This window comes from Flagellimonas algarum, assembly GCF_040513375.1.
Classification (GTDB): domain Bacteria; phylum Bacteroidota; class Bacteroidia; order Flavobacteriales; family Flavobacteriaceae; genus Flagellimonas_B; species Flagellimonas_B algarum.
Window position 1 is genome coordinate 228,778 of record NZ_JBEVTG010000003.1, and the last position, 57,671, is coordinate 286,448.

At 48.7% G+C, this 57,671-nt stretch carries 48 protein-coding genes (2 of these 48 only partly in view); 28 read left to right on the top strand and 20 right to left on the bottom strand.

Annotated elements, in window-relative coordinates; genetic code table 11:
• From ABV409_RS14735 to ABV409_RS14805, 15 genes are all read left to right on the top strand, one after another.
• A protein-coding gene (locus ABV409_RS14735) for a polysaccharide lyase family 7 protein (RefSeq protein WP_353878384.1) crosses the window boundary here: on the top strand, window positions 1–1,125 show its 3' portion. 879 nt of this gene lie to the left of the window's left edge; only the last 1,125 of its 2,004 coding nucleotides appear in the window; its start codon lies beyond the left edge, outside the window; its stop codon occupies window positions 1,123–1,125.
• Window positions 1,126–1,169: 44 nt separating this feature from the next.
• Window positions 1,170–1,520, top strand: coding sequence for a cupin domain-containing protein (locus tag ABV409_RS14740; RefSeq protein ID WP_353878385.1), 351 nt, complete (start codon window positions 1,170–1,172; stop codon window positions 1,518–1,520).
• A 393-nt stretch (window positions 1,521–1,913) separates the two neighbouring features.
• Window positions 1,914–5,015 carry a SusC/RagA family TonB-linked outer membrane protein gene (locus ABV409_RS14745; RefSeq protein ID WP_353878386.1) on the top strand — a complete coding sequence of 1,034 codons (3,102 nt, stop codon included), beginning with the start codon at window positions 1,914–1,916 and terminating at the stop codon, window positions 5,013–5,015.
• A gap of 18 nt (window positions 5,016–5,033) precedes the next feature.
• The gene (locus tag ABV409_RS14750; RefSeq protein ID WP_353878387.1) at window positions 5,034–6,482 is read left to right on the top strand and encodes a RagB/SusD family nutrient uptake outer membrane protein; all 1,449 of its coding nucleotides are present in this window, start codon (window positions 5,034–5,036) and stop codon (window positions 6,480–6,482) included.
• A gap of 17 nt (window positions 6,483–6,499) precedes the next feature.
• Window positions 6,500–8,482 carry a PKD domain-containing protein gene (locus ABV409_RS14755; protein WP_353878388.1) on the top strand — a complete coding sequence of 661 codons (1,983 nt, stop codon included), beginning with the start codon at window positions 6,500–6,502 and terminating at the stop codon, window positions 8,480–8,482.
• Between the two features lie 131 nt (window positions 8,483–8,613).
• A complete protein-coding gene (locus tag ABV409_RS14760) occupies window positions 8,614–9,519 on the top strand; it encodes a polysaccharide lyase family 7 protein (RefSeq protein WP_353878389.1) in 906 nt (301 codons plus the stop codon).
• 10 nt (window positions 9,520–9,529) lie between these two features.
• The gene (locus tag ABV409_RS14765) at window positions 9,530–10,462 is read left to right on the top strand and encodes a polysaccharide lyase family 7 protein (RefSeq protein ID WP_353878390.1); all 933 of its coding nucleotides are present in this window, start codon (window positions 9,530–9,532) and stop codon (window positions 10,460–10,462) included.
• A 165-nt stretch (window positions 10,463–10,627) separates the two neighbouring features.
• The gene (locus tag ABV409_RS14770; protein WP_353878391.1) at window positions 10,628–11,332 is read left to right on the top strand and encodes a FadR/GntR family transcriptional regulator; all 705 of its coding nucleotides are present in this window, start codon (window positions 10,628–10,630) and stop codon (window positions 11,330–11,332) included.
• 194 nt (window positions 11,333–11,526) lie between these two features.
• Window positions 11,527–12,819, top strand: a complete 1,293-nt coding sequence (locus ABV409_RS14775) for an MFS transporter (protein WP_353878392.1) — start codon at window positions 11,527–11,529, stop codon at window positions 12,817–12,819.
• 23 nt (window positions 12,820–12,842) lie between these two features.
• Complete coding sequence (locus ABV409_RS14780; protein WP_353878393.1) at window positions 12,843–13,604, top strand: SDR family NAD(P)-dependent oxidoreductase; 762 nt, start codon at window positions 12,843–12,845, stop codon at window positions 13,602–13,604.
• Window positions 13,605–13,613: 9 nt separating this feature from the next.
• Window positions 13,614–14,369 (top strand): SDR family NAD(P)-dependent oxidoreductase, encoded by a 756-nt coding sequence (locus tag ABV409_RS14785; RefSeq protein ID WP_353878394.1) that lies wholly within the window; start codon window positions 13,614–13,616, stop codon window positions 14,367–14,369.
• Between the two features lie 33 nt (window positions 14,370–14,402).
• Window positions 14,403–15,449 (top strand): PfkB family carbohydrate kinase, encoded by a 1,047-nt coding sequence (locus tag ABV409_RS14790; protein ID WP_353878395.1) that lies wholly within the window; start codon window positions 14,403–14,405, stop codon window positions 15,447–15,449.
• A 9-nt stretch (window positions 15,450–15,458) separates the two neighbouring features.
• Entirely contained in the window at window positions 15,459–16,124 is a 666-nt protein-coding gene (locus tag ABV409_RS14795) for a bifunctional 4-hydroxy-2-oxoglutarate aldolase/2-dehydro-3-deoxy-phosphogluconate aldolase (protein ID WP_353878396.1), read from the top strand.
• A 3-nt stretch (window positions 16,125–16,127) separates the two neighbouring features.
• Complete coding sequence (locus tag ABV409_RS14800) at window positions 16,128–17,399, top strand: Nramp family divalent metal transporter (RefSeq protein ID WP_353878397.1); 1,272 nt, start codon at window positions 16,128–16,130, stop codon at window positions 17,397–17,399.
• A gap of 71 nt (window positions 17,400–17,470) precedes the next feature.
• Window positions 17,471–19,261, top strand: coding sequence for a glycoside hydrolase family 2 protein (locus ABV409_RS14805; protein WP_353878398.1), 1,791 nt, complete (start codon window positions 17,471–17,473; stop codon window positions 19,259–19,261).
• A gap of 11 nt (window positions 19,262–19,272) precedes the next feature.
• Here ABV409_RS14805 and ABV409_RS14810 read toward each other — a convergent pair whose 3' ends face one another.
• Window positions 19,273–20,760, bottom strand: coding sequence for a helix-turn-helix domain-containing protein (locus ABV409_RS14810; protein ID WP_353878399.1), 1,488 nt, complete (start codon window positions 20,758–20,760; stop codon window positions 19,273–19,275).
• 124 nt (window positions 20,761–20,884) lie between these two features.
• Between ABV409_RS14810 and aceB the strand changes: the two genes are divergently transcribed.
• The gene (gene aceB / locus ABV409_RS14815; protein ID WP_353878400.1) at window positions 20,885–22,483 is read left to right on the top strand and encodes a malate synthase A; all 1,599 of its coding nucleotides are present in this window, start codon (window positions 20,885–20,887) and stop codon (window positions 22,481–22,483) included.
• Between the two features lie 38 nt (window positions 22,484–22,521).
• The gene (locus ABV409_RS14820) at window positions 22,522–24,114 is read left to right on the top strand and encodes an isocitrate lyase (protein ID WP_353878401.1); all 1,593 of its coding nucleotides are present in this window, start codon (window positions 22,522–22,524) and stop codon (window positions 24,112–24,114) included.
• Between the two features lie 71 nt (window positions 24,115–24,185).
• On the opposite strand, the gene ABV409_RS14825 is transcribed toward ABV409_RS14820, so the two are convergent.
• From ABV409_RS14825 to ABV409_RS14885, 13 genes are all read right to left on the bottom strand, one after another.
• The gene (locus ABV409_RS14825) at window positions 24,186–24,320 is read right to left on the bottom strand and encodes a hypothetical protein (RefSeq protein WP_353878402.1); all 135 of its coding nucleotides are present in this window, start codon (window positions 24,318–24,320) and stop codon (window positions 24,186–24,188) included.
• Between the two features lie 3 nt (window positions 24,321–24,323).
• Window positions 24,324–26,723 carry a penicillin acylase family protein gene (locus ABV409_RS14830; protein WP_353878403.1) on the bottom strand — a complete coding sequence of 800 codons (2,400 nt, stop codon included), beginning with the start codon at window positions 26,721–26,723 and terminating at the stop codon, window positions 24,324–24,326.
• A gap of 21 nt (window positions 26,724–26,744) precedes the next feature.
• Complete coding sequence (locus tag ABV409_RS14835) at window positions 26,745–27,095, bottom strand: hypothetical protein (RefSeq protein WP_353878404.1); 351 nt, start codon at window positions 27,093–27,095, stop codon at window positions 26,745–26,747.
• A gap of 674 nt (window positions 27,096–27,769) precedes the next feature.
• Window positions 27,770–28,396, bottom strand: a complete 627-nt coding sequence (locus tag ABV409_RS14840) for a HEAT repeat domain-containing protein (protein ID WP_353878405.1) — start codon at window positions 28,394–28,396, stop codon at window positions 27,770–27,772.
• A 13-nt stretch (window positions 28,397–28,409) separates the two neighbouring features.
• The gene (locus tag ABV409_RS14845) at window positions 28,410–29,057 is read right to left on the bottom strand and encodes a DUF2459 domain-containing protein (RefSeq protein WP_353878406.1); all 648 of its coding nucleotides are present in this window, start codon (window positions 29,055–29,057) and stop codon (window positions 28,410–28,412) included.
• Between the two features lie 110 nt (window positions 29,058–29,167).
• Entirely contained in the window at window positions 29,168–29,608 is a 441-nt protein-coding gene (locus tag ABV409_RS14850; protein ID WP_353878407.1) for a hypothetical protein, read from the bottom strand.
• 34 nt (window positions 29,609–29,642) lie between these two features.
• On the bottom strand, window positions 29,643–30,941 hold the full coding sequence (locus ABV409_RS14855) for a TolC family protein (protein WP_353878408.1): 1,299 nt from the start codon (window positions 30,939–30,941) through the stop codon (window positions 29,643–29,645).
• Window positions 30,928–34,074: an efflux RND transporter permease subunit gene (locus tag ABV409_RS14860; protein WP_353878409.1), complete on the bottom strand. Its 3,147-nt coding sequence runs from the start codon at window positions 34,072–34,074 to the stop codon at window positions 30,928–30,930. Before ABV409_RS14860 ends, ABV409_RS14855 begins: the two co-directional genes overlap by 14 nt.
• Window positions 34,075–34,080: 6 nt before the next feature.
• Window positions 34,081–35,181: an efflux RND transporter periplasmic adaptor subunit gene (locus ABV409_RS14865; RefSeq protein WP_353878410.1), complete on the bottom strand. Its 1,101-nt coding sequence runs from the start codon at window positions 35,179–35,181 to the stop codon at window positions 34,081–34,083.
• Window positions 35,182–35,185: 4 nt separating this feature from the next.
• The gene (locus ABV409_RS14870; protein ID WP_353878411.1) at window positions 35,186–35,542 is read right to left on the bottom strand and encodes a DUF4890 domain-containing protein; all 357 of its coding nucleotides are present in this window, start codon (window positions 35,540–35,542) and stop codon (window positions 35,186–35,188) included.
• A complete protein-coding gene (locus ABV409_RS14875; protein ID WP_353878412.1) occupies window positions 35,532–36,557 on the bottom strand; it encodes a DUF6268 family outer membrane beta-barrel protein in 1,026 nt (341 codons plus the stop codon). Before ABV409_RS14875 ends, ABV409_RS14870 begins: the two co-directional genes overlap by 11 nt.
• Before the next feature lie 30 nt (window positions 36,558–36,587).
• Window positions 36,588–37,847 (bottom strand): BamG family beta-barrel-assembly machinery protein, encoded by a 1,260-nt coding sequence (gene bamG, locus ABV409_RS14880; RefSeq protein ID WP_353878413.1) that lies wholly within the window; start codon window positions 37,845–37,847, stop codon window positions 36,588–36,590.
• Window positions 37,837–39,171, bottom strand: a complete 1,335-nt coding sequence (locus ABV409_RS14885) for a DUF4270 family protein (RefSeq protein ID WP_353878414.1) — start codon at window positions 39,169–39,171, stop codon at window positions 37,837–37,839. Before ABV409_RS14885 ends, bamG begins: the two co-directional genes overlap by 11 nt.
• A 217-nt stretch (window positions 39,172–39,388) precedes the next feature.
• Here ABV409_RS14885 and ABV409_RS14890 point away from each other — a divergent pair, with 217 nt between their 5' ends.
• The 5 genes from ABV409_RS14890 to ABV409_RS14910 all read left to right on the top strand — a co-directional run bounded on the left by ABV409_RS14890 (window position 39,389) and on the right by ABV409_RS14910 (window position 43,556).
• The gene (locus ABV409_RS14890) at window positions 39,389–40,258 is read left to right on the top strand and encodes a DUF6268 family outer membrane beta-barrel protein (RefSeq protein WP_353878415.1); all 870 of its coding nucleotides are present in this window, start codon (window positions 39,389–39,391) and stop codon (window positions 40,256–40,258) included.
• 11 nt (window positions 40,259–40,269) lie between these two features.
• On the top strand, window positions 40,270–41,280 hold the full coding sequence (locus ABV409_RS14895; RefSeq protein ID WP_353878416.1) for a Kelch repeat-containing protein: 1,011 nt from the start codon (window positions 40,270–40,272) through the stop codon (window positions 41,278–41,280).
• Between the two features lie 111 nt (window positions 41,281–41,391).
• Entirely contained in the window at window positions 41,392–41,742 is a 351-nt protein-coding gene (locus ABV409_RS14900; RefSeq protein WP_353878417.1) for a DUF4907 domain-containing protein, read from the top strand.
• 27 nt (window positions 41,743–41,769) lie between these two features.
• Window positions 41,770–42,822: a sensor histidine kinase gene (locus ABV409_RS14905; RefSeq protein WP_353878418.1), complete on the top strand. Its 1,053-nt coding sequence runs from the start codon at window positions 41,770–41,772 to the stop codon at window positions 42,820–42,822.
• Window positions 42,819–43,556 (top strand): LytR/AlgR family response regulator transcription factor, encoded by a 738-nt coding sequence (locus tag ABV409_RS14910; protein WP_353878419.1) that lies wholly within the window; start codon window positions 42,819–42,821, stop codon window positions 43,554–43,556. Before ABV409_RS14905 ends, ABV409_RS14910 begins: the two co-directional genes overlap by 4 nt.
• A gap of 14 nt (window positions 43,557–43,570) precedes the next feature.
• Here the strand turns inward: ABV409_RS14910 and ABV409_RS14915 are convergent, their stop codons facing one another.
• Genes ABV409_RS14915 through ABV409_RS14940 form a run of 6 tightly spaced genes read right to left on the bottom strand, consistent with a single transcriptional unit; the run spans window position 43,571 to window position 49,775 of the window.
• Window positions 43,571–44,083, bottom strand: a complete 513-nt coding sequence (locus ABV409_RS14915; protein WP_353878420.1) for a hypothetical protein — start codon at window positions 44,081–44,083, stop codon at window positions 43,571–43,573.
• Window positions 44,070–45,269, bottom strand: coding sequence for a hypothetical protein (locus tag ABV409_RS14920; RefSeq protein WP_353878421.1), 1,200 nt, complete (start codon window positions 45,267–45,269; stop codon window positions 44,070–44,072). The genes ABV409_RS14915 and ABV409_RS14920 overlap by 14 nt, the downstream gene beginning before the upstream one ends.
• On the bottom strand, window positions 45,270–47,435 hold the full coding sequence (locus ABV409_RS14925; protein ID WP_353878422.1) for a type II secretion system protein GspD: 2,166 nt from the start codon (window positions 47,433–47,435) through the stop codon (window positions 45,270–45,272).
• A gap of 3 nt (window positions 47,436–47,438) precedes the next feature.
• On the bottom strand, window positions 47,439–48,851 hold the full coding sequence (locus tag ABV409_RS14930; RefSeq protein ID WP_353878423.1) for a GspE/PulE family protein: 1,413 nt from the start codon (window positions 48,849–48,851) through the stop codon (window positions 47,439–47,441).
• Window positions 48,851–49,372 carry a hypothetical protein gene (locus ABV409_RS14935; protein WP_353878424.1) on the bottom strand — a complete coding sequence of 174 codons (522 nt, stop codon included), beginning with the start codon at window positions 49,370–49,372 and terminating at the stop codon, window positions 48,851–48,853. The genes ABV409_RS14930 and ABV409_RS14935 overlap by 1 nt, the downstream gene beginning before the upstream one ends.
• Window positions 49,335–49,775 carry a hypothetical protein gene (locus ABV409_RS14940; protein ID WP_353878425.1) on the bottom strand — a complete coding sequence of 147 codons (441 nt, stop codon included), beginning with the start codon at window positions 49,773–49,775 and terminating at the stop codon, window positions 49,335–49,337. Before ABV409_RS14940 ends, ABV409_RS14935 begins: the two co-directional genes overlap by 38 nt.
• Before the next feature lie 295 nt (window positions 49,776–50,070).
• Between ABV409_RS14940 and ABV409_RS14945 the strand changes: the two genes are divergently transcribed.
• The 6 genes from ABV409_RS14945 to ABV409_RS14970 all read left to right on the top strand — a co-directional run.
• Window positions 50,071–50,748 carry a hypothetical protein gene (locus tag ABV409_RS14945; RefSeq protein ID WP_353878426.1) on the top strand — a complete coding sequence of 226 codons (678 nt, stop codon included), beginning with the start codon at window positions 50,071–50,073 and terminating at the stop codon, window positions 50,746–50,748.
• Between the two features lie 344 nt (window positions 50,749–51,092).
• On the top strand, window positions 51,093–52,256 hold the full coding sequence (locus ABV409_RS14950) for a LamG domain-containing protein (RefSeq protein ID WP_353878427.1): 1,164 nt from the start codon (window positions 51,093–51,095) through the stop codon (window positions 52,254–52,256).
• 1 nt (window position 52,257) lies between these two features.
• Window positions 52,258–53,523 carry a fibronectin type III domain-containing protein gene (locus ABV409_RS14955; protein WP_353878428.1) on the top strand — a complete coding sequence of 422 codons (1,266 nt, stop codon included), beginning with the start codon at window positions 52,258–52,260 and terminating at the stop codon, window positions 53,521–53,523.
• A gap of 1 nt (window position 53,524) precedes the next feature.
• A complete protein-coding gene (locus ABV409_RS14960; RefSeq protein ID WP_353878429.1) occupies window positions 53,525–57,025 on the top strand; it encodes an RHS repeat domain-containing protein in 3,501 nt (1,166 codons plus the stop codon).
• Between the two features lie 35 nt (window positions 57,026–57,060).
• A complete protein-coding gene (locus ABV409_RS14965) occupies window positions 57,061–57,519 on the top strand; it encodes a hypothetical protein (RefSeq protein WP_353878430.1) in 459 nt (152 codons plus the stop codon).
• 11 nt (window positions 57,520–57,530) lie between these two features.
• On the top strand, window positions 57,531–57,671 hold the 5' end (the start) of the coding sequence (locus ABV409_RS14970; RefSeq protein WP_353878431.1) for a DUF6443 domain-containing protein. The gene runs 6,741 nt beyond the window's last position; the window shows 141 of its 6,882 coding nt (coding positions 1–141); its start codon is at window positions 57,531–57,533; its stop codon lies beyond the right edge, outside the window.

Sequence of the window (57,671 nt, forward strand, 5' to 3'; positions counted from 1 at the left end):
AAAGACCCTGCGGTAAACAAGGTATGGTGCTCGGGTGCTGAAACCCACCAAGGGGATTTGAAAAAACAATATGCCGATGGCAACTATGCCGAGGTGTGGTTCAAATCCGCTTCCATTACCATAAGCGAGGATGCCATGTCGAATGCCGGTTATTTCGAGGCCAATGATGGCTTGAGCAAGAAGACCGTTTATCCTAGTGAGGTGATCCCCTTTATGGACAAGTTCAAGATCTTGATGGGGGATGGGACTTCCGTTGACGATCTGGTCGATTTTCAAAACGAGGACTTTTTCCATACTGTTATTGATGGTACGCGCAGATGGGTGGTCTACAAAACCCCAAATTCAGGGGTGACCTCAAAGAACTCCAGCAATACCCGAACCGAATTGCATGAAAAGCGCGAATGGGTGCCTGAAGAAGGGGGTAGGCTCACCGGTACCTGCAAGGTCATGCATGTTTCCGTTTCCGGAGACGCCAGGGTCGCGGCCTCTTACGCTACCGTAGTGGGGCAGATCCACAGTGGGGAAGGCCATGAAAACGAACCCTTGAAGATTTTCTACAAAAAGTTTCCAGGGCATGACAAAGGCTCGGTCTTTTGGAATTACGAAATCAATACGGCCGGAAATGACAATTCAAAACGATGGGATTTTTCGACCGCCGTCTGGGGCCACGACATGTCGGTGGTAGGAACGGCAAAGAACGATTTCCCGGAAGCACCCACTGACGGGATCGCATTAGGCGAAGAGTTCAGTTACGAAGTAAACGTTTACCAAGGTATTATGTACCTCACCTTCTCAAGCCCGAACCATGAAACCAAAACCTTTACCAAAAACCTACTGGTTTCGGAATATGGGACTAACGATACCCTGCCTGAACAGGTCAAGGCGTTATTCGGACCGATGGGGCAAGACGGTACCGAACGCCCCACCGCTTACCAAGGCGAACTGGGTTATTTCAAACAAGGGGCCTACAACCAAACCAATGGCAAGGATCCCGAAAAGAACCGCGTCTGGTTTGCCGGGGCCGAAACTTACGGGGGTGACATCGCCCGACAATATGAAAACGGCTGCTATACCGAAGTCTGGTTCCGTGAAGCCACGGTCGGACCGGGAATACCACCACAATAAACAAGACAGCATACCGAAAACAACTAACTGATACTGATTTGACAATGAAAACATTTGGAGCAAGCAAGGAATTCATCAAAGGAACCGACCTCGAATGGGAGGTTGTGGGCGAAGGCCTAAAACGGAAGATCATGGGCTATGACGACAAGATCATGCTGGTCAAGGTCCATTTTGAAGTAGGGGCCGTAGGGCAAATGCACGAACATTACCACTCACAGGTCACCTATGTCGAAAGCGGAAGTTTCGATGTTACCATTGATGGGCAAACCAAGACGTTGACGGGCGGTGATTCCTTCTACATCCCGCCGCACGCCTTACATGGTGCCGTATGTACCGAAGCGGGTGTATTGATCGATGTGTTCAGTCCCATCCGTGAGGATTTTATGGAATCGTGAATTTTAAGCCCTGAAATCAGGGATTCGAAAATTTTTCCTACCGAATATTTCCACCCACGCCGTTTTTTTAACATTTAAATGCGAAATCCGTTTTCTATTAACGATTTTATAACATATATTTGGTAATCCAAACTGGTTAACCAATTTGGTTATCCAATAAACAAACAACACATATGAAAACATAACCCACTAAAAAAGGATAGGTGCACGCCTATCCTTTTAGAAACATTACTTCTTTTCGGAGGGAAGTAAATGTGCGGCACATGGTGACACATGCCAATCCAAAAATACGAAAAATTCATTTGGCGATTGGTACGGTGCAGAAACAACGCGAAGGATCGCATCATCGCATCCGCAAAGCAAACGGAACTACTGAAAATTAACTTAAAACAAATGAATTTAAAAACGAAACTAACGCTAGTTGCCCTCTTGTTCATCAAGATGCAACTTATCGCTCAGAGCATAACGGTCACAGGGGCCGTATCTGACGCGAACAACGTTCCCATTCCAGGTGTAAACGTCATCGTTTTAAACACTACGCGGGGTACGCAAACGGATTTCGACGGGAATTATACCATTAACGTAAGCTCAGGAGAGGTACTACAGTTCTCTTATATCGGCTACGGTACACAAACCGTCATCGTAGGTGACCAAACGACCATCAATATCCAACTGGAGGAAGATGCCAGTCAATTGGATGAAGTGGTGGTCATCGGTTACGGTACACAACGAAAATCGACCGTAACCGGTTCGATTTCAAAAGTGGTCAATGAAACTTTAGATCAAATCGCCGTTTCCAGGGTCGACGATGCCCTTATCGGTCAAGTATCCGGGGTCAACATCCAAGCCACAAACGCCGAGGCGGGAGGTGCCCCGACCATTACTATTCGTGGTGTGGGCTCGATCACCGCGGATTCAGGCCCGGCTTTGGTGGTCGATGGAATCGTAGTAAGCTCAGAATTCTTGGCCAACATCGATATGAACGATGTGGAGTCCTTTGAGGTTCTTAAAGATGCCGCCTCCGCTTCCATTTATGGTAGTGAAGGGGCCAATGGGGTGATTTTGATCACCACCAAAAGTGGAAAGGCCGGTAAGACCAAGTTCAGTTACCAAACCTATACCGGTTTCAAGCAAGCCCATGGCAGTGATGATTATCGCAAAGACCTGAACGAATGGGCAGCCCTTGAACAGGCGGCTACTGGAACACTATCAGGAGAGACCCTTTATGCCTTGGATCTAGTAAGTATCACCGGGGTGAATCGCGATTGGCAAGATGTTTTCTTTAATGGGGGTATCGTTACCAGCCACTCCTTATCGGCCCGTGGGGGTACCGAGAATTCAACCTTCAGCGCGTCCTTACGATCCTTGCACGATGAAGGGGTCGTCATTACCGATGATTACAAGCTGTACACGGCGAATTTGAAATTCGACACCAAGGTCGGCAAACGCTTGAAGTTCGGACTTAGGGCTTCCCCTTCGTATACCGAACAGCGCAGACTGCCCACTTCGATCCACAATCCGACACGGCAATCCCCTTGGTTGCCTATTTACCATACCGAGGAGACCCTTCCGTTCATCAATCGTGATGTCTACCCTGATGTGGGTGTGGGGGATTACTTTTTGGAAAACCACCTGATCAATTTGGATTACGACAATGACGGCAATACCGAACGACCCAGAACTTCGGGCGATTCGAACCCTTTCCAACAATACGTCGAACGCGAACATTACGAATTCAATACCAAATTATTCGGATCGACCTATCTCAGTTACAAACTTGCTGATGGGCTGATCGCGAAAACATCATTGGGTGTCACCCTGGAGCAACGCAAGAGGGACCGTTATGACGGGGTAAACTATCATGCGGCTGGGGCCAGCAGATCCAACTACTTCTTGGAGAATAGATTTCGTACCCGATTGATTTCCGATAATACCATATCGTATAACAAATCTTTCGGTGACCACAAGATCAACGTCTTAGGAGGTTTGACCATCCAACAACGAAAAAGCGAGACCAGCCAGGTCAACGCCAATGGGTTTACCGATGATCGCTTGCCCAATGTGCAAGGGGCCAATCCGGACAACACTACGGTATTGCAATCCAATACCGAGTTGAAGAAAATAGGGATGTTCGCCAGGATCAACTACGATTACAAAGGGAAGTACCTGTTCAATGCGTCGTTTCGACGTGATGGTAGTTCGGTATTCGGATTGGATTCGAAATGGGGTAACTTTCCTTCGGTTTCGGTAGGATGGAATATCGCTAAGGAGAACTTCCTTTTGGAAAGCGATGTCGTCAACAATTTGAAATTCAGGGCCAGTTACGGTTTTACCGGGGCCGAGAATTTCAATGTGGGGTCTGAAGTCGTGAACACCTGGCCGTATTTGGCCTTGTTGCAAAACACCAACGCTGTGGTCGAAGGGGTAACGGCTTCCGGAATTTCCCCTTTGAACATCGCCAATGCCCTACTGCAATGGGAAGCTTCGGAGGAACTGACCATTGGGTTGGACTATGGTTTCTGGAACAACAGAGTTTCGGGATCCATCGATTTTTATCGTAGGAACAGTGATGAATTGCTGTTGCAGAATCCGGTTTCCTATATTACCGGATTCAATAGCGGTATCGTGAATTTGGGTGAGGTCCAGAACCGCGGACTTGAATTTGAACTTCGCACCCAGAATATCGTTCGTGAGAACTTCAGGTGGTCATCTACCTTTATCGCTTCGACCAACCAAAACGAATTGTTGAGTTTTGGGGATTCGAACAATGCCTTGATCGAGGATACCTACGGACGGAATTCACAATGGATCAATCGTATCGGTGAACCGATATCATCATTCTGGGGATTCGTCGTCGATACCGAGGCCTATGATGAAACCCAGTTCAGGACGACCTATGTCGACAATCCTTGGAATCGCATCAATGGGCAGGCCGATGATACGATCGTACTCGATTTGAACGGGGATGGGATCATCACCGATGAGGATAAGACGATTCTAGGAGATCCTTATCCAGACTTGATCTATAGCCTTACCAATGCCTTTGAATTCGGGCAATTCGATTTCTCTTTCATGGTACAGGGTAGCCTTGGGGCCCAAGTCAACAATATCGGGGATCAATATTTCTATAACTGGTTCGGAAACCGCACACGAAGCGGCGGGGCCGAGCAAGCAGTTGCCGATGGACTCGTGCCACACCCATCTTTCATCCAAGAGAAAGTACTGACCAGCGAAGTCATCGCCAGTGCCGATTATTTCTCCTTAAGAAATGTCAATCTGGGGTATAATTTCAGTCCGAGGATGCTTGATAAAATCGGTTTGGATGGGCTTAGGGTGTATGCCACGGCGCAGAATCTGATTTACATCACCGCGGATGACTATCACGGATTCAACCCAGAACATGATGATAATGGCAATCCCAGGGCATTTGGTTCACAAAGGGCGGGTACACCGATTTTCAAAACGGTGACCCTGGGTCTAAATATTGATTTCTAAAAAAGTAAAGAGAGAATTATGAAACCTATAAAATATATAGCGCTCGCAATAACCGTCATCTTCATTTCATGTGATGCCGATGAGTTTTTGAACCCGCTACCCGATACAGTCGTTGTGGAAGAGTCCTTCTTCCAAACGGATGCTGATGTAGAGACCGGAATTTTGGGAATCTATGATGCCCTTCAAGGGGTCAATGAAAATACGACGACCAATATCGGTGTCGCCAACAGAGGGGTGCAATTTGAACACCTGTTGACCGAGCATCGAACGGATAACACCAGAAACGCCACTTTGGAAGGTTCCAAATCGGACTTCCACAGGTATTTGGTCGACGCCAACAATGTGGAGTCTGAAGATTTCTATGCCTCCATGTACGAAGTGATCTTTAGGGCTAACAATATCTTCAAGTTCATCGATATCGCCGATGCCGACAACCAGACCCGTTATACCGCAGAGATTAAATTCTTACGGGCGTATGCGTATTTCAAACTGGTTCGCTTATTCGGTGAGGTGCCCTTGGTCACCGAGGTGGTCGGCCCGACCGATAATGAGGCCTTGTTCACTAGGATTGGCATCGATGTGATCTACGCCCAGATCGAGGACGATTTGCTCGAGGCCATCGACGGCTTGGACAATACGTACAAGTCAAGGGCGTCCAGGGCAGCGGCCCAGGGACTTTTGGCCAAAGTGTATATGACACAGCCCAATCGAAACTACCCTGCTGCCAAACAACTCTGCGAATCGATCATTAGCAGCAATGCCTTTAGTTTGCAACAGAATTTTACCGATGTCTTTTACAATGAGTTGAATGATGAGATCATTTTCGCCATTCAATATGCCTTTGGAAATCCGTTGGAAAGCCAGAGTTTTTCTTCCGAGTTTACCTCGACCTTCCGACAGGGGCGTGAAGATGGGCAGAATATCGTGAACGATAACTTGGTCGCCGATTTTGCCGCCTTTGGTGGTGTCAGGGGGGCACAGTCGTTTATTTCATTGGGGAGTAATTTCGAAGTGATCAAGTTTTTGCCTGATGGCTCGGACATCACCACTTCCCCACCGACTTACGGTGATAATGCACGTAATGCAGGAAATGATTACATCGCCTTGCGGTATGCCGATGTGCTTTTGATGCATGTCGAGGCCGCCATCGGTTCAGGAACGAGTACCACGGATGCCGCCGCCCTACAATCCTTTCAAATGGTTCGTGACAGGGCGTTCCCGGATACCGCCCCGAATGCGGTTTCGAGTGTCAGCAAAACCGAACTTTTGGTGGAACGCCGGGTCGAATTGGCCTTTGAGAACCAACGATGGTTCGATTTGATCCGATTCGGTGTGGCCGACGCGGTATTGAGCGATCATGCCGAGGAAATGGGCTATGTGTATTCGGCAAGGGATTTGTTGTTGCCGATCCCAGCGCGCGAGATCAACCTAAGTAACGGGCTGTTGACCCAGAATCCTGGTTATTAATATCAAAAGAAAAAGCAATGAAACGTGTAATACATATTTTGGGTACGAAAAAAATGATGCTGGTCGGCCTGGCCATCGCTGGCCTTGCTATGGGCTGTGTCGGTGATGAGCTCTTTAGGGATGAACTACCTGGGGCGAATTCAAAGGCCGACGAGGTATTTCCTGAGGCGAATTTCTCTTACGCTTCATCCTTAGAGGATTTTAGAACGATCAATTTTACCAACCTGTCTTCAGAGGCCATTAGTTTTGCCTGGGATTTCGGGAGTGGAAGTACATCGGATGAGGAAGACCCCTCGTTTACCTTCGACGGGGAAGGTACTTTTCCGGTGACCTTGACCGCCACCGATGGAAATGGGATAACCGGGATGACCACGATCGATGTGTTGGTGGTCGAAGGGCCGTTCCAACCGATTATTTTGGAAGCAGGTTTTGAAGACGACACCCTACCTGAAGGTGGCGGTGATGGTCGTGATTCATGGCGCAACAGTGATTTGGGTGGGGTCATCCAAATTACCGGAAGTCCCGTGACTTTCGGTGACCAGGGCGCTAAATTGCCAGTACCCGCTGGCGATCGCATCGGTTATCAAGAAATTACGGTAGAACCCGATACCAATTACGACTTGAGTTTTTGGTACACCATGTTGAGCGGATCTTCGGATCCCCGATTGATCGTAGCGGTATTAGGGGTTACCGAAAATGGCGGGACCTTTGCCACTTTAGAGGAAGTTGCCGACGGCACCATTGCTTCGGTAACGGTTACCGATGATACCGAACCCGACACTTATCTGCAGCAAAAACTGTCCTTTAATTCGGGGATGAACAATACCATTGCCATTTTCTTCACCAACGGGGATGTAGAATGTCGATTGGACGACTTCATCATCGAAGTAGGAGCTGAAGGGGCCGTGCCTCCATCAGCCGGTTTCAGTGCCGAACAGAGTGAAATCAACTTTTTGGAGTATACCTTCAACAATTCCTCTACCGGAGCGGTAAGCTACGAATGGGATTTTGGGGACGGTAATACGTCTACGGAAGAGTCACCGACCCACGTTTACGCCGTTGCAGCGGAGTACGAAGTGACCTTGACTGCAACGAATGAAACCAATTTGTCAACGACACTGAGCCAGACCATCAATATTTTGGCACCGGTCACTGCTGATTTTACCTCGCAGGTCGACCCAGACGATTACCGAACCTATAGCTTTATGGACGCCTCTGAAGGGGCGGAGTCCTTGTTGTGGGAATTCGGGGATGGCTTCCAATTTACGGGAATGGACCCGACCCATACCTACGATGCGGATGGTATTTATACCGTGACCTTGACGGCCACCAGTATCACCGGAAACATCAGTGTGGCCAGCGAAGAAATCGTGGTAGCCCAAGGATTCGTGGTACAGGTATTGAACGGAAATTTTGACTTATACGGTACGACGCCTGGTTGTAATGGCGAAAGCACTGGTGATAATGCCGATGCCTGGGACATGACACCGAACTCCACGATCAAGGATTGTGACGGCAATGACATCCCCAGCCCTTATGATCCATTGTGGGACAACGGCGCATTGGATAGCTGGCTCGAGGCTGAATATGGCGACAACAGTGAACAAGCCGGTTCGACCAGTGATGGTAACAACGGTACGCGAGGAGCGAAGCTGGATGAAACGGGGCGACGTCTCTATCAGGTCTTGACCGTACAACAAGGGTCGACCTATACCTTTTCGATCGATGCGCGAACCACGGCCGGGGGAATCACTTCGGAAGTATTCATCTTGAATACCGAAATCGCTGATGAAGTTGGGATCAATGCGAATTTGGGTGCCGATCCGGATGTGGATGCCTATTTCGCCATTCCGAACATCTTTGATACCCAAGGGGATGCGTATGCGACCCATACCTTCCAATTTACGGCTTCGACGAACCAGATCGTGATCTACGTCAGGAATATTGATGTAGTCGATGGGTCGGCGGAAGCCTTCTTTGACAACATCACAATTGAGTGAACATTATAGGCATCCCTCGGCACCGTTGGTTCGAACCTATCGGGCTTGGGGGATGCTTTTAAATACTATTGAAATCTTGCTCGGGAAAACATGGATAAGGTGGCTCCTTGGGCAAGTCGCAAAACTAGAGAATGAAGCTGTATAACTTAGCCATAACACTTTGTACGATACTTTTTCTTACGACGGGGGCCATTGCACAAGAAGCGATCTTGGCTGTCGATTCGAAGAAGAAAACGGCGCGTAAGAAAGGGCGAAAGAAGAAGGTGAAACTGCCTGAAATCGATCTCACCCATTGGAGTGTCACCATACCCGCGGGTAGTGGTAAGGGCAAGGCCGTCACGGTCAAGCCACCGGAGATTCTGGACTACGCGACCAATGAGGTCTTAAAACCGTATATGTATAACGATTCTACTTCGGGGGCCCTTGTTTTTTATGCCTTTCCGAGTAAAGCTACGACGGCCAATACCAAATATTCCCGCTCCGAATTGCGGGAGCAAATGGTTTCCGGTGACAACAACGTCAACTGGACTTTTCAAGAAGGAGGTATCCTTAAAGCCAAAATGGCCATGGAAGAGGTTTCCCGTGATAGCAATGGCAAATACCACAAGGTTATCATCGCGCAGATCCATGGAAGGCTAACCAATGCACAACGTGAGGCCATTGGGCAAAAAGATAACAATGCCCCTCCCATATTGAAGATATATTGGGATAAGGGGAAGATCCGGGTCAAAACCAAAGTGCTCAAGTACGCCGGTGTGGATAATACGGCCGTTTTGCACAAAGAAGCCTGGATCGATGATCAAGGCAAGAAATTCGAACAGGAAGTGGGTTTCAGGAAATTCACCATTGAAGTAAAAGTCAGCCAAGGAAAAATGGTGGTCTCTTTGAACAAAAATGAGTTTTTTGTTTACGAGAGCCCAAGTATACAGCGATGGGGAGTCTTCGAAAATTATTTCAAGGTCGGCAATTATTTGCAGACCAGGGACGAAGGCGCCTATGCTAAAGTGAAGGTCTATGAACTCAGTGCGGAGCACTAAATCGAAAGGAATGGAAAGAAAATCAACTACACTATCGATTGTTCTGATACTGCTGCTGTTTGCCGCATGTCAAAAGAATGAAAAACCGACTATCGATGTTCCGGATGTTGGTACGATCGATGAGGTCTTGCCACCGCTGGATGAAGAAGGTGAAACAACTGATGACGAAGCAAGCTTCGTACTCCCGGAAATCGATTTATCGAATTGGAAGGTGACTTTGCCGGTGGGTGTAAACGGAAAACCCACTGAAGTCGAGCCCCCCGAAATCTTGGATTACGCGACTAGTGAAACCTTGTTGCCTTTTATGTACAACGACTCTACCGACGGCTCCTTGGTTTTTTATACCTATCCCGGAGTAACGACCCCGAATTCATCGCGGTCGCGTACCGAACTGAGGGAACAGTTGGTGCCGGGCAGTAATAATACGAATTGGACCTTTGCACAAGGAGGGAGTTTATTTGGGGAACTCGCCATGGCAGAAATCTCAACGGATGCCGATGGGGAGTACCATAGAACGATCATCATGCAAATACACGGCCGGTTGACCGATGCACAACGGGATCTGATCGGTGAAGATGACAATAACGCCCCACCCATCCTGAAGATCTATTGGCAAAACGGAAGGGTGCGGGTAAAAACGAAAATATTGAAGGACCCGGGGGCTACCGGTAACGAAATACTTTATACCGATGCGTGGACTGACGATGACGGCCATTATTTCGATGAAACGGTAGGATTTGACAAATTCACCTTGGAAGTAAAAGTCTCTGAAGGCAGGATGGAGGTCATTTTGAACAATGGGGAATCCGTGGTCTATGACGATGTGAACATCCAAAAATGGGAGGTGTTCGAGAATTATTTCAAAGCAGGGAATTATTTGCAGACCACCGACGAAGGTTCGTTTGCGAAAGTCAAGCTATATCGCCTCGAAGTGGGGCATTGAAGCGAATTATTTGAGTTAGTTTAGTTAAGTACGGGGCTATGGCTAAGACAATTTGGGTATAGCCCTTTTTTAACCGAAAAAAAGCGGTGAAAAGCACGGAATAGTACGAATCTTTTTCCTAAATTTAACAAACCAATCTGGTTAACCAATTTGGTTGCAGTCATTATGAAGGTAGAAATTTTAACAAAAAACGAGAACAACAACGTCCAACAGGGCATCATTTCCAAACTCAGGGATTACATTGAATACAAGAATCTCGAGCCAGGGGACAAATTGCCCTCTGAGCGGATGTTGTCTGAACGTTTTGGGGTTAGCCGGAGCAACATTAGGGAAGCGATCCAAAAGCTGGAGTTTTATGGCATTTTGAAGTCCAGGCCCCAAAGTGGGACCTTTATCGCCAATATCGGAAGGGTCGCTATGGGCGGCATGCTCGATGACATCCTTCGCTTGGAAGACCCTTCGTTCAAATGCCTGGTCGAGACGCGGATCCTATTGGAGTTGAAAACCGTAAAACTGGCCTCATTACGAAGGACCGAAGAAGATCTTGAAAAAATGCGCGAAGCTTTGGACGCCTATCGCACCAAGGTCGTTAATGGGCAGGATGCGGTCGAAGAAGACCTTTTGTTCCACTTGGCCATTGCCAAAGCGAGCAAGAACAGCACCATGAACACCTTTATGTTGATCATCACCCCTGAGATCATTACGAATTTCGAGAAGTATCATGTCTGTGATTCCAACCTCTCGATGCAGGGGATCCAAGAACATCAGGAAATTTTCGATGCGATCCGGGATAAAGACCCGAAGCGGGCCAAAGAAAAAATGAAGAAACATTTCAAGGTCTTGTACCAATACTGTTACAACGCCGAGTAAAAATATGGTTGTCGGAATTGCACGCTTCCGAAAACCACTAAATTGAATAGTTAGGAGGGAAGTAGTACTTATCATACCCAATGGGATTTTCAAAAGTGGAAATCCGGGCATTTCATAAGTCCTGAAACTTGCAAAGATGGGCCACGCTTACAATCGGGCCTTGGCAATATATTCCCATAACCAAACAACGAATTATGAAAGTAAAAGGATTACGGTGGTGGATCATCGCATTGATTTTCATTGCGACCGTCATCAATTATATCGATCGAACCGCTTTCGCCCTTTTATGGCCACAAATGGGAGAGGACCTGGGCATGGACAAGGCCGATTACGCCATCATGCTCAACGTCTTCATGGCCTGTTATGCCATTGGGAAATTCGCTTCCGGGAAGTTGTATGATATCATCGGAACCCGATTGGGGTTTACGGTCTCCATTATTGTCTGGTCAGTAGCTTCTGCCTTTCATGCCTTTGCCCGTGGCCTGGCGACCTTAGCGATTTTCAGGGGGATGCTCGGTCTTGGTGAAGCTGGAAATTGGCCCGGTGCGGTAAAGAGCAATGGGGAGTGGTTTCCCGTCAAGGAACGGGCCATTGCCCAGGGTATTTTCAATGCCGGTGCATCGATCGGCAATGTCATCGCGCCCTTTATCATCGTATTTCTTTATGCACGCTTCGGCTGGCAGACCACCTATATCGTTTTGGGGGCCATCGGCCTCTTGTGGGTCATCCCTTGGTTGTTCTTGAACAAGGCCAATCCGGAAAAACACCCATGGATCACCGATAAGGAACGAGCACTTATTCTCGACAGTAGGATCGATAAGGGGCAACAAGGGGTCGAAAGTGAGGGCAAAAGCTTAAGTGTTGCCAAAATATTAAGTCATCGTGAATCATGGGGCGTGTTGTTATGCCGATTCTTTATTGAACCCATCTGGTGGTTCTTTGCCGGATGGATGCCGATCTACCTCAATGACAAATACAACCTGAGTATTGAGGAAATCGCCGCGACCATGTGGATTTCGTATCTCATGGCTGCTGCCGGAAGCATTATCGGCGGTATGTTCACCAAAGCCCTGATGAAAAAAGCAAGCGTGGATCATGCGCGAAAGCTGACTATTTCTCTGGGCGGATTGTTGATCTTGATCGCCTTTGTATGCATCATCACCCTAGTGAAGGAAAACAACTTTATGGGATTCATTTATTTCGCCGGTTTGGCCCTATTCGGGTTCCAATTCGCGATCGGTAACATCCAAACCATCTCAAGCGACCTGTTCAGGGGGCCGTCGGTAGGAACGCTGGCCGGTCTGGCCGGAACGGTAGCCGCGATTTCACCCATGATCATGAACTGGTTCGTTGGGCAGATCACTACCGAATCCTATACCCCGGCCTTTATCGCGATCTGTGTTTCGGTCGTACTAGGCGTGGTAGCGGTCTATGTATTGATCAAAAAGATCGGCCCGGTTCGAAAACAAAACCTTATTAAAACATAAACAAATCAAAGAAAAGTATCTACATGGATTCAACAACTAATATCGCATTGATCACCGGGGCGACCGGGGGTATCGGGTTTCAAGTGGCGAAACGCCTTGGAGAAGATGGTTTTACCGTCATTCTAAACGGTATTGAACATGAAGAGGGTGCCAAACGTGTTAAGGAGCTAAACGCCTTGGGTATCACCGCCGCATATTACGGCTTTGATGTGACCGACGAATCGGCCGTGAACGAAAACATTGCGACCATTGGCGCGAAATACGGTAAGATCGATGCCTTGATCAACAATGCTGGAGGTTTGGGTGGACGATCACGTTTCGAGGAAATGTCGACCGAGTTTTACCGCTGGGTCATGGCCCTGAACCTAGATTCGACCTTTTTCTGTTCTCGTGCGGCCATTCCGTTTTTGAAGAAAAGTAACAACCCTTCGATCATCAACTACACTTCGATCGCGGGTTGGAATGCCGGTGGCCCGGGTGCGGGCATCTACGGCACCTCGAAAGCCGCGGTACATGCTATCACCCGGGCTTTTGCAAAAGATTTGGCAGAATATGGCATTCGGGTGAACGCTGTATCACCGGGTACCATTGATACTGCCTTTCACGCGCAGATCAAGTCGACCAAACCCGAGGTATTCGCTTCGTGGAAAAACAATATCTTGTTAGGACGTTTGGGACAACCCGAAGACGTGGCGGCGGTCGTTTCCTTTTTGGTAAGCCAGGATGCGGCGTTTTTGACCGCCGAAACGATTCAAGTTGGTGGGGGACAAGGATTGGGAATCTAAACAGTGATCATGGGTAGATTGGAATCAAAAATAGCAGTGGTGACCGGGGGATCCCGTGATATCGGAAGGGCGATAGCCATTGCTTTGGCCAATGAAGGAGCCAAGGTGGTCGTCAATTATTACAATTCTGAAAAGGGGGCCAAGGAAACCGTGGCCCGCATCAAGGCACTGGGCCAAGAGGCCATCGCCGTGAAGGCCGATGTTTCCAAAACATCGGATATCGCTTGGCTGAAAGAAGCGACAAGCGATGCCTTTGGTGATAGACTCGATATTTTGGTGAACAATGCCGGTGGTTTGTTTGCGCGAAGATCGCTTTCGGAATTCGATGAGACCTTTTACGATTTGGTGCTCGGGGTCAATTTTAAGTCAGCGGTTTTTACTACCCAAGCCTTCGTGCCTATAATGCGCACAGGGGGTACGATCATCAACCTTTCTTCCCAGGCAGCCAGGGATGGTGGAGGTGCCGGATCGGCTTTGTACAGTGCATCGAAAGGTGCGGTAACGACCTTTACCCGGGCCATGGCCAAAGAACTGGGGCCTAAAGGAATACGGGTGAATGCCGTTTGCCCGGGACTCATAGGAACGAAATTCCACGATGATTTCACCAAAGATGAAGTGCGGGCCAAGGTAGCCGCAGGCACACCCTTGCGAAGGGAAGGTATGGCCGATGAGGTGGCCGATTTGGTAGTCTATTTAGCTACCGAGCAAGCTTCCTTCGTGACAGGAAACAATATTGATATCAATGGCGGTTTGGCATTTAGCTAAGCGGCCGCTAACCTTATATATAAAAGAACAGCAATGAAAAAAGTAGTGACCTTCGGCGAGATCATGTTGCGGTTGGCCCCACCGGGATTCTTACGGTTTTCCCAGGCCAATAGTTTTGATGTGATCTATGGGGGAGGTGAATCCAACGTAGCCGTTTCCTTGGCCAATTATGGGGTCGATGTCGATTTCGTAACCCGTTTACCCAATAATGACATCGGGCAATGTGCTTTGATGGAAATGAGAAAACGCGGTGTAGGTACAGATAAAATCGTGTATGGAGGTGACCGATTGGGGATTTATTTCTTGGAGACCGGGGCGGTAAGCCGCGGCAGTAAAGTGGTCTATGACCGTGCCCATTCGGCTATGGCCGAGATTGAAAAAGGAATGATCGATTGGGACGCCGTATTCGAGGGGGTCGAATGGTTCCACTGGACCGGTATTACCCCGGCCATTTCGCAGGGAGCCGCCGATGTATGTTTGGAGGCGGTTAAAAAAGCCAGTGCTTTGGGCATTACAATTTCAACCGATTTGAACTACCGGGCCAAATTATGGACCTATTGCGATGCCCAACATCGCGAAGCGGTTATGGCCGAGTTGACCTCGTATTGCGATATCGTATTGGGCAACGAAGAAGATGCCGAAAAGCACTTTGGCATCAAACCGGAAGGCTTGGACATCACTACCCAGGGCGAACATGTCAAGGCCGAGGCCTTTTTATCGGTCTGTACCCAAATGATGGAGCGTTTTCCAAAAGCTAAAAAAGTCATTACCACCTTAAGGGGTTCCCTGTCGGCCTCGCACAATACCTGGGCGGGGGTTTTATATGATGGCAAAAACCTATTGAAATCACCCGAATACCAGATCACCCACATTGTGGATCGCGTTGGTGGCGGGGATAGCTTTATGGGGGGACTGATTTACGGACTGCTACACTATCCGGAGGATGATCAAAACGCCTTGGATTTTGCGGTAGCGGCTTCTTGTTTGAAGCATACCATAAAAGGGGATGCCAATCTGGTGACCGTGGCCGAGGTAGAAAAATTGATGGGAGGCGATGCCTCAGGACGTGTGGCACGCTAAGCAGGACCTATGGAAAATACAAACCAAGAAACCTTCGTTGCCGAAATGGCCAAGGTGGGGTTGATCCCCGTCTTTAACCATACGGATGTCGAAACGGCAAAAAAAGTACTGGACGCTTGCTACAAAGGCGGGGTCCGGGTCTTTGAATTCACCAATAGGGGAGCGAATGCCCTCGAAGTATTCGAAGCTTTGGTCGCCCATGCTTCCCGATATCCCGATCTATTGTTGGGTATAGGAACCCTTTTTTCCGCCGAACAGGCGGAAGCTTTTCATAGGGCAGGGGCCCAGTTCATCGTTTCACCCGCCATGGTGCCTGAAATGGCGGCTTATTGCAACGCCAATGGGGTACTTTGGATTCCAGGTTGTGGTACGGTGACCGAAATCCACCAGGCGCTGCAGCATGGGGCTCGAATGGTCAAGGCTTTTCCTGGCAATGTATTGGGGGTGGGCTTTGTCAAATCGGTGAAAGCGGTCTTTCCGAACGTTCCCATCATGCCTACGGGTGGCGTGGCGCCCACCGAAGAAAATCTCAAACAATGGTTCGAAGCCGGTGTCGCCTGCGTGGGAATGGGATCAAAGCTCATAGATAAGGCTATTTTGGAGGAGGAAGACTTTGACCGACTTGAAGCCAAAGTAGCATCAGCGATAGCGATCATCAATCACATCAAATCCTGATCCATGGCAGGGGGGCATAGCGGTTTCTTGAAGCGACTGCTCTCGGTCATCCTTGCTTTCGGCCCGGGAATTTTCGCCATCGGTTACACTATTGGTACCGGGAGCGTCACCTCCATGATCGTGGCCGGTAGTACGTTCGGTATGCAATTGACTTGGGTACTATTGTTGAGTTGCGTCTTTTCAGGAGTGCTTATCCATGTCTTCGGCAATTTCAGTTTGATAACCGGCCAGACGGCGCTATTCGCCTTTAAAAAGCACTTGAAATGGGGTCGGCCGATGGCATGGTTGATCATTGCCGGGGTGGCCCTGGGCCAATGGAATTCACTGATGGGCATCATGGGGATCTCCTCCAACCTGATCTACGAGGTCTTGGCCGTGTATTATCCTTCGATAGTCGCATCCCGATTCGTCTTTGTCATTAGTATCGCTGTGCTGCTGACGGCGATATTCTACGCGCTGTTGCTAGTGGGCAAATACACCTTTTTCGAGAAAATTTTGGTCGTATTCGTTTCCTTGATGGCAGCTTCGTTTCTACTTTCCTTGTTTTTGGTCTACCCCTTACCGCAAGAGGTGTTGCAAGGGTTGGTGCCTTCCATTCCGAAAGTCGAAGGAGGGAAAATGCTTGTGGCCGCTTTTGTAGGAACGACCATGGCTTCGGCCACCTTTTTATCCCGACCCTTGTTCGTAAGAGGGAAAGGTTGGACGGTAAAAGATCGTGTGAAACAGAAAAAAGATGCCATTGTAGCTGCCGTTTTGGTCTTTTTGATCAGTAGTGCCATTATGGCCGTAGCCACAGGGGCGCTTTTCTATGCCGGAAAACCGGTGAACCAAGTACTTGATATGGTGAACACCTTGGAGCCCATTGCCGGTAAATTCGCCCTCACCCTTTTCTTTTTCGGGACCCTTAGTGCCGGACTTTCCTCCATTTTCCCCATCCTACTCATCGTTCCCCTTTTATTGGCCGATTACGAATCGGGGCAGTTGGATACCACATCAAAACGCTTCAAGCTATTGACCGCCTTGGCGTGTTGTTTTGCCTTGGTTGTTCCGGTATTCGGTTCGAACCCGATTGAAATTCAATTGATTTCGCAGATCTTCAACGTTTTTGTGTTGCCGTTGGTCATCCTAGGAATCTTCTTTTTGGTGAACGATCGCAAACTCATGAAGGGCCATCGCACCTCTTTTGGGGTCAATCTGGCCTTGGTACTGGCCTTCGTTTTTTCATGCGTGGTGTCCTATAATGGCGTATCGGCCTTGATGACGTATTTTTATTGACCACAACACCTTCCGATATGCATCCTACATCCATAAAGGCATCCAAACAATCCATCGCAATCCTAACGGCTATGGTACTGCATTTGCTTACCTGGAGCCAAAATCCGGCATTTAACAACATCCACCAGAGAAATACTACCAGCCTTGATGGATATTGGAAGATCATCATCGATCCCTATGAAAACGGCTTTTACAATTATCGCTATGAACCGTTTGAAGACCAAGAACGGCCCAGCAACAATGCCTTTTTCACCAATTATAAGCCCAAGGCCGCCCATGAGCTCGTCGAATACGATTTTGATACCTCCGATAGTTTATGGGTGCCCGGGGATTGGAATACCCAGAAAAAGAAACTGCTGTACTATGAGGGTAGCATATGGGTGAAAAAATCTTTTCGATACACCAAGGATAAAGGGGACAATCGGGTGTTTGTCCATTTTGGGGCGGCCAACTACCGTACCGACGTGTATCTGAACGGGAAAAAATTGGGGGCCCACGAAGGCGGTTTCACTCCCTTTTATTTTGAGGTGACCGATGCCCTGAGGATGGGTGAAAACCATTTGATCGTCAAAATCGATAACACCCGATTGAAACAAGGTGTTCCTACCTTGAATACCGATTGGTGGAACTATGGGGGATTGACCCGAAGCGTGCTACTGGTCGAAGTACCGCAAACCTTCTTGCAATCGTATGTATTGCGGTTACAAGACCGGGAAACATCGACCTTGCAGTTGGAAGCACAGCTATCCGGACCAGGGGCTGCAGGAGGGGAACTGACCGTTGAAATCGCTTCGTTGCAAATGAAACGTAGTTTTACCGCCGATGCGAACGGACGAGTTCAAGCAAAATTTAAACTAAAAGGCATCGAATTTTGGGATGTGCAGACCCCAAACCGCTATAATGTCCGATTCTCGACCCGGGGTGATAGTTTAAGTGAACGTATAGGATTTCGGACCATAAATGTCAATGGACCGGAGATCGAATTGAACGGGACCCCTGTTTTTTTAAAAGGGATTTCCATACACGAAGAACGACCTATCAAAGGGGGAAGGGCGAATTCCCGGGAAGATGCCATACAACTGTTATCATGGGCCAAAGATCTGGGATGCAATTATGTTCGTTTGGCCCACTATGCGCACAACGAACACATGGTTCGCGTGGCCGATAGCCTTGGCTTGATGGTCTGGGAAGAAGTGCCGGTCTATTGGACCATTGATTGGGAAGCACCGAAAACCCTGGCCAACGCACAGCAGCAACTGCTTGAAATGATCCATAGGGATGCGAATAGGGCGTCAGTCATCATTTGGTCCATGGCCAATGAGACCCCGACTTCCGAGGCACGTTTGGCCTTTTTGAAATCCATGGCCCAAACGGCGCGTACTGCCGACCCAAGTCGGCTTATCAGTGCGGCTCTGGAACAAAAGTCCGTTGCCAATGACCCCTTCACCCGAACCATTGAAGACCCTTTTGCCGACCATGTCGACATTCTCAGCTTTAACCAATACATCGGTTGGTATGACGGCCTACCGGATAAATGCAGTAAAATCAATTGGCAGATTTCGCAAGACAAACCTGTGGTGATCTCCGAATTCGGTGCCGGGGCCAAAAGCGGCTTACACGGGGACAAAAATGAACGATGGACAGAGGAGTACCAGGCGTATTTGTATGAGGAAACCTTGGACATGCTGGATCGGAACCCGAAAATACGAGGCATGTCACCCTGGTTACTCGTCGATTTTAGATCCCCAAGACGGATGCTTCCGGGTATTCAAGACGGCTGGAACCGAAAAGGCTTGATTTCCAATATGGGCCAACGCAAACTGGCTTTCTACGTTCTCCAAGAGTATTACCGGAACAAATAGGCAAAAACGCATTAAGAACGGTTTTCCGAAAACTTACGCTGCAGTTCGGCCACCACGGCCGCGGTATCGGTATCTTTTTGGGCCTGGGTCAAGATACGTGCCGGGGCCTGTCTGACCTCGCAATCGCGGATCGCACAGCGCTCGCAGGTTACCCCGACATCATAGGTCTTGATCTTGGGATCATCGAGAAAATTCACCTTTTTGCGGAGCGTATCATTGATCCGGAGTCCGATACCCACGCTGCGATACACCCCTTCCTTAAAGGGATCTTTGGTCGCCGAGGCAAAGATCAAATACGACAGTCCGTCAGCGGGGTAGTGCGATACCTGCACATCCATATGGTGTTCGGAATCCTGGGCTACGATCTCGCGCAATACCCGGATCGACACCCAACGACGACAATATTTTTCATTGGTTTCATTGCCATGGGGTGAATGTTTGTGCGTAAGGTGCAGTTCTTTGGTGATATCGAAACGATCACTGCCCTTTTTATGGCCCAAGCGCAGAAAAAAGAGGTTCTGCATGAGGTAATCGTTGGGCAAGATGTTCGTAAGGCGCTGGTAGAGCGATTCCGGAGAGGCGTTATACAAGGCGTTCATACCCCCCAAAAACGCCTTGTCGAATTTCGGTTTGGCCAAGAAGGTTTCCAAATGGGTTTTCAATAAGTCCCGTGGAATGATCAAGGCGCCAGCGAAATAGGAGGCATAAAAATTATTCAATACCTGATCGAAGTTGTCAAAGGCGATCCAAGTAAAGGTATAGAGCCGTTCTTGGATCTTCAGGTAATTATACCCGATTTCTTTGGCGTAGATAAAGGTTCGTTGGGCCTCGTCGACATGTTCGGCCACCAATAAGGTCTTGGTCTTTGGAACGAAAATCGAACGGAGGTTGTCGAGTTCCTGATGTTTTCTAAGGTCCTCATTGTTGATGGTATACCCGTATTCTTCGATGAGGATCTCTTCCAATTCAGCAGCGGTTACCGATTGGGTCAGATCGATTTGGTAGGCCTTGGCAAAGTCGATGACCGCCTGTTCCAAATCCGGGAAAAAGTTGTTGTTGGCTTCTTGATAGGAGCGGAGCGAGGCAAGGTAGAAGCTCTCTTTCCCGAAATTATAATGGTTGGCGATTTCGATGACGGTACTGATGAAGGCCGTTACCTTGGTCGGGGCTTCGGAAACGATCTCGATCAGATCGCGTTCCTTGATCCCGAACAGTTCTAGGGGCAGTTCTTTCAGGATGTTCGACTGGAGCAGCTCACCCACAGGCGCCAGGTTTTTGTCCAGCTTGATGGAGACCAAGCTGTCATACGGTACCTCAAGCTTTTCGGCCAATAGGGCGATTTTGTCGGTCTTGGGATATTTCTTCCCTTTTTCGATTTCGTTCAGGTACGATTTCGATAATCCGGTCAGTTTCGAGAGCCCGAAAAGCGATAGGTTTTTCTTGACCCTGACCTGCTTGAGCTTCAGTCCGAAAACGAGTTTTATATACGCTTGTTCCATAATTCGCAAGCAAATGTACGTATTCTTGCGAATATGATAAAAATAGCGACCAATTAAAAAAAAGCGAACGTTCGCTAACTTTTTCCAAAGTGATCCGATATACTTGTGTCATAAAACTAGTCATATGGAAATAGTAAAGCAACAAGTTTCGAACCTACAGTTCAGCGACACCGTAACGAATTACTACCCCGATCTGTTGACCGATGAGGCTTTGGAGTTTCTGACCCTTTTACATGATCGTTTCGATAACGGCAGGTTGCAACTCTTGCAGCAGCGGGTGAAACAACAACATCAATTCGATTTAGGGGAGTTTCCCACCTTCCCCAAGGAAACCGCGATGACCCGCACTTCCGATTGGTCTGCGGGCTACATTCCCAACGACCTGCAAGACCGCCGGGTAGAGATCACGGGCCCAGTGGATCGGAAAATGGTCATCAATGCCCTGAATTCGGGCGCCAAGACCTTTATGGCCGATTTTGAGGACAGCAATGCCCCTACTTGGGACAATTGCATCCAAGGCCAACGCAATCTGTTGGATGCCAACCGCCGTACCATCAGTTATTACGATTATCGAAAAGACAAGTCCTATGAACTCAACGAAGAGGTGGCCGTACTTATCGTACGCCCACGGGGCCTGCATCTCAACGAACGCCATTTGATCATCAACGGGGTCGAAGCTTCGGCGAGTTTGGTCGATTTCGGGCTGTATGTGTTCCATAACACCGAACTACTGCGACGGCGCAAGTCGGCTCCCTATTTCTATCTACCCAAATTGGAACATTACTTGGAAGCCCGGTGGTGGGATGAGGTGTTCACCTTCGCGGAAGAGCATATGGGGATTCCCGTAGGCACCTTTAAGGCCACGGTGTTGATCGAGACCATCACGGCCAGTTTCCAATTGGATGAGATCATCTACGAATTGAAGAACCACATCGTCGGCTTGAACTGCGGGCGCTGGGATTATATTTTTTCCTACATCAAGAAATTCAGGAACCATAAGGCGTTCATCCTTCCTGATCGTGATCAGGTGACCATGGCCAGTCCCTTCATGGATGCCTATTCCCGTTTGGTGATCCAACGATGCCACAAACGGGGTATCCATGCCATTGGGGGAATGGCAGCCCAAATTCCCATTAAAGGCGACCCCACGGCCAATGCGGTGGCCCTCGAAAAGGTTCGGCTGGACAAAGAGCGTGAAGTGACCAACGGTCATGATGGTACCTGGGTGGCCCACCCGGCGCTCGTACCAATAGCGAAAAAGGTATTCGATACCCATATGCCGCAGGCGAACCAGCTCGATACGTTGCGTGAAAACGACCGCATTTCAGAAGCGGATTTGATCGCCATTCCGAAAGGCAAGATCACGGAGCAAGGTATCCGGAAGAACATCAATGTGGGCATCCTCTATCTGGAAGCTTGGCTACGTGGCAATGGATGCGTAGCCCTCTACAACCTGATGGAAGACGCGGCCACGGCCGAAATCTCACGTACCCAGATTTGGCAATGGCGCAAGTACGCGGTCTTGTTGGCCGACGGCCGCCGGTTTACCGACGGATTGTACCGCATCCTTTTTCGTGAAGAAGTCAAAAAAATACGGGAAGAAGTGGGCATCGTTGCCCTTGCCGAGACCGAATTCGAAAAGGCCTTTGCCCTTTTTGATGAATTAGTGACCACCCAGGCGTTCAAGGAGTTCTTGACCCTGCCCGCCTATCGGATGATATAAAAAACATAAGCAACAACACACCATTTAATTTCATAGTTATGTCGAATTACACTGATTTAGTGCAACGGATTCGTGCCATACAACAAAGGCACGGGGATAGCTGGGCGGCCATAAGCCCAGAGAATGCGGCCCGAATGGCCACACAGAACAGATTCAAAACAGGCCTGGACATCGCGAAGTACACGGCTTCGATCATGCGCCAGGATATGGCGGCCTACGACGCGGATAACACCTGCTATACCCAGTCACTGGGATGCTGGCACGGTTTCGTGGCCCAGCAAAAGATGATCGCGGTCAAAAAACACCATAAGACCACCCGTAAGCGGTATTTATATCTTTCAGGTTGGATGGTCGCCGCCCTACGTTCCGAATTCGGTCCCTTGCCCGATCAATCGATGCATGAAAAGACGGCCGTTCCGAAATTGATCGATGAAATCTATGGATTTTTAAAGCAGGCCGATGCGATCGAACTCAATGACCTCTACCGTCGCCAGGAAGCCGGGGAGGACGTTCAGGATGACATCGATAACTTCGAGACCCATGTGGTCCCCATCATCGCGGATATCGATGCTGGTTTCGGAAACGAGGAGGCCACTTACCTCTTGGCAAAAAAAATGATCGAGGCAGGGGCCTGCGCCATCCAGATCGAGAACCAAGTATCCGATGCCAAGCAATGTGGCCACCAAGACGGTAAGGTGACCGTACCCCATGAAGATTTCATCGCCAAGCTGAACGCCGTTCGCTACGCCTTTCTGGAATTGGGCATACCGGAGGGGATCATCGTGGCCCGCACGGATTCGGAAGGGGCCGGACTCACCCAAAAACTACCGGTTTCAAAACTACCCGGGGATTTGGCCTCGCAATACCTCGAATTCGTGGAAACCGAGCCGATCGTCCTCTCGGATGTCGAAGAAGGGGAGGTCTTGATGAAACGCGATGGTAGCCTGTCGCGACCCAAGCGATTGGCCAATGGCCTTTATAAATTCAAGGATGGAAGCAATATCGATCGGGTGGTCTTGGATTGCATCACCAGCCTTCAAAATGGGGCCGATCTCTTGTGGATCGAAACCCCGACGCCGAACGTAAAGCAGATCGCCCATATGATCGATCGGGTGAGGGAGAAAGTGCCGAATGCCAAATTGGTCTACAACAATTCGCCTTCCTTCAATTGGACGCTGAACTTTCGACAGCAAGCTTTCGATACCATGAGCGATGAAGGGCAAGACATGTCGTCATACGATCGAGCCAACTTGATGGACAGTGCCTATGACCAGACCGAATTGGCCCAACGCGCCGACGACATGATCCAATCATTTCAGCGTGACGGATCACGGGAGGCGGGAATTTTCCATCATTTGATCACATTGCCGACCTATCATACCACGGCCTTGCATATGAACGATTTGACCGAAGGGTATTTTGGGGAGATGGGCATGTTGGCCTATGTGAAACACGTACAGCGGCAAGAGATCCGCAAAGGGGTCTCCTGTGTCAAGCACCAACGCATGGCGGGATCCGATCTGGGTGATGACCATAAAACCTTCTTTGCCGGAGAGCATGCGCTCAAGGCCGGGGGTGCCAAAAACACCAGCAATCAGTTCGAAACGACTGAAGCTGCGGTTTCCTCTTAGGTGGAGGGATTAGTTAGTTGGTTGAAAAGGTCGGGGAAGACAGCGCCCCGGCCTTTTTACATGGCAATCGCTTAGTTTTGTTGTTGTCGGGCTTCGAATTCCTTGTGCAGGTCGTCATGGTTATGGGTCAAGAACCGCCTGTACAAACCAATGACTTCTTTCCAATCGGCCGCCTTGATCTTGAGGGAATCGGACTTCTTTCCCATGCCTTACTTATCGGTAGGAAGCAGCTTCGTTCGCGTCACGGCAACGGAGTCGATTTTAGATCGCGAATAGTATATGGGGAAATAGCGGTTTGCGGCCCAAGATTCGAAGAGGTTGTCGTAAAACGGACTGTCGGGGTCCCCGGATTGCCCGGGTCCGTTGGCCCCCACTGAAGCGTCCCAGTCCCCGGTATCCGCAATGATCCGAAAGGAAGCCCCACTACTTTGTCTCAGGTTGTTTCCCGTCGAGTTGGGGGTGTAGGCATTGCCGCCCCGGGCTACGGGTCCGATATCGAGTTGTCTTCTGGTGACCTCGTTGACCGCGTCACTTAAGGCATGCTCAAAATAGGCGTGTTTGTTCTTTTCCTGACCGTATTGCCATTGCCCTATATCAGCACCGAGCTGTGTTTCCAGTCGGGTCACTGCCCTTACAAAAGCCTCACTCAAAAATGCGTTCCTTCCTAGAATAGGCTGCTCGCCAAAGCGGGCGTCGGGGGTTTCGATCCATTGCAGGATGCGCCCCAGTTGGATACCGGCGATGATACCTTGCCCGGCTTTGGGGATAAAGCGTTCATTGGCCAAGGCCCTGATTTCATTTTCCCAAGCAACATAAATGGCGGCAGCAATGGATCGTGCTTCCAAGCGCAGGTCCCAGTCGTTGAGCTGTTCTTTGGCTTCGGCAGCCGTACCGGTAAATTCCAATCCTTCCAAAAACGGGGTCAAAAGCCGCGCGGGTACGGATAGGTAATCGGTTTGCAATGCCTTCATATCGGCCATCGTGAGGGCCTTATCGGCACCCAAAACCTCGTTGACCCGTTGCCCGCGGTAGGGGTCTGACCAGGAGTAACCCACGGCATCCCAATGGTCGTAGTCAGGGGGCGTTACGTTTTGGTTCGCCGTCGCGAGAAAACCACGTTCCGGATTGCTGGCGTGGGGTTTTTCGATGATGGGCAAATAGCTATCCCATTCGTAACGGCCATCCCCGGGTACCGGAACCAGTCCGCTGAAATTCTTTCGTATCGGAGCGATGCCGACCGCTTGCCATCCGATCGTACCATCCGTACCGGCCCATATCATGTTTTCACCTGGAATATGGCTGTAATTGCAGGCTTCCCGAAATTCGTCCCAAGTTTGCGCCTGATCCATACGGAGCGAGGCAAGGTAGGGTGAACCCCCGGGCTCTAACCAGGCGCAGCGTACGGCATAGGCCAGATGGTTTTCGGTGTCGACATGGGTCACCGGACCGTGATGGGTATACCGCAGGGTGACCTGTCGGTCGTTTTGCCCCTTAACTTTGATGGTCTCCTCGATTTCGGTCATGTCGACCCATTCGCCTTGAAAACGGTATTGTTTCGGATTCTCGGGATTCAGTTCATAGACATACAGATCTTCCCCATCGGTGCGATAAACGGTAAGTCCCCAAGCGCCGTACTCGTTATGGCCGATCGATATGCCGGGAATCTCTGGTTCACCGCCCCCGATGACGTTCCATCCCGGGGCGACCAAATGGCTCATGTAGCGTAAGGAAGGCACGGCAATGGTACGGTGGGGGTCGTTGGCCATCACACTGTGGCCATTCGCCATTTTATGGCCTTGGATTACCCAATTGTTGCTACCGAGGCCGTAGCGTTCGTCCATGAGGTCAGGCTGCAGTTCGGCTACTTCTTGCTTGACGGGGTTCCGATAGGTCGCCACGACATCTTCGTTGGTAAATCGGACCGGTTTTCGATAGGCTCGGTAGAGCGCTAAGATGGTATCTGAAAGTTGTTCGGGGGCGATGCTCGGGTCTAGGGTCAGATCGGGTTCCTGCGGATGGAACCAATAGAGTTCCTTGACTTTTTTAGCCCCCAGTTCGGCAACGGCACGGCCCACTTCAAGTTCTAATCCGATGTTTCCCAACAAACCTTGGTGCCGTGAGATGACCACCTCGGGCGTCCATTTCTGGGGTAGGATATCCAAGATCTTGAATTCGATGGGCAGGACATCGGGCGTTTCCAGTACCGACTCAATGTAGGCGTTCACCCCTTCGGTATAGGCGGTGATGATTTCGACCCCATCTTCGTGGTAATAGGCCATTTCCGTTTCCATATCCCCCCTGAATCGAAACAGTCGGGTGCCGATATCGCGTTGCAGTTCCCGTTCGCCCAACATTTCGGCAACAGTGCCGGTAGCCTGCCTCCGCCAAATTTCAAATTGAAAGAGGCGGTCGGCCGCCGCCGTATAGCCTTGGGCAAAGAAAAGATCGTGTTGGTTCGCTGCGTAGATATGGTTGATGCCCCAAGGATCTCGGACAACTTCGACCGGCTTTTGGAGCCCCTCGGCAACAAGGGTAGTCGTGGTCTCGTTTTTCGAGCAAGACAACAAACAGGCAAGAGTTGTAAACAAGAACAAGGATCGTAGTAGCATGGGGGTTGGTTTTATTTCGGATTAATCCACTTTAAAATAATAAAATCCCTGGTCATAGTCCAATTGGATCTTGGGTTTTCCCAAGAAGTAAGACCGACTCAAGGACGTATGGTAATGCATGACGCCATGGGAATGAGGGATGGCAAAATGGATAGCATCCCCTTGGATGTCGTAGGTTCCTTTTCCCCAAGTCCGGTTGTCATAGCTGCCGTCGGCATGAAGGATGAGGGTATCGATGGTCGCTGGCCCTTCAAGGACAGGGGCCGTCGTATTGCTGATATAGGTGCCGACCACCACCTGATTCGGGTAGAAGTTGTTCCAGACCACTAGCAGGAATAGCAGTACAATCCCCAGAAATAGCGTTTTTTTCATATGGAACCTTGACTCTTGTGCTGAAAACCCATTATGTCGGAAATTGGATCGTTTTGCAATACGCGACTAATTTTTCCCGATACCGCCACGGTTTGGAACTGCTAGGCAACCTACCCAACCAATGCCTGTTGGGGCCAGATCCACCCCCACGCCGGTTCGAAAGTTGTCTAGTAGTCGGCAGGAGTTTGGTACCCATAATCGCAATAAAATGCTCGAATTGGGCTTCACTCGTGAAAAAGAACCGGTTTCCGTTAAATTCGATAATCAATTTAGGATACCCTCGAGTCCCGATTTTCTTGGGTGCCGGGGGATCGAAAACTTCAGCTTTGAACCAGGGTTTGTCGTCCGATTCGATGTGTACCCAATAGGCCAAAGGCGCCAGCTTCCAATTGGTGATATATTCGATATGCTATGATTTCATTGTTCGCGACGTTTTTTCGTTCTTCGCTTTGTTATCCGCCCTATTGTACGGATTGCGTGATAGGCGGAAACAACCATTCCCAAAGCGGGTAACAAGGCAATCCCATACCGATAGGAATTCAATCCCAAAAGGTTTCTAGGGTCTTTTTGGATGGCCTCATGGCACCATTCGACACAAAAGATCAAAAGCCCTAAAAGAAGTCCTAGTTGTATGAGGTCTTGTATTCGAACCGGCCAAGTATCCGTAATCTTTTTCATCCTTTTGAATCCAATTTCCGTTTTAGCTTTGTCAATGCGCTTTTTTTGGCCTTGTATTCGTTTTTACCCTTGACCACCTCAAGATGTTCTAGTATCGGAATCGCATCGGGCCTACCCAATTTGCCTAAGCCGTAGATCGCATGGCCCTTGACGTCAGGGTCGTTCAGCCCGCTGAGCAGCGTCTGATAGGCTTCTTCGGTTTTCATGCGGGGCAGCACGAAAAGGAAGAGCATTTGCCGGGCCATTCCACATCTTTTTTCATTGCAGATCGCCAAGATTTCCGGGTAGGTATTTTTATCATCGATTTTGGCCAAACTGTTGGCGACCACCCAAAGAAAATTTTCAGAATATACATCGGTTTTATCGAACATGGCGATAAGCGTGCTGCTTGCAGCAGTATTCCCTTTGAACCCTAGTGCCCTAACGACCATTTCTTGCTCATTGGTCTTAAGTTGGGGTAAATAGTCCAAGAGGATGTCGACATAGGGTCGAAGGGGCCATTTCGTATTGACCAAGGTATCGACGGCATCCCCTTTTTGACTTAGGAATTCATGGTCGGGGACCCCGAGTCGGCGCAACTCATCATTGAGTTTTCGATACGGTGTTTTGGTAGAATTGATCATAGCGTGTCCATGTTCAATCGTATTTGTTCATCAATCCAAAATCGAAAGGGGTCCAGAAACACGATTTCAAACCGCTTTGGCGAAAACCTGAATTCACCCAACTATTGCAGGTTTTAAAGCAGGAATAGCTCCCATTGGCTTTGTAAAAATCGTCATTTGTAAAATACCCTTTCCCTTCGAGAATAAGCTTGTTGCCCTGTGCATCGGTTTGGAAGGAAGCAAACAGAAAGTCGTTCAATCGCTGTAGTTCGGTCTTGCTGACCTTGACTTCGATCCAACCCGCTCGCTTGCCATCATAACGGGTCACATGCATGAGGGTCGCACTGTTCAAGAACAAGGCGCTAAAAGCATTGGTGAACGTAAGATCCCCCCAAGTCGGGGTATTCAGGTAAAATTCGGCATCGCCCCAGCCAAAAGCCAAATATTGCGTTCGGGGCCCTAATTCAAGATCATCGGCCAGCGATGGCGCAAGGTATTCGGTCGGCATGACGATATCCAGATGCACCCCATTGGTGCTCAAGAAAATGCTGGTTTCGGTAAGTTCATCCTCGTTTTCGCGCTCGATGGTGATATAAGACAAAAGCAATGAAACCAGACCATATGCAATGGGGAGGAGTAAAGAATACCCGATCCATTTCAAAATGCGTTTTATGACGGCCATTGTCGGAAAGTAGCGCTGGGCTTTGTTTTTGAAGTTTTAAATTACGCATAATTCCGTGATTTTCTTTAAACTAAGTAGTGTTCTCGGCAGGCTATGGGAAAGCATTGCATTTAACCCATGCCTTGAGAAGCGGATTTGCCTTTCGACCGTTTGAATTGTGGAGTGATAAAATACAGCAAACCCGCTGCAGCACAAATGATGAGATAATACTGCATCATATACTGTCCGTTGAACTCGGATTCCAAAACCACGTTTTGATATCCGATCAACCCGAGTATGCCCAAAGCATAACTCAAAGGAATCAGCAGAAGGATGTAAGGGGCCAGTTTCCTGGCCCTAAAAACGATCAGTATGTAGATAAAGGCGGTTAAAAAATTGGAAATCCCAAAGCTACCCATGAGCACCAGACTGTCCGCGGTCGGATCGATCTTTGCGATATGGGTGGCCGCATACCGAACACGAAAGGTGTGGGCCACCCCTCGCATAAAATCAACTACCCCAGCGATAAAGAGCAGGGTTACACAAACTTGAAGCATTCGTTTCCGTATCATGTTTTTCTTTTTTATCGATTTGAATACCAAGTACTTATAACAAGGCACCCATGAGTTGTTGAAGACTGATCTCGGCAATTTTCAAATCGTATTTGGCACGGGCTAAGCTGTTCAACACATTGTATAGGTTGATCTGGGCCTGTCGAAACTCGACGGCCGTAATTTGCCCGAGCAGGTATTGTTTTTGACTTCGTTTGAAATTCAGCTGGTTGGTTTCCAGGTTCTTTTTTTCGGCCTTAAAACGGAATTGGGCGAGATCGTATTCCCCGTAGGCATTCATGGCCTCGGTCAGCACTTCATCCTCGGCTTGTTTTAATTCGATTTCGCGATTGCGGGCATTGATCCTTGCCTTTTTGGTCTGGGTTTTGCTGCTGCCGCTGAAAATGTTCCAAGAAAGGTTCAGTCCGAGGTTGATACCATGGGCCTCGTTGTTCAAGGCGAAGGAAGTAGGTGGGTTTTGACTTTCGTTCCAACGATACGAACCTGAGCCACTGATTTTAGGCAGGAATCGGGCTTTATTGATCTTGATGTCCAATTCACTGAGCAGGAGTTGTTGTTCGGCCAAGACCATAGTGATGTTATTGGTTTTCGTACGTTCCAAAACCAGTAACTCATCGGGCATGGGGTTAAAGGTCAGGGTAGTGTCGACATGGAACAACTGTTGCTGTTCCCTTCCTAAGAGCAAGTTGAGGTTTCGCTTTAAGGTCGACAGGTTTTTGGTGGCTTCGACATAGGTAATGCTGTCGGAATTCAGATCGACTTGGGCATTGAGTTCGTCGAGGTAGGTCCCTTGGCCATACTTGAGTCGTTTTTTGGCCCGGTCAAGGCGGTCGAGCGAGTTTTCAAGGTTAAGGGCCAGGTTCTCGACCAGCTGTTGCTGGTAAGCGACATTGAAATACTGTTCGTAAACCGCGATGATGGTGTTTTCGACTTGTTGGCGCTCCTGCAATTGACGCAGCGTGAGGGTACCCCGATTCGAATCATAGGTAAACTTTCGAACCAAGCCATCAAATAGCACGTATTCAGCGGTAATCGAAGCGTTATACGATTCGGTTACGGCACCTTCGATTTCGGTGGCCGAACCATCAGCGAAGGTGACGTTTTGGTTTTCATCGGAATAACTCACGCCGGCCGTAGCACTAAGGGTCGGCAGGTAGCCGCTATTCAAAAGTCCGGCATCCAGATCGGCAAGGGCTGTAGTATTCCTGGCGATCTTCAAATCGTGGTTGCCTTCGACGGCGGCGGCGATCGCTTGGTCTAAGGTCATGACTTCCTGTCCCCGCCCGAATAAGCCGATCAATAACACGAGGCAAAACAAACTATAGCGCAACATCTTCAACTTTTAGTTCTTTAATGGCCCGTTCGACCGATTCACGGCTCGGGCGTTTTCCGGTGGTCCAATAGGCGAATTCAACTTTGAGCCCATTTACCGCTGAAAGCAGTATGGGCAATAGAAACAAGGTCAAGACCGTAGCAACGGCAATACCGTAGGCAATGGATAAAGCCATGGGTATGAGAAATTGGGCTTGCAGGCTGCGCTCCAACATCAAAGGGGCCAAACCGGCGATGGTGGTGATCGACGTCAGGAATATCGCTCGAAAACGGGCCAATCCGGTTTGAAACAGTGCTTGATCAAAGGCCAAGCCGTCTTTCAGGAATTGGTTGAACTTGTTCGTGAATACCAAGCCGTCATTGACTAGGATACCGATCAATCCGATGATACCCAGATAGGACAGGATGCTCATGGAAAACCCATGGAAGAAATGCCCCCAAGCCACCCCGATCAAGGCAAAGGGCACCAAGGTCAATAAGATAAACGGTTGGCTGAAACTCCGAAAGGTGAAAACGATGACCACATAGATCAGAAAAACCACGGCCGGGAGAACGTCCCAGGCAGAGTCGATGATCTTTTGGGCTTCCCGGTTTTGCCCTTCGGTCGAAATGCTGACTTCAGGGAAGCGTTTGATGATCTCGGGGACCAATCGCAAGCGGATGTCACGCATGATTTCGGTCGCACTGACCTTGGGATCGGCGATATCGGCCGATAAGGTAACCTCGCGCAACCCATCCAAATGATTGATCGCCGTTTCGCCACGGGCAATGCTGTAGTCGGCCACTTGAACCAAGGGTACCCTGCCGTTGGGCGTATTGATCTCAATGGTTTCGATCGCACTGATTTTTGAACGATCCCGATCTTCATAGCGCACCCATACCTTGACCTCGTCTTGCCCGCGTTGTACCCGTTGTACTTCATAGCCGAAAAAGGCATTTCTAACCTGCCCCATAAGGCTTGAATAGCTCAAACCAAGCAAACGGGCCTTTTCGTTCAGTTTCAGGTGGATTTCCTTAATGCCTTTTGGGTTCGAATCGGATATGTCTTTGATGTCGGGATTCTTTTTCATCTCAGCGATCAGCTGTTCTTTCGCGGCATTGATGGCGGTGATATCGGATCCTTGCAAAGAGACCGAAATGGGTGCTCCACCCACATTGGAACCGGAATCGAAGGTCAATTTTTCAAGCAAGGGTTGGGGCCCGACGCGTTTTCGGATGCTATCGGTGATCTGTATGGATGAAATCGTGCGTGATTCACTGGGTGCCAGATTCACGGTTATCGAACTTGAGGAACTAACGGGCCCGATTTTCCTGATGGTACCGGTGATATGGTCGGTCCCTGTTTCGCTCGCGCCCAATGCCTCGTTGATTTCCCAAACGGTGGCCTCAATAGTTGTGGTTATCCCTTCAGTGATGCCCTCACTAGTGCCTTTGGGTGTTTCGATATTGATGACGATTTGATCACTTGCGTTCGAAGGAAAGAAAGTCAACTTGATGAGTCCACTGGAAATCGCCCCGAGGGTGATCACGAAAAAGAAAAAAATGATCGAAAAGGTCACGAACTTATATTGCAGGCATTTGCGATAGACGGGGGCGTAGATCCGATGTTTGAGATAGTCCATGATACGTTCCCCAAGCTGGTTGAAGCGGTTGGTATCGGTAATCCGCTTCAAGTCTTTGGAATGGGCTAGGTGGGCCGGCAAAATCAATAAGGCTTCGATCAAGGAGACCAGAAGGGTCAAGGTGATGACCAAAGCGATATCTTCAAAGAAATCCCCGATCTGACCGTCCAAAAAGAAGAAGATTGAAAACGCCAATATGGTAGTCGCAATGGCTGACAGAATGGGTTTTAGCACATCAACGGTACCCAGCACGGCAGCTTTCAAAGGGCCATCCCCTTTCTCACGCCTGCTGTAGATGTTTTCGGCAATGACGATGCCGTCGTCGACCAATATCCCGATGACCAAGATCATTCCGAACATCGACATCATGTTCAAGGTCACCCCATAATTCGGCAATAAAATGAACATCCCGAAAAAGGAAATAGGCAAACCGAAAGCCACCCAAAAAGCGACCGTAGGCCGAAGAAAAAAAGAGAGCAACACCAAGACCAAGACCATTCCCACCAATGCGTTTTCCAGAAGCAAGGAAATCCGGTCTTCGACTAAAATAGCCGAATTGAAGGTTTCTTTGAGTTCGATGTTTTCATGCTCGGCATTGAATCGCGCCATATACGCCTGCACGGCTTCGACACTTCCGATAAGGTCTTCCGAATTCGTATTTTTCAAATCGATCTGTATGGCCGTTTCCCCATTGTACGATAACCGATCCGGGGTATCTTCGAATCCGTCTTTCAGGGTTGCGATATCCCTGAGGTAGACTTTTTGGCCCGAAAGGGTGGTTTTGACGACGATATCGACCAAGGCTTTGGCCTGGTACCCCTTGTTGTCGGTACGGATCAAAAACTCCTCATCTTCGGTCTTGATCGACCCACCGGATAGGACCAGGTTGGCTTGTGCAACGGCTTGGGCAACTTCTTCTATGGTCAACCCATACCTACGCAATTGGGTTTCGGAAACCGTGATTTCGATTTCCTCATCCGGAAAGCCGCTCAATTCGATTTGAGAAATCCCGTCGAGGCGTAGCAAGTCGTCTTCGATATCTTGGGCATATCGTTTTAAGATGTGCAGGGGAATGTCTTGACCACTGATTACGAACGAAAGCGCAGGTCTGGTGGGTAGCACGGTTTCGATGACCGGAGGTTCCATGGTATTGGGGAAGGAAGGAATACGGTCAACTGCGTTTTTGACCTCTTCCAAGACAAGGTTGATGTCGGCATCGGATAGGATTTCGATCCGGACGGATGCCGCATTTTCTTGGGAAACGGAACTGACCCTATCGATCCCTGAAATGCCTTTGAGGTTCCGCTCGATTTTGTCGACTATGCCTTCCTCTACCTCTTGCGGTGAGGCCCCGGGATAGGTCACCGAAATCAAGATGTTGTTCGCGTCGGCCAAAGGAAAGAAGGACGAGTTCATTTTTTGATAACCCAGATACCCGAAGATCAAGAAACCGACGATGAAAATATTCACCGCGACGGGATACTTGATGAAATAGCTGATAAAGTGCTTCATAGCCGATCAATAGGTTACTTTCATACCCGGGTAGGCATCGGCCAAAACTTCATCAAGCAAGACCATGTTTTGTTGCAAGCCTTGAACGATCACCTCGTCTTGATCGTAGTAGCGCAAACGCACCTGTTGCAAGGCCAATACGCTGTCTTTGACGATATATACCTGGTTGTTTTCCATCAGCAGGTTCGCTTTGATGCGCACCACCTGATCCAGGGTTTCCCCTTCGATGCGGGCCTTGAGGTACTGGCCTTCCAAAAACGGATAACCGTTCAAACCGACCACCGCTGAGCTGGTTTGGGTGCCTTGGTCCACTTTTTGGTTCAAGCGATCGATATTGGCGACGATTTCGCCCGTTCCGTCAGTTCCCATGATCTGCACCGGTTTGCCGACAGCAACATAAGGGAAGGCCCCTGCCGGTATGGCCAATTCGAGCTCGAAACGGTCGGGGTCGATGAACTCCCCCAATTTCTGACCGCTCCGTATCAGGGTTCCCGGATTGACGTTCGCCACGGTCAGGGTTCCGGAAAAAGGTGCCCTGATGCGGTACTTGGCTGCGCGTTCCTGTTGGTTTTTGGCATTGTAATAGGTTTGTAGGATGCCCTTGCCGGTGATAAAGAGTTTTTCTTTGTCGGTTCGCGTTTTCGGTAATTCAGGAAGTGGCCCCTGCATCTCAAAGGAATTCAAGTAGGCTTCCCAGCCTTTGGAAGCTTGAGGGAATTCGATTTCCATATCGGGCAGCATGGCCGCGATCTGACTGACCAAACTGCTTTTGGTCGACAATAATTGTGCTTGGTATTCGCGGTCATTGAGTTGCAATAGCGTTTGGTTTTTTCGAAAACGGTTTCCGATTTTGAACGGGGGTGAAGAAGGCATCAATACCCCCTGCACTTCGCTGAATAGTTCGACCTTGTGGGTTGCACGAACGGTACCCGTGACCTCCAAACGGTAGGGAAGGGATACCGGAACGGCCAAGCGTGTGGTGACTCTAGTCGGTGCGGTGGTAGTGTTGGGCCGGTCCGCTTTTTCGGTTTTGTTCAACCAAACGAAGACCACTATGGCCAATAGGAGAATGGCGATACCAAGGACGATGTTGCTCCTTTTTCCCATAACATCAACCCTTCTTGTTTTTTTTCATTTGCTCGCGCATTTCCGGCTCGAGTTCATCGACGAGAATGGTCATTTGTTCGTCGGTTAAAACCGCTTCCATTTCGGCATTTTTTGCCTTCTTGATTTTTTTCATATCGCCCATTTTGCTGAACATTGAACCTTTTCGGTTCAGCAGTTCGGCCTGTTTGACCGAATATTTTTGGTTGATGGCGTGTACCGCTGTTTTTTGGGTTTCGGTCAAGGCCAAACGTTCGACCATGAGATCGGTTTGGTAATCGGCCATCTTGACCGGGTCCATTTTCTGCCCGAAGGCAAGTTGGGCTACCAATAAGGCTGTGAACAATGCTAGTTTATTCTTCATTTTCTTTCTTTTTTTTGGGTTTTGATAAGACCAATTTCAGTCCGATATTGGCATAGGCCCCATTGTTGGGCTCGAGATCCAGTAGTTCGTTGCCCTCTGAATCGGAGATACGTAGGACACTGATCGGGAGCATGCCCCCTTCTATAAAAAAGGCCAATTGTTCCGTAAACCGATATTGATAGAACAAACGGGTATTAAGGCCGTTGAACTGGATTTTACTATTGGTCAACACTTGATTGCCCTCGGCCCTTATGGTACCGGAATTGTTTCCGTAAATACCTTGTGGTGATGCCAACAAAGCGAGCCATGAACGGTCATTCGGCCGGAAACTGATCCCGGTTTGGGGCAGCCCGATGCTGTATTGCCATTTGGGCCCCAGGGTTTGTGAAAACGAAATGGCAGGTAGCAGGGTGGGTTCCCCGAATTGGGTGCCATAGGCAACCCCCACCAGCAATCGCGAATTGGGCCATTGTTTGATGATCCCCGCCAAAGCATTGAATACGAAATCGTCTGACGATAACCCGTCCTCCAAATTCGACATTAAGGCAGTTCCGGCACTAAGAACGAACCGGGTCGATGTCCCCAATTCCCCAATCCATGATACGTTAGCCCGAACGACTTCCATAGCTTCAAAGGGTTCCAAGTCGATGGTATTCGTGCTGCGGTTGAAATCGAAATCGTAATGGCGGTACCCCAATGAGAATGCGAGTGCACCTTTCTTTAAAGGCTTTCCAAAATTCAATTGAAGACCATAGGTGGTGATTTCGGTATCGCCGATATCGGGCATGATACCGTAATCCAATTTTATCGGGTTCAGTTCTTCGGCACCCATGGGTGCTAGGTCCTGGGCAAAGACGGCCGTGGCTTGTGCAATGGCCAAAAAGGAAAGCAATCGTTTGATCATGGCGACAAAGCTAGCCTTGCCATCCAGTCGGTTCAAAAGTATTCTACGGAAGGCCAAGATGCCTATACGGAAGTCTGGTTTTTCCCGATCAACCGTTTCAAGGCCATTCATAGATGAAATAAGGAAGCACATCGTGAAAAGTCAGTTGATCTTACGCTTACCGAACCATAAATCGCGGAGGCTGAAGTTCACGGTCAGGGTGTGTAGGCGTTCTTCTACCAAGACCCCTTCGGCGGCACCACGTTGGCCGTAGCGGTAGGTAATGTTCAATGTAGAGGCGGAGCGTAGGCCCATGGGGAGCCCGATTCCGAAAGAGAACCCGTATTGATCGATGCGGTTGGCATTCACCTCCAGGTTTCCGGATCGGTAGTTCCATCCCAGGCGGTATTGGATCCTTTTCCGGTATTGGTAACTGCTGGGGTCCGCGGCATAGTGTAGGCCGATACTGTACGATTCCTCGTCCACGAAATCACCTATATTGTCTTCCTGTTCGGTAATATCCCAAAACCGCTTGCTGAAATCCAAGGTCAACCCCAAACCGTTGTTAGGTCTGAAGTATAAGCCGGCGTTCAATTGGGCGGGCAGCTCAAAGTCCTCAAGGGTCACGTCCGCTGTGTTTTCGACCACTGAAGGGGTAAAATCCAAGGTTTTTTCAACCGTACGGTCTTGGGTGCCCGAAAGGGAGGTATTCAGTTCGGCCCCAGCAGCCAGGGTCAGTTTCGGTAGGAGGTCATACTGTAGTCCGAAGCCAACCCTCAGGCCATTGTAGAAATTCCGCTCTTGTACGATCAAGGTACTCTCATTGGGGAGGTCCTGGCTCGCATCGATGATTTCCCGTTCTTCAATGACCCCGAAGAGATACGACAAATATGCCCCCGTACGAAGCTTTCCGAACCATTCGCTTCCTAAGGATAGTCTGAGGTCGTTCAACCCACCTGATCCGAAGACATTGCTTGAAAACGTATCGAAAGAACCTTCGATATTGCTTTCTACACCGATCACGGCATAACCCACATCGCTGAACGGGTTCAAAGAAATCCCAAAAGCACTGTTCGGCGTCATCGAAGCGGCAAAGGCGACATTCGAAAAGCTTCCGGCGATCCGGTTTTCCGACGTGGAATTGGTACTGATGTCACTGATCTCGGCCAAAAAACCGAAGTCGAAAAGAAAATTACGCTCGCCCAAACTGCCGTAGGAAGCCGGATTGTTGTTGTTGATGAATCCATCCCCGGAAAGGGCATAACCCCCATTGCCCATGGCGTTGGTAATGCCGATGTTGGAGTTACTAGCCAAACCCAACCCAAAAAAGGAATAGGGCGACCCCGTCAAATTATTGGTCTGTGCCTTGGCCTGGGCGGCCAATACCAGAAAGATGATGATGCATCCGATGCTATTCCTCATAAATCGCATAGGTTATGATGATCCGTGCCCTAAAATCCTCATGGGCTTCACCCTGAAGGACCAATCGGTTCACGGTTTCGTTGTATTGTTCGTTGAAAAGCACCAAAGCCGTTTCGGTTTCTGGGCGTTCATTCAATTTTTCATCCAAGAAGATGCCGATGGGGATTTCATAGGTGGCGGTATCGAATTCTTCATTTTCGCCTATCAACACCCCTTCGACTAGGCCGTTTGCCGTACGGATCTCTTCAATGATGACATTGTTCGCATCGAGTATGGAAGTCACTAAGGTGTCGCGCAAGGGTGTAAAATCGGTGACGCTTGCCTTTAGGGGTCGAATTTGTAGAATGGCGCTCAATACCGTACCCGTACCCGATATGTTGTAGATCGATTTGATATTGGGAAAGGTGGCCTTAAGGGCAAAACCCGTTCCGGATTGGATAAAGGCGAGATCATCGCTGTCATGACTCTTCAATTCGATTTCTTGGTCCGATAAAGATGAAAGAGGGCCTTCGGGGGTGGCCCTGACGTTATGGAAGGCAACCGGGGTGTTCGGAAAGGGGTTGATGACCAGGTCCAAGGTTTCTTCGTTATCATCGAATTCATCCGGTACCTGATAATAAAACCGCAGGTAGGTGTTCTCTTGGTTCCGTGAAAACCCGATGACACTACCGTTGTCGTCGGCCCCTGGAATGAGGGCCAACCCTGGGAACACCTCCCTTAAATCATCGTTGTTCGAAATGGCATCCTCGGTGATCTGGTCAAAAATTTCCTGCCCAAAGGTTAGGGGAAGCGAAAGGTGCAGCGAATCCTCATCGAAAGGTTCCGGTCTGAAGTTCCGGCTCAGAATAGGAACGCTATCGAAATCCAAGGTGCTGGTATTGAAAAAAAAGTCCCCTTCAGGCACCACATCTTCGGTCAATCGGTGTACGTTGATCTGCAGGCTCGCGGTAGTATCCTGGTAAAAATAGCCGTCGTACCCCAAGATGAGGGCGACACTGTCGAGTTCCGCTTCGGGGTCGATTTCGAAGGGGCCGTTCACCGATTCGACTACCGCAGCGACCAATTCGAAATAGGATTGCGCCTCGACCTCTCCAAAATAATCCTCGGTATACTTGCCGAACAACAAGCGATCGGAATCGGAAGAATTGATGCTGTCGAATCGAAAGGTCGATAGTTCAAGGTCAAAGGTATCCAACACGATCAACCGTACGTTCGAGTTGACAAAATTCTGACCCACCTCCAGGGTAGGGATCTCACGCGATTCGACAGAACAGGCAAGCACGGCCATTACGGATATCAAGACGTACCAAAAGGGTTTGTTCATTCTTTTTTTGTGACAAATAAAATCCTAAGGTGCGCGCTAACGAACTATATTATACTAGGCAGCCAAAAATGGCGACCAGCAACGGCTTTTTCCCTATAAATTCTTGCGAATGCCATACGTAGAGCAAAACTCCCCATTGATCGTCACAATGCGCTTCTTGGTATAATTTATTTAGTAGGGCTGGGGGCTACCCATAGTTTTGGCAAAAAATAAATCGTTGAGATACGCAATGTACATGGGCTTGTTTTGGATGGCCACCTTCAGTGCTTTGGGACAAGAAGGCGGACTAGGGCTTCGTTTCGGGTTCGACTATGGCACGGCGCCGAGTCTTGGCAACCATTACCTGGAAACCTATTCCTATGCGCTCGCCAGCGAAAACGATTGGTCGTGGGGCGGAACACGGCTGCAACTCGCGTATACGCACACGAATTTCAGTTTCTTTCAGGTGGAGGGACTTACAAATCCCTCAGACTATGAAAAACTACACCGATTGGATCTAGCACTCGAAACGACCAAGAAACTTGGGGCTGATTGGGCATTGTTCGCCAGCTTGACACCCCAATTGGCTTCCGACCTCAGTGGATCACTATCCGAAGCTGATTTTGTCTGGCAATACGGGTTTCAAATCGAAAAATCGTGGCAGAAGACCGGGTTTCGCGTTGGGGTCGAACGGAATACACGTCTCGGTGCCCCGCGCTTTGTGCCGATGGTCGCTTTTTGGCACCGGGTCAATTCACAATTGACCATGCGATTGGGTTTTCCCGAAAGTCGATTGTCTTACACCTTGAACGAACGGCATAGCCTGTCTGCAACTGCGGAGCAACAAGGAACGTTTTACCATATCGGGAATGGATTTTCGAATGGGTTTGGACAAAGCTTTGAAGCGACTCGCTTGGTATTCAGCCAAGTCGATCTATCGTTGCGACATCATTACAAATTACAGGAACGGATCGAAGTCGTATCCCGCATCGGGTTGCTTGCCACCCCTCAATTGGAGGTGGAAACGCTTTCCGGTACCGACTTGCTTGATTTCGAGCCAGACGGCTCGGTGTTCTTTTCAATGGGATTGACCTATAATTTAAACTAAGGATAATGATAATGACACATTTTGTTTTACGATGGAACCGTTGGTTTCGACCGATCTTGCTATTGGCCCTTGTACTTTGCACGGCCTGCTCCACTAGTGACGATGATAGTGGGGATGAAATCGGCAATTGGGTCGATCGCTCGGTATTCGATGGTACCCCAAGAAGTGGTGCTTTTGCCTTTACTGTCGGAAATTTTGGGTACATGGGTACCGGATATGATGGCGATGATCGGCTGTCGGATGTTTGGGTTTATGATCTAGAGAACAATTTCTGGGCACAATTGGCCGATTTTCCAGGAATTCCCAGAAGTGCTGCAGTTGCTTTTGCGATTAATGACCAGGGTTATGTCGGTCTCGGCTATGACGGTGATGACGAGCTGGCCGATTTTTATCGTTTTGATATCGCTTCCAATAGTTGGGATAGCATCACCCCCTTCGCCGGAACCGCCCGAAGGGGCGCCATCGCATTCAGTTCACCCACCCTAGGCTATGTAGGAACGGGCTTCGATGGGGATAATGATAAAAAAGATTTTTGGCGCTTTGACCCCAGTGATAACAGTTGGCAGGAACTGGTCGGTTTCGGTGGTACCAAACGGCGTGACGCAACCACCTTCACCATTGGGGATAAGGTGTATTTGGGGACCGGTGTCTCCAATGGCCAATTTCAAACCGATTTTTGGTCGTTCGACCTCAATAGCGAACAATGGACCGCCTTGTTGGATCTTGATGATGACGAAGACAACTTCATCTTACGCAACAACGCCGTGGGGTTCAGCATTGGGGACCGAGGTTATTTTGCCACAGGTGATAGCGGGTTCGGGGCTTCTTCCGATGTTTGGGAGTACAACCCCGCCACGGATCTTTGGGAAGAGAAAACGGCCTATGAGGGGACCACGAGGCAAGGAGCCGTGGCTTTTTACAATGGGACCCGGGCCTTTCTAGGACTAGGGCGGAGCGGCAACCTGTATCTTGATGATAACCGTGAGTTTTTTCCGTTGGAGGAAGAGGACGAAGATGATTGATTCCCATGTCCAAATAAAAGTAAGAACCGATTGTGTTTTGTTTTGTGTTGATAGATTCGATTGGATCACCGCGTTCCCCAGGGTAAGGGGAACGCGGTTTAAGTAAAGAACATGGTAAAAGCGAAGTATGCCTTATGGGGCTTGGGAGCCCTATTGTTGATGGTGATGCTCTGGAGACTTTTCATTCGGGCGGAGGCACCCGGGAAGGTTGAAGAAGGGGCACCCTATGAATTGGTGGTTGAGAGAAACCCCCATCATGGGCATTGGCGCTATGAGATCCATATTGAGGGTCGAATGATGCTGAGACAAGAATGGATCCCTGGGGTGAACGGCCACCAAAACTTTCGGGATAAGGAAGAGGCGGGCCGAATCGGGCAACTGGTTTTGGAAAAACTTCTAAAAGGCCATCCGCCCGGCATCAGTCGGAAAGAACTCATTGAAAACGGGATTTCGTTCAAATGATCGTATTTTTAAACGTAGTTGGAAACTTTGAAGAAAACAAGAAGGATTAAAGAGGTCTGGATCCATGTCATCATATGGATCTGTTTCCTATCCTTACCCTTAGGGATCGGATATGCTAAAATCGGGGAGATCGACCCCAATTTTTTGCCCCGCGCCGTATTCAACCCGATATTTTTAGTGTACATCAATTACCTGTACCTCGTACCGAAGTTTTTGTTGAAGAAAAAATTATGGACCTATCTCTTTCTTTCGGTATTGATCATCGTGGTCTTCAACACCGTCATCAACCGCTGGTTCTTTCCGGTTCCCATTCAACGGTTGATCGATTTGACCGACGGCCTGCGAACCCCCGAAGAAGATTTTCGAATGGCCCCGTTGCGCCAATTGCCCTACGCGATGACCTTGATTTTTTCACTGGCCTTTTATCTTTTGGGGGGTATTCTTGGGTTGACCAAGGACTTTTACCGCAGAGACCGCATGAATCGCGAGATTTTGGTGCAAAAGAAAGAGACCGAATTGGAATTCTTGAAAGCGCAGTTAAACCCGCATTTTCTGTTCAATTCGCTCAATGGGATCTATTCGATGGTACGCAACAAGTCGCGGGAAGCACCAGAGGCGGTCATTGCCTTATCGGAGCTCATGCGTTATATGTTATATGAGACCAAAGGCGATGTGGTACCCTTGTCAAAAGAAATCGATTACATCAAAAATTACGTGCAGTTGCAACGCTATCGGTTGCAGGACTGTAGCGAAGTGAAGTTGGCCATAAAAGGGGAATATCAGGATAAAAAAATACCGCCTCTGCTACTGATTCCCTTTGTGGAGAATGCTTTCAAATACGGCACCAATTTCAAAGGATTGACCGATGTGAAGATCCGGCTCGAGATCATAGACAACGATCTCTTTTTCAGTGCAAAGAACCGGATCAACGATTACCGGAAAGACAAGATCAATTCGGGTATCGGTCTAAAGAACATCGCGAATAGGCTCCAATTGCTTTTTCCTGACAACCATGCCTTGAAAATCGATAAGGAGAACGGCAGTTACCTGGTCGAACTCGAAATAAATTTGGCAACATGAATTGTATCATTATCGATGATGAGCCCTTGGCCATCAATATCATCAAATCGTATTGTGAGGATATCGGGGGGGTGACCCTACTAGGGACCTTTACCAACCCTTTGGAGAGTGTTTCATTGATCCAATCAAAGCAAGTTGATTTGGTGTTCTTGGACATTGAAATGCCACAGATCACCGGTATCGAATTCGTCAAATCAATCGATACGAAACCATTGTTCGTATTCACGACCGCTTATCCTGAATATGCCATTGACGGTTTTGATCTCAATGCGGTCGATTACCTGGTGAAACCCATCCCTTTTCCCCGTTTCGTCAAGGCGATCAACCGGGCGAAGGGGTTGATGAAGTTGAAAGATGGCAATGTTATGGGACAAGAGGGCAACCTCGCCCCGGCCATGGGAAGTGTGACAGCGGAAAACCAATTCATTTTTGTGAAATCGGATTATGGGAACGTCAAGATCCGGTTGGACGACATTACCCACATCCAAGGCTTGAAAGATTACTTGAAAATACATGTCGATATCGAAAAAAAGCCGATCCTGACCCTCATGAGTTTTAAGGACATCGAATCCAAATTATCGAGTGCGAACTTCATGCGCGTCCACCGTTCCTTTATCGTCAATATCCATAAAATACATTCCGTGCAGCGCAGTAAGATCGTCATTGACGATATCCGTATTCCGATAGGGGATAGCTACAAGGCTGGCTTCTTTGATCGTTTGGGCTTGGGGTAAGTAAGGACTTTGTTTCAATGCAGCTGTTCCAAAAAAACCTGGGCCTTGAGATAGGATCGTCGTGATTTACGTTTCCGGTCTTTTTCAAAATGCACATGGGTAACCGCCCCGAAACCCGCATTGTTTTCGATGCTATTGAGAACTTGGAGCATATCGCCGTACGACCCTTCCAACTCGAAAATAAAGGTCTCTATCGAATTCGCGTCGGTTTCGACGGTGTGGGGCAAGTCGAATTTCAACACATTGACATTGTGCATCGCGGATTTTTGGTTTAAAAAATCCAGAAACTGGTTTTGAAGCGTGCCGTCACCTAAATTCAATTGGGCTAGCTGTGCGTTGATCCAATGTTCTTTTTGGGACAGCTTTCGCACTTGTTGGGGAATGGCACTGACCTTTTCATATTTTTCAAGGTTGTCGTAATAGGCCTTTGAGGTGGCTATGGTTTTTTTAATACCGAATTGATAGCAGATGAAGAGCATGAATAGCACCCCGGTGACGAGCAATCTGATTTTTTTATTCGCTAGCATGGGCACTGATTTTTAAGGTGAAATTCGCTGTGTTGGTAGAAATCGATCCATAATCCACAATCGAAATTTGGGCGACCCATGGCAAATCCTCGATTTGCTTAGTCCATATGGTAAATCCAAGTTTGTCCTTGGTTTGGCCTGAAACCAGATACACGTTCTTTTCGATCAGAATGGGTTTGTTGGGTTTTAAGGGTGATTCGAGAGGATGGAATTGCAATTCGGTCAGCGAGATGGTGTTCGGAACGGATTTTCCGAGTTCATTCAAATACAAGGTACTTTGGGATCCTTTCGTATTCAAGATGCGTCCCAGCTGTACCTCTTTTGCCGTGACCCTTTCTTGTAAGGCCGATAGGGTGGTGTTTTTACCATTGGCTTCGCTTAGCCCTGCGACCAGGATTTCGTTTTTTTCAAAATAGTGCTGGAACACCAAAAAATTACACAACAAAAGCAGCAAGAAAAAACCAAGACCAGCGCGCAATCCGATATTGAACAAACGTTCGGCCATGAATGTACTTTTCAAACCCTCGTTGGTTTGAATCAAATTGCCCCGATGCCGTTCTGTTTTAAGCTGGCCCAACACACTCGCGAAAGCCAATAGGAAGGTGTTCGCAAACGATAGTCCGCCAATGGTCAGGGTTTCAACAGCCTTGGAATCGGATGTGAAGGATATCGCGGAATCCGTAAAATCCATTTTAAAATTCGAGCCGGTCAATCCAGCATCTGCGTAAGATTGAAGCAGTATTGCATCGTTCGCTCCAAGAGTAAGGCGAAGTGGGGAATAGCCGGATTTTACAAATTCCTCCAAAAGCGTATCGACAGCATCCTTCCTACATATCGATACCATGCCATGGGTGACCCTTAGTGTCGTTTGATAGTAGAACTTATCCAAATCCAAATTAGGAAAAGCTTGCAATACGATGTCTTCTGGCTTCGATTCCGCTTGTACGACCAGCGTCCTTGTCAAGACCTTGGTAGTATTTAGCGTTACTAACAACGGTTTGTTTTTGTCAATCGATTCTATGATATCCTCCAACCGTTGGGCGGTATAAGTGGCTATGACCTCGAGTTCCCCTTTTCGATACTCCATGACCAATAGCGCAAAATGCAGCGCATCTTCGATCTCGAAAACCTCTAAGGCGAAATAACGTTTGCCATATATCCTATTTTCTATGGACTTGGTGGCCATTTAGTAGATTACGGTTGGTTTGATCAGTATGGTCAGTTTTTGTTTGGAATCTTCCCGTTTTCGTTTGCTGAAGAACCATTTTAGGATGGGTACCCTGGCCAGGCCGGGTACACCACTCCCACTGTCGTTCTTTACTTTTTCTTCCAATCCCCCCAAAATGGCGAGGTCTTGGTTTTGCATGCGGATGATGGAGCTGAATTCCCGGGATGTCAATCCTGGGGGGGCATCTTCTTCGATACGCTCTCCACTGAAATCGGACTGGATGACATTGATGTCCAAAGTAACTTGCCCATCGCCGGAAACCAAAGGTTTGATGCTAATACCCAATTCGGCATCGATTGGGGCATAGTTCCGTATTTCGGAGGTCGTAGGAACCTGCGACCCGAAAAAGTTCTGATTGGTAACGACATAGTAGGTGGTTTCACCGATCGAAAGGCTCGCTCGATGCCCATTCAAGGTCGAAAGTTTTGGGGTTGATCGAATCTTGATATTCCCGTTTTCCTCAAGGGCTTTGATGGTAGCGAAAAACTCCGGTACGACTTTACCGATATTAAAGGACCCAAAGCCATCAAAACCGCCGATGACCTTGTTGATCGTCTTTGCCCCAAGTGTAATATCGGTTGTCGGAAAAGCGGTTCCGACCGTTGAAGTAGGCTCACTGCCGATCCCCCAACTGATGCCCGTTTCTACCGTAGCCGTTTTGCGTACCTCGAGGATCATGACCTCGATCAGAACTACGGGTACGGGCTTGTCGATTTCATTGATGAAACTTTTGAATCGCTCGATTTTTGAAGCCGGACCACTAACGAAAAAGCTGTTCAATTCGAAATCCACTTTGATATCCAGATCGCTTTTGATCTCGTCGGGTAGGATGTTTACCAAAGCTTCGGCATTGTTTTCGTAATTCCCGAAACTATTGTCTTGAACGTTCAACGGACGCTGGGTATTAATACCCCCTGGGCTGCCGAATCCGTTGCCTCCGGTTCCGTTCGAAAAATAGTTGACACTTCCGGTATTGGTACGTCCTGCGGTTCTGCCTCCCCCCATGGGGTCACTCAATAGTTCAATCGAACGGTGCATCATCTGAACGATCTCTACCGTGCGCAAGCTTAGTTGATCGACCGTGCCGAAAAAATAGATATTGTTTTCCTTCTTAAAGGTGAAGTACTTGGGAGTGTTGTTTTGTACGGCTGCTTGACCGGCCCCGTTGCGCCCCCTTCCTGCCGGACGGATACGTTCTTCTTCAAGAGGGGGAATTGTTGTGCCCACCTCTTGACTTTCGAAAATATGCGTTAGTAAATCATCGAAATGGATGCTTTTGGCATTAAAGGTGACCGATCCGGCTTCCTGAAGGGGAGTGGCGGTATAGACATCAAGGTGAAGGTCGTAACTAATGGCGTCGATGATTTCGGAAATTGCGGAATTGGTAAAGTCCACATTCAAAATCTTGTTAACGGTATCGAGTACCTCGTAGCGCATGCCAGGCCGGTTCCCATTCAATCTTCGTCGGTTTGATCCATTTGATTCGGCCGCACTGAATAGATGGAATCCATCGCGGGATTTCGAATACACCAGCCCGTTGATATCGGCCAACTTCTCCATAGCCGTATCGAACGGCACATGCCTTAAATACCCGGTAATGGGTTTGGTCTTGAGTTCGTTTGCGTACAAGAGGTTTTTTCCCGAGGTTTCCATGATACGTCGAAAAACCTCATCAAGAGGAGCGGAATTCGCATCGATACTAAAATCGTCAGCAGTAGCGATATAGCGTAACTCCCTTAGTTTTTCTTGGGGTTCAGGACCTTTGGGGATAAATCGTTTGACCGATAGGATGCTACCCGTGAAATCGATGGTCAAATTGTATTCCTTACATAGGAAGACCAGGAGATCGGCGATGGTAACGTTGGTGAAATTATTAACGATATTGATGTTTGAAATATCATTGGCCACGCTGAGGTTCAACCCATGCACTTTCGACACGGCCAGCAAAAAATTCGGAAGCGTCACGTTGCTCACGTTCACTTCCAGTTTCAAGGTTTTGTTGAATTCCGGATTGTCGACCGCCAATACCTCAAGGTTGTTCTTGATCTGTTGAATGCGGTCTTCTTGCGCGACGCAGAGCGAAACGCAAAAAATCAGACATAGATAAAGGCTAAGTTTCTTCATGGTTCAATGCATCAACAGCGGATATACCTCGACAAGCGAGGTGACCCCATCTTTGACCAATTGGATCGCGTTGGTGCGTAAGCTTGCGATATTGTGGTCTTTGATATAACGGTCTATATCGAGATTATTGTTTTTAACGGCTTCTTCAAGTGTTTTGGTGACCGGTAAGATCTCATAGATGGCCTTCCGTCCTTTGTATCCCGTCTGATGGCAATGTTGGCATCCTACGGCTTGATAGTGGTGGGTAAGGTCAGCGGGTAGATCCAATTGCCCTGAAAGGTCATCGCTATGGATATCGACCTTGGTCTTACAATGGTCACATAGTTTGCGAACAAGACGTTGGGCGACGCTCATGTTAAGGGTACTGGTGATCAGAAATGGTGGAATATCCATATCGATCAATCGCGAGATGGTGCCCCAGGCTGAATTCGTATGTATGGTCGAGAGTACCAAATGTCCGGTCAAGGCTGCGCGAATCGCCATATTCGCGGTTTTGGCGTCCCGGATCTCCCCGACCATGATGATATCGGGATCTTGCCGTAAAAAGGTACGTAAGGCCGTCGCGAAATCAAGGCCGATATTTTCTTTCAACTGCACCTGGTTAACCCCTTGTAGGGTATATTCTATAGGGTCTTCGATGGTCAGGATATTGGTTTCGGCCTTGTTCAATAGTTTTAAGGCCGCGTACAAGGTGGTGGTCTTTCCGGAACCGGTCGGACCCGAGATCAAGACGATGCCATTCGGCCTTTGAATACCTGATAAAAAACTCTTCAATTCGGTTTTCGAAAAACCCAATTGTTCCAATTGCAAGGTCCCAGAATCACGACTTAAGATCCGCAATACCAGTTTCTCACCGAAGAGTGTCGGTAACGAAGAGACCCTCAGATCGAATTCGTCGGCACCGTTTTTAATGGTGATTCGTCCATCTTGCGGCAATCGCTTTTCCGCAATGTCGAGATTGGCCCTGATTTTCACTTTGTTGATCATGGTGGGATAATCCGAAAGGGGTATGCGATACTGCTCAAGAAGTTTCCCATCCAATCGATACCGGATGCGACAACTGTCTTCATAAGGTTCGAAATGAATGTCACTGCTTCCCAAAAGCTTGGCGTTATAGAGTATTTTTTCCAGAAAATCATTGGAATATCCAAGCTGTCCGATTTGCGAGGTATTGGCCACCCTATAATTGGCGGTCAACAGCTTGGTCATCACCTCTGGCCCGCATGGGCGAAGGCTGATCGGCATATCCAAAATGATTTTCAATTCGGCCAAGAGGTCTTCCTGCGACTGTGAATCGGTCAATAACACCAAGGCACCCGCTTCTTCAGCAAAGGGAACGATCCTGTAGTGGAAGGCTTGCTCCGCTGCGATCTTCTGCAGCACCTCGGACGGTATGTCATAAGAAATCACGTCCATTAAATAAGGTAAAGTTCAAAATGATTACTGCTGTAGGATATCAAGAATGTAATGATCAAAAACAAACTCATATAACCCGCTAAGGGTACCGTCGCAGCCGTTCCTTTTCGGTTGGCAATAAGGTGTATGGCCAAGGAAAATAACAAGGAGCCTGTAAAAAGGACGAGAAAAGTCACCATCGGAAATCCGAACGCCATGGCATAGAAGAATAGGATATCACCCAGTCCGATGCTATGGTTCAAGAAAGGTGCACGCTGGCGCATTTTGGTGTAGGCCCAAAGCAGCAATAACACCAAACTGATCAAAATCCAATTTCCCACAACGTTCCAGATGAAACTGATGGTCATTGAACGTTCGAGGTAGGCCAAGGCCATAAAGAGTCCGACCAGAGGAAAGAGGATCCAATAAACAAGACGTTCGCGTAGGTCTTGGTAGGCGATGCATCCGAAGCCTAAAATGGCGAAACACTGGAACACCATGACCTCAGTCTTTAACGGTTTGGGTAGGGTTCCCGTTCTCATCGATCTCCCAAACGTTCATCACTCCGTCACCGTCGAAATCGGTAACGGCTTCGGCCCTGGCTTTGAACGCACTATTGGAAGCCTCCAGAATCTCATACCGGTAGTTGGCCGTGCCGTCTTCGATAACGGTTTTCGGTGGAATGAAATCAAGGGCATCGATGTCATCTGAATATTTGCTGTACATATAGCGATAGGTCGTTTGGGCGTTGTAAAGGGCTTTGAGCTGGGTTTGGGCCTCGATACTCTTGGCTTTGGAAATCAAGGGCATGAGATTGGGTAGCGCAAGCAACAATAGAATCCCGATTATCGCCAAGACAATAAGTGTTTCTTGAAGGTTCAATGCAGAAATCCTCCTTTTGAGAAAAGCGCAACGGCGGGTAAAGGTCATGGTCGAGTAGTGCATAGTAATACCTCCAAATAACAGTTAATTTCCTTCAAATCTTGCATTAATGTTGTGAATGCCGGCTTTTCTAAGGTATAAGTCGTTAAAGCCGTAAGTATGCCATGATCGGTTATGGCCCTAATACACATGGAGCAGCAACATTAAGGTTTTCAAAAGATTGAATGGAAGGTGGGGGATTGCTTTGTTTTTTTCATAATGGATACCACTTGCCATCTTTTGATCTGTATCACGGTTACAATAATATCACTACTGCCTTCGTTATTGGAAACAGCCCAAACACACCATTGACCATAACATGAATACCGTACTTATCGTAGAAGATGAACCCTTACTTTGTGGGGTATATCAAAATCTTTTTGTTACCCTCGAAAACGAAGGGAAGCTACCAAAGAACAAAATCCTTACCGCCCATACCGCGGAAGCGGGACTCTCGTTGATTGAGGAGGCCCGTACTTCAAATCACAGCATAGATTTTTGCATGCTCGATTATCGGATCGGAGGCCAAACTACTGATGGGACCCCCAAGAACGGCCTTATGCTTGGATTGGAAGCCAAGATCCATTTCCCTGATTGTAAGGTGATGATGATTACTTCCATTACCGACCGCTATGTCATGTATTCCATATTGACCGAGTTGAATCCCGACGGCTTCCTCATTAAAAGTGATATCGACCTGAACAATCTCAAACGCGATGTGGGGGCTATTCTAGACGGGCAGATGGTTTACAGTAAGAAAGTGCGTGAGTTCGTCCGAAAATCACGTAAGATCTTTAAGGATATCGATGATCGTGATTTAAAGATGATCCACTTGCTCGACAAGGGGTTGAGCCTTCCTGAAATAGGAACTAGACTTGGTCTCTCTATATCTGGGATCGAATACCGCAAACGGAGGATCGCGCAAAATTTGGGTTCGTCTTCATCGAATATCCAAGAACTCCTTGACTATGTGCGCAAAGAACTCAAACTGATCTAAGACTTTGAAGGGCAAACCTAACCGCACGGTTTGCAAAACAGCAGGACCGCGTTCCCTGAATTCGATGGGGAACCATCTTTCGGCATTCCGTGGATTTCCACTCCGAACATCCCCATGGTAACAAAGGAATTTTCAGCTATTTTGTCTTATCGGATTGAAATGTAAGTCTATTCCGAAGTAATTTTTGTAAGAAAAAAGTCTGAAAACAGGTAAAATAGTGTAGTTCTTCTGATTTTTTGAACAGTTCATCGAAACTAAGGGCTTTCCCTTAGTGTTTCAAAGGCGGTCACCCAAAGAAGTGCGAAAGGCATCGGCTAGTTTTATGAAAACTCAAAACACAAGCGATGTTTCTTTCAAAAAACCACCTAGGATGGGCAGGTTCGATCCTGTTCTCTTTGCTCGCCTTAAACCTGCAAGCCCAAGAAGACCATTACCTCACTTTTGATGGTACAAACGATTATATCGCCTTGCCCATTTCCTATAATGGGGCGAATTCCTTACCCGTGGTCAGTGTTGAAGCTTGGGTGCGTACTTCGTTTTCAAGTGGATCCTACAATGCGAACTGGGCCATTGTCGATTTCGATCGAAGCGACTTCTATAACTTTTTTGTCCATGGCGATGGTCGTGTGGCCTTCAGCACCTATTCCCCAACAGGGGCGATTCAAGATTTCTACGGGTCGTCAACAGTAAACGATGGGCAGTGGCACCATATCGCCGCGGTTTATGATGGTACCGACAAGTTCATTTATGTGGATGGTGTCTTAGACGGCACCCAGACCAACCCTCACGGCGGTACCGCTTTAGGTAAATCGACCACCCGCTTCGGGTTTATTGGTGATGGGTCCGAAGCCTCCTCTTATAACGCCAACCGCAATGGTGAATACTATACGGGTGATATTTCCGAATTACGCATCTGGCACAGGGTGCTTAGTGCGTCTGAAATCGATGCGAATAAACAACCTGGTGTAGTGACGGGGGGCGAAAGCGGTCTCCATGTATTGTACAATTTCGACAACGGTCTGGCGAACGATTCCGGCCCCAATGGGTTTACCGGTGAATTGTTCAATGGTCCTACATTCAACAATACGGATGGGGTGCCGACCGGAAACAATGGTGGCGGAACTGGCGGAAACTCTTTGTGGTCGGCCAACGGCAATGACGTTTACTACGAGACCGGCAATGTAGCCATCGGCAGGGCATCCGTTCCCGCGGGTTACAAACTGGCTGTTGATGGGTTTGTCCGGGCCCGCGAAGTACGGGTCGATCAAGACAATTGGCCCGATTATGTATTTAAGGCGGACTATGACCTTCCGACCTTGGCAGAAATCAAAAAGCACATCGCGGAGCATGGGCATTTACCCAATATCCCTTCGGCCCTTGAAATCCAACAAAATGGAGTGGCTTTGGGGGAGATGGACCGCCTCCTCTTGGAGAAAATCGAAGAACTCACCTTGCACATCATTCAATTGAAACAAGAATTGGAAACATTGAAATCAAAACAACAATAAGATGACGATCACACGCAGATCCTCGCTTCGATCGATTTGGACAATCCTGTTGCTTATCGGCCTGTTTGAGGTCATGGCCTACGCCGGAAACCCCGGAAATGGAGCCATGGAAGAAGAAACGGACTGCGCGATTCCTCCTTTGTTCGCGCAGATTTGGAACGAGAATTTCACAGGATTGGCCAATGGGGCGATCGATGATAACGGAACGACCGCTTGGAGCCGAACCGTGACCACAGGGACCCTGGAAGTCCAGAACGGCTTGCTATTTTTTCAAGGGGTAAACAACGGAACCAATGGCACGTGGATATCGGAAGACATTGATATCAGCAACCACACCAACATCAGCATCTCCTATGTCGTTGCCGATGCCTTGGATGCCGAAAAGGAAACCACCGATTATGTGAGAGGGTATTATATCCTTGATAACGGAAGCCGTATACAATTCGGGAATACGACCGATGATGTACCGACACCCATCACCGAAAGCGTGAGTGGTCTGAATGGCAACACCTTGCGTATCGAAATCGATTTTAGGGTAAGTTATGGCAACGAAACCTATACCATAGATGATATTTTGGTCGATGGTACCGCCACCGGTGACTCACAGGCCCCAACGGCACCGGCGGGTCTGGCTGCTGGGGCGGTAACCACATCGACCGTTGACTTGACATGGACGGCGGCCACTGACAATGTCGGTGTGAGCGGCTATCGCGTGTACCAAGACAATATTGAAATCGCTTCCAATGTAGGTGGCACCTCTTTTCAAGTAACCGGTCTTACTGAAGCGACCGCTTATGATTTTACCATTCGCGCATTTGATGCGGCCGGGAACCTTGGCGCAAATAGCAATACCGAAACGGTAACCACCGCCTCCTCCGGTACCGGTGGAGGGTCGAGCGTATGGACCGAATCTGGAACGACTGCGAGCTACACCGGTGAAGTGGCCATTGGTCGGTCGACCGTCCCTAACGGCTACCTATTGGCCGTAGACGGTGACATCAGGACCCGTGAAGTACGTGTGGATCAAGACAACTGGCCCGACTACGTGTTCAAAGCGGAATACGGCTTGCCCCACTTGGAAAGCGTAGAACGCTATATCAATGAAAATGGGCACTTGCCCGGTATTCCTACCGCTCAGGAAGTTGCTGAAAACGGGGTCGAGTTGGGGGAGATGAACAAGTTGCTGCTCGAGAAAATCGAGGAACTTACCCTCTACATCCTAAAGCAGGAAAAACGAATCAAGCAATTGGAAAATAAAGAACGATAAGATGATGAAAAATATATTGATGTCTTCCGCCTTATTCTTGTTGGCACTGCCGGTGATCGGCCAGCAGTACGAACGGCAGCAGGAATTTACGGTCATGAACCCGACCTCCTTTGAGATGTCCCGTTTCGAGTTGACCCCGGTGAACAAGTATACCGGAAAGGCCAATGTGAATTTTCCGTTGTGCAATATCGCCATTGATGATAAGCAGCTCGGTCTTAGCCTTTCCTATGATACCGGAGGTATCCGTGTGGCCCAAGAAGCTACCTGGGTCGGCTTGGGTTGGAATTTGGGCGGACTCCCGGTCATTACGCATCAAATCAACCAACGCAGTGATATCGGCAATAAGAACAGCCCGAATACGGGTTATTGTTTCGAACCGGCCCTTCCCCAAGGGGGTATAACCGAGGCTTATGCTCAGTATGTAGCCAATGCCCCGACCTTGCCTTACGGGCAACCCGACACCCAGCCCGACGTGTTCGTGGCCAACTTGATGGGTGCCACCGTCAAATTCCAATTGACCCAAAAAGCGGTCACGACGACGATAGAGGTCATCCATTTGGATGAGGGCAATGCGGATATTACTTATAACGAAGCGACCCAAGACTTCACGGTCATTGATGAAGAAGGCTACCAATACGATTTCACCCATACTGAATATTCGACCACTTGGTCACAAGAGGGAGGTTCACTAGGTTTTGAATGGGAACCCAATCAGATCATCGGGGTCGATGGATCGACCCAATACAATACCGGTTTCGACCGTTGGATACCCACCGCCTGGTATGTTGATAAGATCACTTCCCCCGATGGCCATGTGTTGGAATTCACTTATGACGACGAACTTGACGATGCGGTCAATGTGACGGCCAGTCATCCGGTCTACTCCAGCAATATTACTTTGGATCTTTGTGCCCTTCAAATCCAAGGTGGCAGTTTGGACGGATGGCAGTTCGCCAGTTTCGAGAACGTCACCGCCTCGCGTACCCTGCAAGAGGTCAAGGTGTTGAGCCAAATCGAAAATACGACCACCGGCGAGCGCTTGGTCTTCAACACGGCCCCGCGTGAGGATATCCATCCTTATTCTACGGATTATTTGGGGAATATCGCTTATACGGCCATCGCCGTCGATCCGACACCGAAGCGATTGACCGACATCGAGGTGTACGCTTCGGCTACCGACAAGACAAAGACGATCGCCTTCCAACAGAGTTATTTCAATGAATTCCGTTTGGGTACCCCGAACGCAGTGGATTATTTGCGTTTGAAACTTGACGGATTCAGCATGTACGACCAACAATACGCGTTCAAATACAAATGCGACGATGCCCTACCGGAAAAGCATTCGAAGTCGGTCGATTTTTGGGGGTTCTACAACGGTATCGAGAACAGTTGGCGGATCCCTTTCGTCAAGGTCCAGGGCAATTGCCCTTTCGACAACCCTGCCCAGGTACTCAACGAGGCCGAGGTCAGTAGCGGCGCCACCAAAGGCAGTCATTTCGAGAGTACCCTGATTGGTTCCTTGGAAGAGATCCGCTATCCGACCGGGGGTACGAGCCAGTTCCAATTCGAAAACAACGAAGTCACGGTCAATCCTTTTGACAACATCTTGAACGCCGACGATTTCAATGCCCCTCATTTGTTCAACCATTCGGTGGAGCCCGGTTATCCGATTTCGGCCCCGGCCAACCCCGATATCAAGACCTACGCGGTGGGCGGTCTGCGTATCAAACGCGTGGTGAATACCGATAAAGACGGGGGGCCGCTCTTACAGAAATCTTATTCCTATCTTGACACCATTGCTTCTGGCGTGGTGGCCTCGTCAGGGGTGCTGATGGACCCCATGCATTTCTTTCGTAGCAGCATCCGTTCGACTGGTGATCAGGCGAGTAATCTTCCAAATTATAGCGGCACCTTATTCTATGGATTTAATATCAGCAATGGCAATGTGTTCGGTACCAACAATTCGGCCATGGGTGGTTTTATGGGCTATACCAAGGTGACCGAATTGATCGAATCGGCGACCAATGCCACCGATAACGGCCGAATCGTATCCAAATACATCAACATTCCGAACGAATCCTTAGCGGCTGAAAACGGCGATTATGCCTATATCGTCGAGTCGATACCCCACCATTACGAAAGTGCCAATGGCAAGCTCCTAAGGGAGGAAGTTTATGACACCAACGGGGCCATTAAACGGGTCGATGAATTCAACTATGTCATTGACGTTTATGAAAATGCGACCGCCTCTGACTTTTATCAAGTAGGCTACAAATTGTACTATGGCGGTTCGCCTGCCAACCTGATCATCGATTGGCATGAATACGACGCCCGAAAATTCGTCACCTGGTTGACCAAATCCAAATCGGTCGAGCATTTGGATGATGGGCAGTTGGTGAAGGCCGAGCGCAATGAATATAACGACTATGATCGTTTGGAGGCGGTACAGCGTACCACCTCCAAAACCGCGACCATCGATTACGCTTCCAACCTGTTCAACCCTTTGAATTCCGAACGCATAGAATATTATTATCCATATGATTACGAATATGGGGTCGATGCGTCCGCGATTTCCTCAACGCTCTTCAACGACAACCGGATCAGTCAACCCATCTACACCCGCTATTTCAACAATGGCCGATTCGTTGGGCATCAGTTGACCAAGTTCGCGGTCAACAACGGGAATACCAAACCGGAAGGGGTGTATTACAATAAGGAGGACAAGACATTGGCGTCTATGGAGAACCGTGTGACTTATGACGAATACGATGGTTATGGAAACTTGGTCCAATACCGCCAGGCCGATGGAGTGCCCGTTTCGGCGATTTGGGGGTACAACGGTCGTTATATGGTGGCCAAACTTGAAAACGTCACCTATCAGCAGATCGAAAACCTATCCGAATTCGGCTCTGGTTTTGATTTGGGCAATACCGGATTGACAACCCAGCAGAAGAACCAGCTCAAGGGGTTGCCCGAATCCATGCCCACGTTTTACGATTATGATCCCCAGGTCGGTATGACGCAGATGACCGATACCCGTGATTATGAGACGAATTACGTGTATGACCAATACAATCGCTTGGTCGAGATACGCGATGAACAGAACAACCTGATCGAGGATTACCGCTATGAATTCGCCGATGTAGGCTTGTATCCTACTGAAGAATTCTCGGAGTGCTTTAATCTTTTGACCATCGATCGGATACGCACCACGAACAACAGGGTACAATACTTCAGTGTGGAAGCGGATGTTTCCGGTGGCTTCGGAGCGTATACCTACGCCTGGTTCATCGGTACCGGTACCAGTGCCCGAACGGCGACCTTCGATTCAAACCCGACCAGTACCACTTTGGAGCTCACGCATGAGGTTTGTTGTGACACCCGGATATTCATCAAACTGGAAGTTAGTGACGGTACCCAAACGGCGACCCGCATCATTGAGAACCCGAATTACGACCATCCTGAGTGTTCGCCTACGGCCTGCACCAATGGTAATTTCTAACCTCAAACCTCCTGGTCCAACGAAAAAACGAAGCAATGAACACACATCATTCGATACATAAAACCATAGTAATCTTGTTGTTGTCCCTCCTGGTGAACGGCGCGGTTTGGGCGCAACAGCAAATCGCCCCGCAACTTCTGCACGGGTCCTGGCAATTTAACGAAGCTTTGTCCGTCAACCGTATGGATCCCGACCTTCGCGAACGGCTCCAGGGGTCGACCGACCTCCAGCAATTCGTGCAAACGTATTTTTCTGGGAAACGGATCACTTTTTTACCCAACGGGACTTTCGTGGTCCTGTTATCGAATGGTACCCAATTCCAAGGGCAATGGTCGTTACAGGGCAACCAATTGACGACCCAGACCCAAGGTGCTGGCCAAGCCAACCAAATGGTGGCAATGGGCAACGCCAATGCCCTTTGTTTGATTCCCGAACAGTATGCCGATCCGACCATCAAGCAACTGTTCAAAGAAGCCCATTACATTAAAAACTAAGCCTTGCAGTCATGAGAAAAACCAGCATCAACATACCACAGTTCATTACATTCGTCTTGTTCCTTAGCATGGCGTTGTCCGCAAAGGCCCAGTTCAGCATTCTCGGTGATGGATCGGTCAATGTCAACGTCAATGAAAACTATACCGTTTCG

Coding starts and splice junctions, on each gene's coding strand:
- ABV409_RS14760 (WP_353878389.1), top strand. CDS start 8,614: ATGAAGCTGTATAACTTAGCCATAACACTTTGTACGATACTTTTTCTT.
- ABV409_RS14885 (WP_353878414.1), bottom strand. CDS start 39,171: ATGAACAAACCCTTTTGGTACGTCTTGATATCCGTAATGGCCGTGCTT.
- ABV409_RS14960 (WP_353878429.1), top strand. CDS start 53,525: ATGATGAAAAATATATTGATGTCTTCCGCCTTATTCTTGTTGGCACTG.
- ABV409_RS14770 (WP_353878391.1), top strand. CDS start 10,628: ATGAAGGTAGAAATTTTAACAAAAAACGAGAACAACAACGTCCAACAG.
- ABV409_RS14860 (WP_353878409.1), bottom strand. CDS start 34,074: ATGAAGCACTTTATCAGCTATTTCATCAAGTATCCCGTCGCGGTGAAT.
- ABV409_RS14900 (WP_353878417.1), top strand. CDS start 41,392: ATGGTAAAAGCGAAGTATGCCTTATGGGGCTTGGGAGCCCTATTGTTG.
- ABV409_RS14845 (WP_353878406.1), bottom strand. CDS start 29,057: ATGGCCGTCATAAAACGCATTTTGAAATGGATCGGGTATTCTTTACTC.
- ABV409_RS14965 (WP_353878430.1), top strand. CDS start 57,061: ATGAACACACATCATTCGATACATAAAACCATAGTAATCTTGTTGTTG.
- aceB (WP_353878400.1), top strand. CDS start 20,885: ATGGAAATAGTAAAGCAACAAGTTTCGAACCTACAGTTCAGCGACACC.
- ABV409_RS14930 (WP_353878423.1), bottom strand. CDS start 48,851: ATGGACGTGATTTCTTATGACATACCGTCCGAGGTGCTGCAGAAGATC.
- ABV409_RS14835 (WP_353878404.1), bottom strand. CDS start 27,095: ATGAAAAAAACGCTATTTCTGGGGATTGTACTGCTATTCCTGCTAGTG.
- ABV409_RS14740 (WP_353878385.1), top strand. CDS start 1,170: ATGAAAACATTTGGAGCAAGCAAGGAATTCATCAAAGGAACCGACCTC.
- ABV409_RS14840 (WP_353878405.1), bottom strand. CDS start 28,396: ATGATCAATTCTACCAAAACACCGTATCGAAAACTCAATGATGAGTTG.
- ABV409_RS14825 (WP_353878402.1), bottom strand. CDS start 24,320: ATGGGAAAGAAGTCCGATTCCCTCAAGATCAAGGCGGCCGATTGGAAA.
- ABV409_RS14785 (WP_353878394.1), top strand. CDS start 13,614: ATGGGTAGATTGGAATCAAAAATAGCAGTGGTGACCGGGGGATCCCGT.
- ABV409_RS14790 (WP_353878395.1), top strand. CDS start 14,403: ATGAAAAAAGTAGTGACCTTCGGCGAGATCATGTTGCGGTTGGCCCCA.
- ABV409_RS14940 (WP_353878425.1), bottom strand. CDS start 49,775: ATGCACTACTCGACCATGACCTTTACCCGCCGTTGCGCTTTTCTCAAA.
- ABV409_RS14765 (WP_353878390.1), top strand. CDS start 9,530: ATGGAAAGAAAATCAACTACACTATCGATTGTTCTGATACTGCTGCTG.
- ABV409_RS14935 (WP_353878424.1), bottom strand. CDS start 49,372: ATGAGAACGGGAACCCTACCCAAACCGTTAAAGACTGAGGTCATGGTG.
- ABV409_RS14955 (WP_353878428.1), top strand. CDS start 52,258: ATGACGATCACACGCAGATCCTCGCTTCGATCGATTTGGACAATCCTG.
- ABV409_RS14810 (WP_353878399.1), bottom strand. CDS start 20,760: ATGGAACAAGCGTATATAAAACTCGTTTTCGGACTGAAGCTCAAGCAG.
- ABV409_RS14865 (WP_353878410.1), bottom strand. CDS start 35,181: ATGGGAAAAAGGAGCAACATCGTCCTTGGTATCGCCATTCTCCTATTG.
- ABV409_RS14870 (WP_353878411.1), bottom strand. CDS start 35,542: ATGAAGAATAAACTAGCATTGTTCACAGCCTTATTGGTAGCCCAACTT.
- ABV409_RS14805 (WP_353878398.1), top strand. CDS start 17,471: ATGGTACTGCATTTGCTTACCTGGAGCCAAAATCCGGCATTTAACAAC.
- ABV409_RS14910 (WP_353878419.1), top strand. CDS start 42,819: ATGAATTGTATCATTATCGATGATGAGCCCTTGGCCATCAATATCATC.
- bamG (WP_353878413.1), bottom strand. CDS start 37,847: ATGAGGAATAGCATCGGATGCATCATCATCTTTCTGGTATTGGCCGCC.
- ABV409_RS14750 (WP_353878387.1), top strand. CDS start 5,034: ATGAAACCTATAAAATATATAGCGCTCGCAATAACCGTCATCTTCATT.
- ABV409_RS14875 (WP_353878412.1), bottom strand. CDS start 36,557: ATGAATGGCCTTGAAACGGTTGATCGGGAAAAACCAGACTTCCGTATA.
- ABV409_RS14915 (WP_353878420.1), bottom strand. CDS start 44,083: ATGCTAGCGAATAAAAAAATCAGATTGCTCGTCACCGGGGTGCTATTC.
- ABV409_RS14855 (WP_353878408.1), bottom strand. CDS start 30,941: ATGTTGCGCTATAGTTTGTTTTGCCTCGTGTTATTGATCGGCTTATTC.
- ABV409_RS14775 (WP_353878392.1), top strand. CDS start 11,527: ATGAAAGTAAAAGGATTACGGTGGTGGATCATCGCATTGATTTTCATT.
- ABV409_RS14945 (WP_353878426.1), top strand. CDS start 50,071: ATGAATACCGTACTTATCGTAGAAGATGAACCCTTACTTTGTGGGGTA.
- ABV409_RS14830 (WP_353878403.1), bottom strand. CDS start 26,723: ATGCTACTACGATCCTTGTTCTTGTTTACAACTCTTGCCTGTTTGTTG.
- ABV409_RS14895 (WP_353878416.1), top strand. CDS start 40,270: ATGACACATTTTGTTTTACGATGGAACCGTTGGTTTCGACCGATCTTG.
- ABV409_RS14755 (WP_353878388.1), top strand. CDS start 6,500: ATGAAACGTGTAATACATATTTTGGGTACGAAAAAAATGATGCTGGTC.
- ABV409_RS14850 (WP_353878407.1), bottom strand. CDS start 29,608: ATGATACGGAAACGAATGCTTCAAGTTTGTGTAACCCTGCTCTTTATC.
- ABV409_RS14820 (WP_353878401.1), top strand. CDS start 22,522: ATGTCGAATTACACTGATTTAGTGCAACGGATTCGTGCCATACAACAA.
- ABV409_RS14795 (WP_353878396.1), top strand. CDS start 15,459: ATGGAAAATACAAACCAAGAAACCTTCGTTGCCGAAATGGCCAAGGTG.
- ABV409_RS14745 (WP_353878386.1), top strand. CDS start 1,914: ATGAATTTAAAAACGAAACTAACGCTAGTTGCCCTCTTGTTCATCAAG.
- ABV409_RS14800 (WP_353878397.1), top strand. CDS start 16,128: ATGGCAGGGGGGCATAGCGGTTTCTTGAAGCGACTGCTCTCGGTCATC.
- ABV409_RS14780 (WP_353878393.1), top strand. CDS start 12,843: ATGGATTCAACAACTAATATCGCATTGATCACCGGGGCGACCGGGGGT.
- ABV409_RS14925 (WP_353878422.1), bottom strand. CDS start 47,435: ATGAAGAAACTTAGCCTTTATCTATGTCTGATTTTTTGCGTTTCGCTC.
- ABV409_RS14950 (WP_353878427.1), top strand. CDS start 51,093: ATGTTTCTTTCAAAAAACCACCTAGGATGGGCAGGTTCGATCCTGTTC.
- ABV409_RS14920 (WP_353878421.1), bottom strand. CDS start 45,269: ATGGCCACCAAGTCCATAGAAAATAGGATATATGGCAAACGTTATTTC.